General features: G+C 57.1%; 57 protein-coding genes (2 of these 57 cut by a window edge). 23 read left to right on the forward strand and 34 right to left on the reverse strand.

Translation table 11 applies throughout. The annotated features are described in order from the left end of the window. On the forward strand, positions 1–241 hold the 3' portion of the coding sequence (locus ACR0JW_RS03360; protein ID WP_170676689.1) for a helix-turn-helix transcriptional regulator. The gene continues 632 nt to the left of window position 1, outside the view; 241 of the gene's 873 nt are visible here — the last part of the coding sequence; its start codon lies beyond the left edge, outside the window; its stop codon occupies positions 239–241. Between the two features lie 10 nt (positions 242–251). On the opposite strand, the gene ACR0JW_RS03365 is transcribed toward ACR0JW_RS03360, so the two are convergent. From ACR0JW_RS03365 to ACR0JW_RS03415, 11 genes are all read right to left on the reverse strand, one after another. After that, positions 252–1,067, reverse strand: a complete 816-nt coding sequence (locus ACR0JW_RS03365) for a substrate-binding domain-containing protein (RefSeq protein WP_170676687.1) — start codon at positions 1,065–1,067, stop codon at positions 252–254. A gap of 19 nt (positions 1,068–1,086) precedes the next feature. Beyond that, complete coding sequence (locus tag ACR0JW_RS03370) at positions 1,087–1,821, reverse strand: ATP-binding cassette domain-containing protein (protein ID WP_170676685.1); 735 nt, start codon at positions 1,819–1,821, stop codon at positions 1,087–1,089. Beyond that, on the reverse strand, positions 1,814–2,527 hold the full coding sequence (locus ACR0JW_RS03375) for an ABC transporter permease (protein ID WP_170676683.1): 714 nt from the start codon (positions 2,525–2,527) through the stop codon (positions 1,814–1,816). Before ACR0JW_RS03375 ends, ACR0JW_RS03370 begins: the two co-directional genes overlap by 8 nt. Positions 2,528–2,683: 156 nt before the next feature. After that, the gene (locus ACR0JW_RS03380; protein ID WP_170676681.1) at positions 2,684–3,679 is read right to left on the reverse strand and encodes an ABC transporter substrate-binding protein; all 996 of its coding nucleotides are present in this window, start codon (positions 3,677–3,679) and stop codon (positions 2,684–2,686) included. A gap of 62 nt (positions 3,680–3,741) precedes the next feature. Further along, positions 3,742–4,587 carry an ABC transporter permease gene (locus tag ACR0JW_RS03385; protein WP_170616172.1) on the reverse strand — a complete coding sequence of 282 codons (846 nt, stop codon included), beginning with the start codon at positions 4,585–4,587 and terminating at the stop codon, positions 3,742–3,744. After that, positions 4,584–5,501: an ABC transporter permease gene (locus tag ACR0JW_RS03390; RefSeq protein ID WP_170676679.1), complete on the reverse strand. Its 918-nt coding sequence runs from the start codon at positions 5,499–5,501 to the stop codon at positions 4,584–4,586. Before ACR0JW_RS03390 ends, ACR0JW_RS03385 begins: the two co-directional genes overlap by 4 nt. Further along, positions 5,498–5,929 (reverse strand): GNAT family N-acetyltransferase, encoded by a 432-nt coding sequence (locus ACR0JW_RS03395; RefSeq protein WP_170676677.1) that lies wholly within the window; start codon positions 5,927–5,929, stop codon positions 5,498–5,500. The genes ACR0JW_RS03390 and ACR0JW_RS03395 overlap by 4 nt, the downstream gene beginning before the upstream one ends. Beyond that, the gene (locus tag ACR0JW_RS03400) at positions 5,929–6,720 is read right to left on the reverse strand and encodes an ABC transporter ATP-binding protein (protein ID WP_170616166.1); all 792 of its coding nucleotides are present in this window, start codon (positions 6,718–6,720) and stop codon (positions 5,929–5,931) included. The genes ACR0JW_RS03395 and ACR0JW_RS03400 overlap by 1 nt, the downstream gene beginning before the upstream one ends. Before the next feature lie 10 nt (positions 6,721–6,730). Beyond that, on the reverse strand, positions 6,731–7,069 hold the full coding sequence (locus tag ACR0JW_RS03405; RefSeq protein WP_170616164.1) for a hypothetical protein: 339 nt from the start codon (positions 7,067–7,069) through the stop codon (positions 6,731–6,733). A gap of 22 nt (positions 7,070–7,091) precedes the next feature. Further along, positions 7,092–8,546 carry a dihydropyrimidinase gene (gene hydA, locus ACR0JW_RS03410; RefSeq protein WP_170676675.1) on the reverse strand — a complete coding sequence of 485 codons (1,455 nt, stop codon included), beginning with the start codon at positions 8,544–8,546 and terminating at the stop codon, positions 7,092–7,094. Between the two features lie 92 nt (positions 8,547–8,638). After that, the gene (locus ACR0JW_RS03415; RefSeq protein WP_170676673.1) at positions 8,639–9,889 is read right to left on the reverse strand and encodes a Zn-dependent hydrolase; all 1,251 of its coding nucleotides are present in this window, start codon (positions 9,887–9,889) and stop codon (positions 8,639–8,641) included. Between the two features lie 170 nt (positions 9,890–10,059). Between ACR0JW_RS03415 and ACR0JW_RS03420 the strand changes: the two genes are divergently transcribed. Then, positions 10,060–10,668 carry a TetR family transcriptional regulator C-terminal domain-containing protein gene (locus ACR0JW_RS03420; protein WP_170616158.1) on the forward strand — a complete coding sequence of 203 codons (609 nt, stop codon included), beginning with the start codon at positions 10,060–10,062 and terminating at the stop codon, positions 10,666–10,668. Positions 10,669–10,911: 243 nt separating this feature from the next. Here ACR0JW_RS03420 and preA read toward each other — a convergent pair whose 3' ends face one another. The 3 genes from preA to ACR0JW_RS03435 are packed head-to-tail and all read right to left on the reverse strand — an operon-like array spanning position 10,912 to position 14,450. After that, entirely contained in the window at positions 10,912–12,216 is a 1,305-nt protein-coding gene (gene preA / locus ACR0JW_RS03425; RefSeq protein WP_170616156.1) for an NAD-dependent dihydropyrimidine dehydrogenase subunit PreA, read from the reverse strand. A 17-nt stretch (positions 12,217–12,233) separates the two neighbouring features. After that, on the reverse strand, positions 12,234–13,070 hold the full coding sequence (locus ACR0JW_RS03430; protein ID WP_170676671.1) for a methyltransferase domain-containing protein: 837 nt from the start codon (positions 13,068–13,070) through the stop codon (positions 12,234–12,236). Between the two features lie 45 nt (positions 13,071–13,115). Further along, entirely contained in the window at positions 13,116–14,450 is a 1,335-nt protein-coding gene (locus tag ACR0JW_RS03435) for an NAD(P)-dependent oxidoreductase (RefSeq protein WP_170676669.1), read from the reverse strand. Between the two features lie 473 nt (positions 14,451–14,923). On the opposite strand from ACR0JW_RS03435, the gene ACR0JW_RS03440 reads away from it, so the two are divergent. The 3 genes from ACR0JW_RS03440 to ACR0JW_RS03450 all read left to right on the forward strand — a co-directional run bounded on the left by ACR0JW_RS03440 (position 14,924) and on the right by ACR0JW_RS03450 (position 18,001). Next, positions 14,924–15,919, forward strand: coding sequence for a hypothetical protein (locus tag ACR0JW_RS03440; protein ID WP_170677689.1), 996 nt, complete (start codon positions 14,924–14,926; stop codon positions 15,917–15,919). A gap of 72 nt (positions 15,920–15,991) precedes the next feature. Beyond that, positions 15,992–17,284, forward strand: a complete 1,293-nt coding sequence (locus ACR0JW_RS03445) for an O-acetylhomoserine aminocarboxypropyltransferase/cysteine synthase family protein (RefSeq protein ID WP_170676667.1) — start codon at positions 15,992–15,994, stop codon at positions 17,282–17,284. 3 nt (positions 17,285–17,287) lie between these two features. Then, positions 17,288–18,001 (forward strand): GNAT family N-acetyltransferase, encoded by a 714-nt coding sequence (locus ACR0JW_RS03450; protein WP_170824582.1) that lies wholly within the window; start codon positions 17,288–17,290, stop codon positions 17,999–18,001. Positions 18,002–18,003: 2 nt separating this feature from the next. Here ACR0JW_RS03450 and ACR0JW_RS03455 read toward each other — a convergent pair whose 3' ends face one another. After that, positions 18,004–18,699, reverse strand: a complete 696-nt coding sequence (locus ACR0JW_RS03455; protein ID WP_170824583.1) for an SIMPL domain-containing protein — start codon at positions 18,697–18,699, stop codon at positions 18,004–18,006. A gap of 163 nt (positions 18,700–18,862) precedes the next feature. Here ACR0JW_RS03455 and ACR0JW_RS03460 point away from each other — a divergent pair, with 163 nt between their 5' ends. Further along, a complete protein-coding gene (locus ACR0JW_RS03460; protein ID WP_480713581.1) occupies positions 18,863–20,836 on the forward strand; it encodes a hypothetical protein in 1,974 nt (657 codons plus the stop codon). A 66-nt stretch (positions 20,837–20,902) separates the two neighbouring features. Here ACR0JW_RS03460 and hppD read toward each other — a convergent pair whose 3' ends face one another. Further along, entirely contained in the window at positions 20,903–22,000 is a 1,098-nt protein-coding gene (gene hppD, locus ACR0JW_RS03465; protein WP_170824584.1) for a 4-hydroxyphenylpyruvate dioxygenase, read from the reverse strand. A 146-nt stretch (positions 22,001–22,146) separates the two neighbouring features. Here hppD and ACR0JW_RS03470 point away from each other — a divergent pair, with 146 nt between their 5' ends. Beyond that, positions 22,147–22,602 (forward strand): Lrp/AsnC family transcriptional regulator, encoded by a 456-nt coding sequence (locus ACR0JW_RS03470; protein ID WP_170616139.1) that lies wholly within the window; start codon positions 22,147–22,149, stop codon positions 22,600–22,602. A 19-nt stretch (positions 22,603–22,621) separates the two neighbouring features. Next, entirely contained in the window at positions 22,622–24,502 is a 1,881-nt protein-coding gene (locus ACR0JW_RS03475) for a monovalent cation:proton antiporter-2 (CPA2) family protein (RefSeq protein WP_170676656.1), read from the forward strand. Between the two features lie 31 nt (positions 24,503–24,533). On the opposite strand, the gene cobT is transcribed toward ACR0JW_RS03475, so the two are convergent. Further along, a complete protein-coding gene (gene cobT, locus ACR0JW_RS03480) occupies positions 24,534–25,547 on the reverse strand; it encodes a nicotinate-nucleotide--dimethylbenzimidazole phosphoribosyltransferase (protein ID WP_170676654.1) in 1,014 nt (337 codons plus the stop codon). A 79-nt stretch (positions 25,548–25,626) separates the two neighbouring features. On the opposite strand from cobT, the gene cobS reads away from it, so the two are divergent. Beyond that, on the forward strand, positions 25,627–26,391 hold the full coding sequence (gene cobS, locus ACR0JW_RS03485) for an adenosylcobinamide-GDP ribazoletransferase (RefSeq protein WP_170676652.1): 765 nt from the start codon (positions 25,627–25,629) through the stop codon (positions 26,389–26,391). Here the strand turns inward: cobS and ACR0JW_RS03490 are convergent. The 6 genes from ACR0JW_RS03490 to ACR0JW_RS03515 all read right to left on the reverse strand — a co-directional run bounded on the left by ACR0JW_RS03490 (position 26,388) and on the right by ACR0JW_RS03515 (position 32,241). After that, positions 26,388–27,155: a potassium channel family protein gene (locus tag ACR0JW_RS03490; RefSeq protein ID WP_170676650.1), complete on the reverse strand. Its 768-nt coding sequence runs from the start codon at positions 27,153–27,155 to the stop codon at positions 26,388–26,390. The two genes, cobS and ACR0JW_RS03490, sit on opposite strands and share 4 nt — an antisense overlap. Before the next feature lie 118 nt (positions 27,156–27,273). Then, complete coding sequence (locus tag ACR0JW_RS03495; RefSeq protein ID WP_170616131.1) at positions 27,274–27,783, reverse strand: CarD family transcriptional regulator; 510 nt, start codon at positions 27,781–27,783, stop codon at positions 27,274–27,276. Positions 27,784–28,065: 282 nt separating this feature from the next. Further along, positions 28,066–28,404: a ferredoxin FdxA gene (fdxA, locus tag ACR0JW_RS03500; protein WP_170616129.1), complete on the reverse strand. Its 339-nt coding sequence runs from the start codon at positions 28,402–28,404 to the stop codon at positions 28,066–28,068. Between the two features lie 66 nt (positions 28,405–28,470). Next, on the reverse strand, positions 28,471–28,836 hold the full coding sequence (locus tag ACR0JW_RS03505; RefSeq protein ID WP_170676648.1) for an RNA-binding S4 domain-containing protein: 366 nt from the start codon (positions 28,834–28,836) through the stop codon (positions 28,471–28,473). A gap of 6 nt (positions 28,837–28,842) precedes the next feature. Beyond that, positions 28,843–31,650, reverse strand: coding sequence for a DEAD/DEAH box helicase (locus ACR0JW_RS03510; RefSeq protein WP_170676646.1), 2,808 nt, complete (start codon positions 31,648–31,650; stop codon positions 28,843–28,845). A 21-nt stretch (positions 31,651–31,671) separates the two neighbouring features. After that, on the reverse strand, positions 31,672–32,241 hold the full coding sequence (locus ACR0JW_RS03515; RefSeq protein WP_480440189.1) for a tetratricopeptide repeat protein: 570 nt from the start codon (positions 32,239–32,241) through the stop codon (positions 31,672–31,674). A gap of 69 nt (positions 32,242–32,310) precedes the next feature. On the opposite strand from ACR0JW_RS03515, the gene ACR0JW_RS03520 reads away from it, so the two are divergent. From ACR0JW_RS03520 to ACR0JW_RS03535, 4 genes are all read left to right on the forward strand, one after another. After that, on the forward strand, positions 32,311–32,601 hold the full coding sequence (locus ACR0JW_RS03520) for an SCP2 sterol-binding domain-containing protein (RefSeq protein WP_170616121.1): 291 nt from the start codon (positions 32,311–32,313) through the stop codon (positions 32,599–32,601). Beyond that, entirely contained in the window at positions 32,601–33,578 is a 978-nt protein-coding gene (locus ACR0JW_RS03525) for an alpha/beta hydrolase (RefSeq protein ID WP_170676645.1), read from the forward strand. Before ACR0JW_RS03520 ends, ACR0JW_RS03525 begins: the two co-directional genes overlap by 1 nt. Positions 33,579–33,660: 82 nt before the next feature. Beyond that, positions 33,661–35,481 carry a M3 family oligoendopeptidase gene (locus tag ACR0JW_RS03530; RefSeq protein ID WP_170676643.1) on the forward strand — a complete coding sequence of 607 codons (1,821 nt, stop codon included), beginning with the start codon at positions 33,661–33,663 and terminating at the stop codon, positions 35,479–35,481. Next, positions 35,478–35,714, forward strand: a complete 237-nt coding sequence (locus ACR0JW_RS03535; protein ID WP_321253511.1) for a hypothetical protein — start codon at positions 35,478–35,480, stop codon at positions 35,712–35,714. The genes ACR0JW_RS03530 and ACR0JW_RS03535 overlap by 4 nt, the downstream gene beginning before the upstream one ends. Positions 35,715–35,722: 8 nt before the next feature. Here ACR0JW_RS03535 and ACR0JW_RS03540 read toward each other — a convergent pair whose 3' ends face one another. The 5 genes from ACR0JW_RS03540 to ACR0JW_RS03560 form a co-directional block, all read right to left on the reverse strand. Continuing rightward, a complete protein-coding gene (locus tag ACR0JW_RS03540; protein WP_170676641.1) occupies positions 35,723–36,619 on the reverse strand; it encodes a DMT family transporter in 897 nt (298 codons plus the stop codon). A gap of 19 nt (positions 36,620–36,638) precedes the next feature. Next, positions 36,639–36,908, reverse strand: a complete 270-nt coding sequence (locus tag ACR0JW_RS03545; RefSeq protein ID WP_480713582.1) for a DksA/TraR family C4-type zinc finger protein — start codon at positions 36,906–36,908, stop codon at positions 36,639–36,641. A gap of 66 nt (positions 36,909–36,974) precedes the next feature. Further along, positions 36,975–37,949, reverse strand: coding sequence for a Gfo/Idh/MocA family protein (locus ACR0JW_RS03550; protein ID WP_170676637.1), 975 nt, complete (start codon positions 37,947–37,949; stop codon positions 36,975–36,977). Positions 37,950–38,158: 209 nt separating this feature from the next. Then, the gene (rpoH, locus tag ACR0JW_RS03555; RefSeq protein WP_170676635.1) at positions 38,159–39,061 is read right to left on the reverse strand and encodes an RNA polymerase sigma factor RpoH; all 903 of its coding nucleotides are present in this window, start codon (positions 39,059–39,061) and stop codon (positions 38,159–38,161) included. Between the two features lie 142 nt (positions 39,062–39,203). Continuing rightward, the gene (locus ACR0JW_RS03560) at positions 39,204–40,241 is read right to left on the reverse strand and encodes an RluA family pseudouridine synthase (RefSeq protein WP_170676633.1); all 1,038 of its coding nucleotides are present in this window, start codon (positions 40,239–40,241) and stop codon (positions 39,204–39,206) included. On the opposite strand from ACR0JW_RS03560, the gene ACR0JW_RS03565 reads away from it, so the two are divergent. After that, complete coding sequence (locus tag ACR0JW_RS03565; protein WP_170676632.1) at positions 40,240–40,542, forward strand: DUF6476 family protein; 303 nt, start codon at positions 40,240–40,242, stop codon at positions 40,540–40,542. The genes ACR0JW_RS03560 and ACR0JW_RS03565 overlap by 2 nt on opposite strands. A gap of 6 nt (positions 40,543–40,548) precedes the next feature. Here ACR0JW_RS03565 and ACR0JW_RS03570 read toward each other — a convergent pair whose 3' ends face one another. From ACR0JW_RS03570 to ACR0JW_RS03595, 6 genes are all read right to left on the reverse strand, one after another. Next, positions 40,549–41,529 carry a hypothetical protein gene (locus ACR0JW_RS03570; protein ID WP_170676630.1) on the reverse strand — a complete coding sequence of 327 codons (981 nt, stop codon included), beginning with the start codon at positions 41,527–41,529 and terminating at the stop codon, positions 40,549–40,551. A gap of 34 nt (positions 41,530–41,563) precedes the next feature. Beyond that, positions 41,564–42,559: a glycosyltransferase family 2 protein gene (locus ACR0JW_RS03575; RefSeq protein WP_170676628.1), complete on the reverse strand. Its 996-nt coding sequence runs from the start codon at positions 42,557–42,559 to the stop codon at positions 41,564–41,566. 128 nt (positions 42,560–42,687) lie between these two features. After that, positions 42,688–44,658, reverse strand: coding sequence for a hypothetical protein (locus ACR0JW_RS03580; protein WP_480713583.1), 1,971 nt, complete (start codon positions 44,656–44,658; stop codon positions 42,688–42,690). A gap of 41 nt (positions 44,659–44,699) precedes the next feature. Then, positions 44,700–45,641: a hypothetical protein gene (locus tag ACR0JW_RS03585; RefSeq protein WP_170676624.1), complete on the reverse strand. Its 942-nt coding sequence runs from the start codon at positions 45,639–45,641 to the stop codon at positions 44,700–44,702. A 5-nt stretch (positions 45,642–45,646) separates the two neighbouring features. Next, positions 45,647–46,630, reverse strand: coding sequence for a glycosyltransferase family 2 protein (locus tag ACR0JW_RS03590; protein WP_170676622.1), 984 nt, complete (start codon positions 46,628–46,630; stop codon positions 45,647–45,649). 437 nt (positions 46,631–47,067) lie between these two features. Beyond that, entirely contained in the window at positions 47,068–47,898 is an 831-nt protein-coding gene (locus tag ACR0JW_RS03595) for a helix-turn-helix domain-containing protein (protein WP_170676620.1), read from the reverse strand. A gap of 522 nt (positions 47,899–48,420) precedes the next feature. Between ACR0JW_RS03595 and ACR0JW_RS03600 the strand changes: the two genes are divergently transcribed. The 9 genes from ACR0JW_RS03600 to ACR0JW_RS03640 all read left to right on the forward strand — a co-directional run. Further along, positions 48,421–48,597 (forward strand): Flp family type IVb pilin, encoded by a 177-nt coding sequence (locus ACR0JW_RS03600; RefSeq protein WP_170616089.1) that lies wholly within the window; start codon positions 48,421–48,423, stop codon positions 48,595–48,597. Positions 48,598–48,732: 135 nt separating this feature from the next. Next, a complete protein-coding gene (gene cpaB / locus ACR0JW_RS03605) occupies positions 48,733–49,692 on the forward strand; it encodes a Flp pilus assembly protein CpaB (protein WP_170676618.1) in 960 nt (319 codons plus the stop codon). A gap of 8 nt (positions 49,693–49,700) precedes the next feature. Further along, a complete protein-coding gene (locus ACR0JW_RS03610) occupies positions 49,701–51,239 on the forward strand; it encodes a TadE/TadG family type IV pilus assembly protein (protein WP_480713584.1) in 1,539 nt (512 codons plus the stop codon). A 12-nt stretch (positions 51,240–51,251) separates the two neighbouring features. Beyond that, positions 51,252–51,749, forward strand: a complete 498-nt coding sequence (locus tag ACR0JW_RS03615) for a TadE/TadG family type IV pilus assembly protein (RefSeq protein ID WP_170676614.1) — start codon at positions 51,252–51,254, stop codon at positions 51,747–51,749. Then, positions 51,746–52,393: a TadE/TadG family type IV pilus assembly protein gene (locus ACR0JW_RS03620; protein WP_170616080.1), complete on the forward strand. Its 648-nt coding sequence runs from the start codon at positions 51,746–51,748 to the stop codon at positions 52,391–52,393. The genes ACR0JW_RS03615 and ACR0JW_RS03620 overlap by 4 nt, the downstream gene beginning before the upstream one ends. Beyond that, positions 52,393–53,619 (forward strand): AAA family ATPase, encoded by a 1,227-nt coding sequence (locus ACR0JW_RS03625; RefSeq protein WP_170676612.1) that lies wholly within the window; start codon positions 52,393–52,395, stop codon positions 53,617–53,619. The genes ACR0JW_RS03620 and ACR0JW_RS03625 overlap by 1 nt, the downstream gene beginning before the upstream one ends. 12 nt (positions 53,620–53,631) lie before the next feature. Beyond that, positions 53,632–55,020, forward strand: coding sequence for a CpaF family protein (locus tag ACR0JW_RS03630; RefSeq protein ID WP_321253552.1), 1,389 nt, complete (start codon positions 53,632–53,634; stop codon positions 55,018–55,020). Then, on the forward strand, positions 55,017–55,985 hold the full coding sequence (locus tag ACR0JW_RS03635; RefSeq protein WP_170616076.1) for a type II secretion system F family protein: 969 nt from the start codon (positions 55,017–55,019) through the stop codon (positions 55,983–55,985). The genes ACR0JW_RS03630 and ACR0JW_RS03635 overlap by 4 nt, the downstream gene beginning before the upstream one ends. Positions 55,986–56,001: 16 nt before the next feature. Beyond that, positions 56,002–56,373: the start of a type II secretion system F family protein gene (locus tag ACR0JW_RS03640; protein ID WP_170676610.1), read on the forward strand. Its footprint extends 615 nt past the window's final position; only the first 372 of its 987 coding nucleotides appear in the window; it begins with the start codon at positions 56,002–56,004; its stop codon lies beyond the right edge, outside the window.

Here is a 56,373-nt window from a genome sequence, read left to right on the forward strand (position 1 = left end):
TGCCAAAGCCGAGGTCGGATTCGGATTGGGGGCCTTGGCCGGACTGTATAATCTTGGTTTTGTCCCGACGCATACCGAGAGGCTGGACCTTGCAATCTGGCGCCGCGCTTATTTTGACGCTCCCTTGCAAAAGCTGCTGGGATTCCTGCGATCAGAACGATTTGCCACCAGAGCAGCCGAATTCGGCGGATACGATCTGTCCCGCATAGGAACAGTCCATCATAACGGGGCCAGTGGCTGATTGCCTGCTTTCATCTGGCGTTTGGGAAGAACAGCTGTTGTCCGTCCAACTGGTAGGACCCGATGGCGGCCTGTCCGTCAGGCCCTGTCAGCCAATCGATAAAACGTTGTCCGGCAGCGGCCCTGACACCCGGGTACTTTTCCGGGTTAACCAGAATAATGCCGTATTGGTTGAAAAGGCGCGGATCACCTTCGACAAGAATTTCAAGATCGCCCTTGTTTCCGAATGACTGCCAGGTGGCCCGATCCGTCAGCGCATAGGCCTGCAACCCGCTTGCCACATTAAGCGTGGCGCCCATTCCCGATCCCGTTTCACTGTACCACGTTCCCGACGCTTTGGTCGGATCAATTCCTGCACTGGCCCAATGGCGCATTTCGGCCTTGTGGGTTCCGCTGTCATCCCCGCGTGAGGCGAAAGGGGCCTCGGCCTCGGCTACCGCAGACAGGGCGGCCAGAACATCGGAGCCGCCGCGAATATCGGCCGGATCCGACTTGGGCCCTACAAGCACAAAGTCATTGTACATGACGTCAAAGCGTTCGACGCCCCAGCCGTCAGCAACGAATTGCTCTTCGGCGGGCTTTGAGTGCACCAGAAGGACATCACCGTCCCCATTGATCGCATTCCTGATCGCCTGCCCTGTGCCGACCGCGACGACCCGAACATCAATTCCGGTTTCCGCTTCAAAACCCGGCAGGATGTAATCCAACAGGCCCGAGTTCTGCGTCGATGTGGTCGATTGAACGATGATAAACGGCGCTTCCGCCTGCGCGGGGGCAAGCTGCAGGCCAAACGCTACAACCGCTGCCCGAATGAAGTTTCGGATCATTCAGTTCTCCGTCGAGTTTTCAAGTGACCAGTCCGCCATCAAGGTAGCGTCGCGAGGCTTCGCTTGTCGGCGCCTCAAGTACCTGATTGGCGGCGCCATGTTCAACCACATGACCAGCCTGCATCATGACCACATCTGCCGCCAATCGCCGGGCCTGACCGATGTCGTGCGTCACCATCACGATGCGGACGCCCCGCATGGAAGCCCGCAAGATCATCTGTTCGATTTTCTGCGTCGCGCCTGGGTCAAGTGCGCTGGTCGGTTCGTCCAGAAACAATGTATCGGGCAATGTCGCCAGTGCACGAAGGATGGCCAATCGCTGCGCCTCACCTCCGGAAAGGGATCGTGCCGCTTGACGCGCCTTGGCTTCCAGCCCGCCCTCGGTCAGCAGCTCTGCAATTCGGTCCCTGCGCTGAGCGTGGTTCAGCCCCTGTCGTTTCAGCACAAAGCCCAAATTGCCCGCAACTGAGCGGCGCAACAGAACCGGCCGTTGAAAGACCATCGCCTGACGCGCCTTGTGTTCGGCATTCAACGGCACGCTGTCCTGAAACACTCGACCACCGTCCGGCGCGATCAACCCATGCAGGCACCTGAGAAGAAGGCTTTTACCCGCCCCGTTTGGCCCGAGGATCAATGTCGGGCCAGGCCCGTCCAAAGTTAGTTCCCGCACGTTCAGCAGATCTTTGCCATCGCGCGCGATCCTGAGATCCTTCACCTGCAGTTTTCTATACATTTCACCGGCCAGATCACGCATGGCGTAATCCTTCCCGCTCGGCCCTGAGGCTCAGCGCGCTGACCATGGCATTTACCGCTACCGCAATTCCGATCAGGATCGCCCCAAGGGCCAGCGCAAGCGCCAGATTGCCCTTGGATGTCTCAAGCGCGATGGTGGTCGTCATGACCCGCGTCACGTGATTGATATTGCCGCCGACGATGATCACTGCGCCAACCTCGGCAATGGCCCGCCCGAAGCCCGCAAGCAACGCCGTGACAAGTGCCAGCCGGGCATCCCACAACAAGACCGGAACCGAGGCCAGTCGCGACACGCCAAGCGAGCGCAACTGCTCCGAATACTCTTCGGCCAGCATCTCGACCACCTGTCGTGTCAATGCTGCGACGATGGGCGTGACCAGAACCACCTGCGCGATGATCATCGCGGTTGGTGTGTAAAGCAGCTGCAAGACGCCTAATGGCCCCGAGCGTGACAGCATCAGATAGACAAGCAACCCGACCACCACGGGCGGCAAACCCATCAGGGCGTTCATCAGAACAATGAGCACCCGGCGTCCCGGAAACCGAGCCACGGCAAGAGCAGCACCCAAGGGCATGCCGATGGCGGCTGAAATCAACACGGCAAAGATCGAAACGCGCAGGGATAGCAGAACAATCGCCCAAAGCTCTGTATCCCCGTTCAGGATCAGAGCCATCGCCTTGCTGAATTCTGATGCAAAATCCTGCATTTTATTCCGATTGAACGTCAGTTCGTACGAATTGCACCAATTCACAATGGAATACTAATCGGAAATGATTGTAAGTACAGACACATTTGCGGCACCTCAAACCAAAAACGCGGCCCGTTTCCGAGCCGCGTTTCGTTGTTTCAAGTAATCCGGTTGTCAGTTCAATGCTGCATCCGTGATCTTATGAGTCCATGCCCCTTCCGGTTCCTTCGTGATGGCGGGGTTTTCTGCAGACACGGCCGACAGAAGCGTCTTCACGGTCTGATCATAGTCGCTGGGGTCAAGCGCACCATCCGACCCTTCGATCAACTTTGCGATTTCACCCATCATATAGACCTGATGATCCAGTTCCTGAGCGCCGGTTTCGTCAAACTCCAGCACGATCTCGGCTGCTTCTTCCTGGTTCTCGGCAGCGTATTTCCACCCTTTCATCGAAGCCCGAACAAAGCGCTCCATCTTGTCGACAAAGGCCGGGTCTTCCAGGTTTTCTTCCATGACGTACAGACCATCTTCGAGCATACCAAAGCCCATCTGCAGGTAGTTGAAGGTCACCAGTTCTTCCGGGGTGATACCGGCCTGCAGGATCTGGCGGTACTCGTTGTAGGTCATGGTCGAAATGCAATCAGCCTGCCCCTGAATCAGAGGATCTGCCGAAAACGCCTGCTTCAGGACCGTAACGCCGTTTTCATCCGCACCATCCGTCTCGATTCCCAGAGATGCCATCCATGCATAGAACGGGTATTCGTTCCCGAAGAACCAGACACCCATCGTCCGCCCCGGGAAATCTTCCGGAGATTCAACGCCGGTGGACTTCAAACAGTTGACCTGCAATCCGCCGGTCTTGAAGGGCTGAGCGATGTTGACCAAGGGTACACCCCGCTCACGCGCCGCAAGTCCGGCTGCCATCCATGTGGTGATGACGTCAGCCCCGCCCCCTGCGATGACCTGTTCCGGCGCGATATCCGGGCCGCCGGGCTTGATCGTGACATCCAGCCCTTCTTCGTCATAATAGCCTTTTGCTTCGGCCACGAAATAGCCCGCGAACTGCGCCTGACCGACCCATTTCAACTGTAGCGTTACCTCGTCCGCCGCCAGCACCGTAGTGGCTGCCAGGCTGAAGGCTGTAACCGCGCCGCTGAGTAGCTTATTCATCTTCATTTCTCCTAGTTGCGATTGGTGCCCCGTTTTCGGGGTCTGTTGAATTCTTTCCTGCGTTATCCTCGTTGTGACGGATGCCAGAATGTCACCGCCTTTTCGATCATAGCCACCAGCCCATAAAAAGCCGTTCCGGCCAGCGCGGCCACAACAATCTCGGCCCAGACCATATCCAGCGACAACTGTCCGACGCTGGTCGAAATTCGAAAGCCCATCCCGACTATGGGCGAACCAAAGAACTCGGCCACGATAGCGCCGATCAGGGCCAAGGTGGTAGAAATCTTTAGTCCGTTGAAAATGAATGGCATCGCCGCAGGAAGGCGGAGTTTCACAAAGCTCTGCCAATAGGTCGCCGCATAGGTCTCCATCAGGTCGCGCTGCATGGTTGTCGCTTCGCGCAGGCCAGCCACGGTGTTGACCAGCATGGGAAAGAACACCATCACAACAACGACGGCGGCCTTGGAATGCCAGTCGAACCCGTACCACATCACCAGAATGGGTGCGGTGCCCACGATCGGCAGCGCAGCAACGAAGTTACCAACCGGCAGCAGACCCAAGCGCAGGAAATCCCACCGGTCCACGGCAATCGCCATCAGAAACGCCGCGCCGCAACCAATCACGTAGCCGCTAAAGGCGCCTTTGATGATCGTCTGCACGAAATCGGCCCAGAGGATCGGCAAACTGTCCGCAAACCGCAGCGCGATGACCGACGGTGCGGGCAGAATGACCAGAGGAACATCCAGCCCACGCACCAGCATTTCCCAGATGCCAACAACCGTCAGCCCGAAAACCAGAGGGGCCAGAAACCTGACCATGCGCGTGTCGGCCCAGGGACCACTGGCCAGCCGGCTGTTCAGCCACCAGCCGAACACCCACAACAGGACTGCACCAAAAACCAGTATCATTGCGCCATCCCCATGCGTTTCAGTACCGCCCGTTCAATCAGACCCAAGAGACCCACCAGGCAAGCCGCCAGAATGGCTGCCGCGAACAGCGCTGACCAGATCTGAACCGTCTGACCGTAATAGCTGCCCGCCAGCAGCCGCGCGCCCAGACCGGCAACCGCACCTGTCGGCAGTTCTCCGACAATTGCGCCGACCAGCGATGCTGCGATGCCGATTTTTAGCGAAGCGAACAGGTACGGCATCGATGCGGGCAGGCGCAGTTTCCAAAACCCCTGCGACGTGTTGGCATTGTAGGTCCGCAGCAGGTCAAGTTGCATGGCATCCGGGCTGCGCAAGCCTTTGACCATGCCGACAACAACCGGGAAAAAGCTCAGGTAGGCCGAGATGATCGCCTTGGGAATAATGCCCTGAACACCAACCGAATACAGAACGACGATGATCATCGGTGCCAACGCAATGATCGGGATCGTCTGGCTGACAATGGCCCATGGCATCACGGACAGGTCCATGACCCGACTATGGACAATCCCTACGGCCAGCAAAATGCCAAGCCCGGTACCAATGACAAAACCCAGCATCGTGGCGCTCAAGGTTACCCAACCATGATACACCAGCGACCGCTTGGAAGTGATATTCTTGCCTATCGTGGTCTCCCACAGCTCGATCGCGACCTGGTGCGGGGATGGCAGGCGCGGTTTTTTCTGCTCCCACGTGGCGGGGATCGCAAAGCTGTTGCTCAAAACCAGCCTGACCTCTCCCATGTCGCGGCGCGCACTGGCGGTCGGCGGCTGAACCTCGGCCCCGCCGCGCTCAAGCTCGGACAGCACACCCTTGATGTTCATCGGAACACAGGCGGCGTACCAAATGGCAACAATGGCAGCCACGACTGTCAACACGGCAACAATCTGCTTCATGCGCGCCACTCCATCCGGATCACTGGCAGAGTTTCGGGCGGCACGGGCGGCTGCGTTCCAGCCTCGACAAACCCTTCCCGGCGATAGAACCTTTGCGCTGCCTTGTTCGGCTCATGTGTTGTCAGCCACAGGAAATCGCGGTTTTCCTTGGCCTTGTCCAACAACCGCTTACCGATCCCCTTGCCGGTTCGCAGGCAGTATAACGCGCCGACCTTGCGCGCCACGGGATCAACGGACATGTAGCAGTCTACCGGGTCGCCCACGACCCAGATTTCGCGTTGCGGAAAGGCCTCATTGATCAATCCGGCAAGCTTTTCCACGGGCAGTTCTTCGGGCATCCAGCATGTTGCCTTCATCCAAGTCGAGATAACTTGTGCGCAGGCCGGGACATCGTCCCGCTCTGCCCGTCTGATAGATTCACCCGGCATCAGACGTCATCCCCGTGACCGGCACGCAGCCCCTCGCGCACGCGGTGGGCCACCTCAATGAATTCCGGAGAATCCCGGATGTCCAAAGGCCGTTCCTTTGGCAGCGGGCTGTCGATCACATCCGTGATCCGTCCCGGACGCGGGCTCATCACTACGATCTTGGTGCTCAGATACACCGCCTCGGGGATCGAGTGGGTCACAAACCCTATGGTTTTTTCCGTCCGCGCCCACAGCGCAAGAAGCTGTTCATTCAGGTGGTCGCGCACGATTTCGTCCAAAGCGCCGAAAGGTTCGTCCATCAGCAGGATATCGGCATCAAAAGCCAGCGCCCTGGCAATACTGGCACGTTGCTGCATCCCACCGGATAGCTGCCAGGGAAACTTGCCACCAAACCCTTCAAGATCAACAAGTTCCAGAACGTTCTTCACACGCTCATCCTGCTCGGCCGCCGAGTACCCCATGATCTCAAGTGGCAGCTTGATGTTCTTGGCGATGGTCCGCCAGGGATACAGCCCCGCCGCCTGAAACACATAGCCATAGGCCCGGTTCCGCCGCGCTTCATCCGGGGTCATGCCGTTTACCGTCAGGGTTCCCCCGGTCGGGGTTTCCAGTGCCGCGATACAGCGCAGGAAGGTGGTCTTGCCACAGCCCGAGGGGCCGATGAAACTGACAAAATCGCCCTTGTCGATCGACAGGTTTACATCTTTCAAGGCGTGGATCGGCCCGTCATTGGTCTGGAAGGTGAGGTCCAGTTGTTTTGCCTGAATGACGGGCTGTTCATTACTTGTCATTTTTGTCCTTTCACCGACAAACGCTCAATACCGTCGCGTAGGTCTGGTCAGGGTTTGCAAGGACAAACCCCTCGTGTCCATCACTGTAGAAATCCCATGTAAAGTCATAGGTTTCTTCATAGCCGATGCATTTCGCCGTCAGTGTCGATATCTGTCCATCTTGATTTCCAACAACCAAGACATCGCAGGCGGTTTCGTAAAACAGCAACCGCCCTTCTTTCAACAAGGCCATGTCTGTTGCCTCGGCGGTGCTGCGTTCAAAGTGAACGTCGCATCCCGAGTTGTTGCCATATACCGGAAAACCTGACTGCGCATACGCGACAGTTCCGCTACATAGCAACGAAGCCATTGAACAAAGTAGTCCGCGCAAATCACACACCTGTCGCCGGAATACCCGTGCGTTCCACCGGTCGTGGGGCAGTCAGGTCTTTCCAGGTGCTCAGCGCCTTGTTCACATGGGTATTGGCCTCACGCGCAACAAACTGACCGTGCCCCTCCTGAGTCCTGATCTCACCATCATGCACCGCGACATGCCCACGGCTGAGCGTGAAACGTGGCAGACCCTTGACCTCTTTGCCCTCAAAGACATTGTAATCGATCGAGGATTGTTGCGTGCCCGCGCTGATGGTTTTGGTCTTTTGGGGGTCCCAGACGACCAGATCGGCATCCGCCCCCACCAGAACTGCGCCCTTTTTCGGATAGCAATTCAATATCTTGGCGATGTTTGTTGATGTAACCGCCACAAACTCGTTCGGCGTCAGCCGCCCTGTTTCAACACCATGGGTCCACAGCATCGGCATCCGGTCTTCCAACCCGCCGGTCCCATTGGGGATCTTGGTGAAATCGCCGACACCGTACCGCTTCTGCTCGGTCGTAAAGGCGCAATGGTCGGTTGCCACCACGCTTAGCGATCCTGATTGCAGGCCTGCCCATAGACTGTCCTGATGCTGCTTGTTGCGGAATGGCGGGCTCATCACCCTGCGTGCCGCATGATCCCAGTCCTGGTTGAAATACTCGCTTTCATCCAGCGTCAGATGCTGAATCAGCGGCTCGCCCCACACGCGCTTGCCCTGCATTCTGGCGCGGCGGATGGCCTCATGCGCCTCTTCACACGAGGTGTGCACCACATAGAGCGGCACGCCCGCCATGTCGGCGATCATGATGGCGCGGTTGGTCGCCTCGCCTTCGACCTGCGGCGGTCGGGAATAGGCGTGCGCCTCGGGGCCGGTATTTCCTTCGGCCAGCAGTTTGGCGCTGAGTTCCGCGACAACATCACCGTTTTCGGCATGCACCAACGCAGTCCCGCCCAGTTCTGCCAGACGCCTGAAGGACGCAAACAACTCGTCATCATTCACCATCAGCGCGCCCTTGTAGGCCATGAAGTGCTTGAACGTGTTGATACCCCGCGTCTCGATCACGGTCTTGATGTCGTCAAAGACCTGCTCGCCCCACCATGTTACTGCCATGTGGAAGGAATAGTCGCAGTTTGCACGCGTCGATTTATTGTCCCAGCGTTTCAGGGCATCCAGCAGGCTTTCCCCCGGATTCGGCAATGCGAAATCGACGACCATGGTGGTCCCGCCGGCCAGCGCCGCCCGCGTGCCGCTTTCGAAGTCGTCACTGGAATAGGTTCCCATAAACGGCATTTCCAGATGCGTATGCGGGTCAATCCCACCGGGCATGAGATAACACCCGGTTGCATCCAGTTCCTTGTCGCCCTTCAAATCCGGACCAATTTCCGTGATTACGCCGGCCTCGATCTTTACGTCAGCCTTGTACGTCAAATCGGCGGTGACGATTGTTCCGTTCCTGATAACAGTGCTCATGTTAAACTCCCTGTTGCGGTCTGCGCCGCTTGCTTCATCTGGCCAAAAGTATCCCGGGGGAGACGCCCAGCGGGCGAAGGGGGCAGAGCCCCCTACTCCACAATCTCCGCAGTTTCGACGACCGCGTGAAACAGAACATCCGCCCCGGCAGAAGCCCATTCCTTGCTGATCTCTTCGGCCTCGTTGTGGCTCAGGCCATCTACACACGGACACATCACCATCGCCGTCGGGGCAACGCGATTGATCCAGCAAGCGTCGTGCCCGGCGCCGGAAATGATATCAGTATGAGAATACCCCAAACGATCAGCCGCGCTTCGAACCGCTGCAACGCAGGTCTCATCGAACTTCACCGGGTCAAAACCGCCGACTTTCTCAAATTCGATCTGAAGCCCCATTTCATCCACGATATCCTCGGCAGCAACACGCAACCGGTTTTCCATATCGGTGATCACGTCCAGTTCGGGCGAGCGGAAATCGACCGTGAACACCACCTTGCCCGGGATAACATTCCGGGAATTGGGGTAGACGTCGATATGCCCTGCCGCCCCAACCGCGTGGGGCGCGTGGGACCACGCAATTTCGTCCACTTTCTCAAGGATGCGCGCCATGGCCAGACCCGCATTCTTGCGCATCGGCATCGGGGTCGAGCCGGTATGGGCGTCTTTGCCGGTAACCGTGATCTGGGTCCAGCTCAGGCCCTGGCCATGCGTGACAACGCCGATGTCCTTTTCCTCGGCCTCCAGGATGGGGCCCTGTTCGATATGCAGTTCAAAAAAGGCGTGCATTTTTCGCGCACCGACTTCCTCGTCTCCTCGCCAGCCAATGCGATTCAGCTCATCGCCAAACTTCTTGCCTTCCGCGTCTTCCCGGTCATAGGCCCAGTCCTGCGTGTGCATTCCGGCAAACACGCCCGAGGACAACATGGCCGGCGCATATCTGGTGCCTTCCTCGTTGGTCCAGTTGGTCGCTACGATCGGGTGCTTCGTCTTGATCCCCAGGTCATTGAGTGTCCGGATGATCTCCAACCCGCCCAGCACACCCAGCACACCGTCGTATTTCCCGCCGGTCGGCTGCGTATCCAGGTGCGACCCAACATAGACTGGCAGAGCATCAGGATCAGAGCCTTCGCGATGGGCGAACATATTGCCCATCTGATCCAGTCCCATGGTGCAACCGGCTTCCTCACACCATTTCTGGAACAGCGCGCGCCCTTCGGCATCTTCGTCCGTCAATGTCTGGCGGTTATTGCCGCCCGCAACGCCGGGACCGATCTTTGCCATCTCCATCAGACTATCCCACAGCCTGTCTCCATTAATTCTGAGATTCTGCGCCGGAGCTGCCATCTGTTTTCCCCTGTTGCTTGCGATTTGGCTCGCTTTTGGTGTCTTGATTTGACCATCTGGTCAAACTCACGCTATCACGGGTTCGACATCAGTCAAGAAATTGCATCGCGTCGACGGAAATTTAAGCATAATCAGCACCCGTCGGACAAAAATTGGGGTAACTGGGATCAATGCCAAAAGACCGTGCGCCTACCCGAATTCAGAAAAAGAACCGCGCAGCGATTCTCGAGGCGGCGCTGAACGTTTTTTCAGCCCATGGATTCCGCGGTGCGACGGTGGACCAAATCGCAGCCGAAGCCGGATTGAGCAAACCGAACCTTCTGTATTACTTCCCTTCGAAGGAGGCGATTCACACCGCCCTTCTGTCCGGGCTTCTGGACGTGTGGCTGGCCCCGCTTCACGATCTGGACGAAAACGGCGATCCGCTGGAAGAGATCCTGTCTTACATCAACCGCAAGCTCCAGATGAGCCAGGAGTTACCCCGTGAAAGCCGCCTGTTTGCCAATGAACTGGTTCAGGGCGCGCCTCGTATCCGGGATAATCTGTCCAATGACCTGAAGTCTCTGGTCGACCAAAAAACTGCTGTTTTGACTACCTGGATGGATCAGGGCAAAATTGCCCGTCTTCACCCCTATCATCTGATATTTTCCATCTGGTCCCTGACCCAGCACTACGCCGATTTTGAAGTGCAGGTCCGGGCAATTCTTGGTGAGGAGGACCCGTTCGAAGGCGCAGCGCCCTTTATGGAAACCTTGTACCGCAAACTGTTAACCCCTTGAGAAGAAGTTAACCGATTGGATGAATGGTTTTGTTCTTGCAACCAGACCGAAGGCAGATCTCTGAATTGAACGACAAGCTGACCGTGCGTGGTTTGTAGGAGAAATTAGGCGGTGCGGGTATCATCTTATCCGCACCGCCAACCAATGAACCTTTACCTGTCACAATGGGGGCCGACCGATTTTCTGATCCGAAGAAACTCGATGCGTTTTCTCGGATCAGGTTTTCGTCCAAAAGATACTGGATTATTCAGCCGCTTTAGCCATTGGGTTGTTCGGATGCGTGGTCCAGTTCGCATAACCGGGCTCAACGACCTTTTGTGTGCGTGGGTCGATCTCCCCTGCTGCCATCGGCTCCATCGAGATACATCCTTCGACCGGACAGACATCGACGCACAGGTTACAGGCCACACATTCATCATCCATCACTTCAAAAACGCGATCGGCGGACATCGAAATCGCCTGATGGCTGGTGTCCTCGCAGGCGGCATAGCATCTGCCGCACTTGATGCACTGGTCCTGATCGATCTTGGCTTTGGCGACGTAGTTCAGGTTCAGGTATTGCCAGTCCGTGACATTCGGCACCGCCAGACCAACGATTTCGGACACGTCGGAATAGCCCTTTTCATCCATCCATTTGGACAGACCGGCCGTCAGTTCATCGATGATCTTGAACCCATAGGTCATCGCCGCCGTGCAGACCTGAACAGTGCCGCACCCCAGCGCCATGAATTCCGCAGCATCGCGCCAGGTGGTCACGCCACCGATGCCTGAAATCGGCAGCCCATGGGTTGCCTCTGCGCGCGCAATCTCGGACACCATCGACAAGGCAATCGGCTTGACCGCCGGCCCGCAATAACCACCGTGGCTGCCCTTACCGTCAATCGAGGGTTCGGGGCTGAACGTGTCCAGATTGACGCTGGTGATCGAGTTGATCGTGTTGATCAGCGATACGGCATCCGCACCACCGTTCTTTGCCGCAGCAGCGGGTTTGCGGACATCGGTGATATTCGGTGTCAGCTTCACGATGACCGGGCGGTCATAGTATTTTTTGCACCACCGGGTAACCATCTCGATATATTCCGGAACCTGTCCGACGGCCGACCCCATTCCCCGCTCGCTCATCCCGTGTGGACAACCGAAGTTCAGCTCGATCCCGTCCGCTCCGGTTTCTGCGACGCGCGGCAGGATGGCTTTCCATGCCTCTTCCTCGCACGGCACCATGATCGAGGCGATCAGCGCCCGGTCAGGATAGTCTGCTTTGACCCGCGCCATCTCCTCGAGGTTTACTTCAAGCGGGCGGTCGGTGATCAGTTCGATGTTGTTCAGGCCCAGCAGGCGACGATCCGCGCCGTAAATGGCCCCGTAGCGCGGACCATTCACATTCACGACCGGCGGCCCTTCGGCACCAAGCGTTTTCCACACGACACCGCCCCATCCAGCCTCGAATGCGCGTCGTACGTTGTATTCCTTGTCCGTCGGCGGCGCGGATGCCAGCCAGTAAGGGTTGGGGCTGGAAATTCCCAGAAAGTCAGTTGTCAGATTGGCCATGGGTTCTCCTTACCGGGTTAACCGGTTTTCTTGAAAATCATCTCGGTCGGGCGGATGCGCCCGGCGTCAAGGTTTGCGACATAGTTTTTGAACTTCTCAGGGGCAGTATCACCCATCATCAGATGGATCCCCAGCGGTGCGGGGCCGCTTTCGGCCGTGCGGGCAAAGACCTCTTCAAAGAACGCTTTCGCGAATTCCGAGCGATCGTTTTCCGTGATCAGTTCAAATCCAACAGCCGAGGCCGCGTCCCTGTACGCACCAGGCATGTCCACGAACGAGGTGTCGGGCGTCGTCGACCAGGGCAATGGAAAGACCATCGGTTCATCCATCGCACCGCCCATCACGTCAAACAGCGCAAAGGTGCCGCCTTTTGCCAGAACTCTGGCCACTTCGGCGAACAGGCGTTGTTTGTCCTGAATGTTCATACCGACATGCAGCATAACGGCAAGGTCAAAGCTGGCGTTCGGCACCGGCATGTCCAAAGCGCTTCCGGTCAGAAAACGCACCTTGCCTTCAAGACCGACAATTGCACTGAGGGCGGTTGCCGTCTCGACGAACTCAGGAGTCAGATCGATGCCCGTAACGGTCGAGGTGTAGCGGTCCGCAATGTAGCGCGACGTTCCACCGATACCGCAACCGATATCCAGCACCCGAGTTGCGTGGGTCGGCGAAAGCTGCGCGAACAGATGATCCGTCGCAGCAACTCCACCTGTGTGGAATTCGTCGCCCGCTTTCAGGTCGGCAACCGTGGCCGCGTCCGGGTCGATACCGCTCTGCCGTAGCGCATCGCGAACGCGTTCTGTCAGTTCACCTGTCGTATAGTGGCGGGCAACGGCTTCTTCGATCCGGGACATGGCAACACCTCAGCAATGCGATTGAAAGATCAATGCCTCACTATATCACGAAACAAGCGTTGCATGGATGTCCATCGCGGCATCCCTGCCCTCGGCCACCGCAGTCACGGTCAGGTCTTCGCCACCGGTTGCACAGTCGCCCCCGGCCCAGACACCTTCGATGGATGTGCGGCCCGCGCCCGTAACGACGATCTTGTTGCCGTCCAGATCCAAACCTTCAGGTGCCCCTTCCAGTGTCTGACCAATGGCCTTGAGGACTTGATCCGCCGGAACACGAATGGTTTCGCCGGTTCCGCTCAGCTTGCCTTCCCGGGATTCGGTATATTCAAGCTCGATCTCGGCGGTGGAGCCATTTCCATGAATGGCCACAGGCTGAACGTTGCACAGAATTCGAACACCATGAGAGGCCGCCAGATCCTGTTCATACCGGCTGGCTCCCATCGCGTCGCGGCCGCGGCGATATGCGATGGTCACATGTTCGGCACCAAGAAGGCGGGATTTCACTGCCGCATCCACGGCAGTCATGCCGCCACCGATCACCACGACGTTGCGCCCTACCGGCAAATGCGCAAGGTCATCTGCCTGCCGCACGTCCGAGATGAAGTCGACCGCATTGCGCACTCCGTCCAGATCATGCCCTTGTGCGCGAAGTGCGTTCACCCCGGCCAGACCGATAGACAGGAAAACCGCGTCGTAATTTTGGCGCAGCCCGTCCAGCGAGATGGTGTCACCCAGCGCGGAACCGGTCTCGATCACGATACCGCCGATTTTCAGCAGCCAGTCCACCTCGGCCTGAGCAAAGTTGTTGGTCGATTTGTAGGCCGCGATACCATATTCGTTCAGCCCGCCCGGCTTGGGCCTGGCGTCGTGGATCACCACGTCGTGGCCATGCATGGCCAGACGATGGGCACAAGCCAGTCCCGCAGGGCCAGCGCCAACCACGGCGATTGTCTTGCCGGTCGATGGCGCCCTTTCGAATGGATGCACCCCGGTCGCCATGACGCTGTCCGTTGCATAACGCTGCAGTCGACCAATCTCAACCGGCGACCCTTCGGCGGTTTCGCGTACGCAGGCCTCTTCGCACAATGTTTCGGTCGGACAGACCCGGGCGCACATGCCACCCAGAATGTTCTGTTCCAGAATGGTTTGGCCTGCCGCTTCCGGCTGACCGGCCTGAATCTGGCGCATGAACAACGGAATATCGATGTCCGTGGGACAAGCGGTAACGCATGGCGCGTCATAGCAGAAATAGCACCGATCAGCCGCCACAGCCGCCTCATGCGCGGCCAGCGGCGGGTGCAGATCCGTGAAATTCGAGGTCAGCTCATCGCTGGAAAGCCGCCCGGCGACAATACCGGGGACCATCTGGCCCTGTGCCATCACTCTACTCCCTGTAGATATGTTTATTGTGACCTCAGCTTGCCACAAACAAATTTTTTATCAATTGGTAAAATTTATAAAATCACCAAAAAGTCGAAAAAGCTGAGGGAGCGACCTCAACTTCACCGTTTAATTTTCTGTTTTTATTTGCTTTTGGTCAAATTTAACTATTCGAGAAAATCTTCGAGTTAATCTCCATGCACGGTCCAATAATCACCTGCAGCGGTGGGACAGCGGGTATTCGACGGACAGCGCTGCCAGTCCCAGGCGCCAAATGACTCGTCTGCTTCCTACCTGCCGCCATTGATGACAAACATGTCCAGGCCTTTTTGAGTTCCTGCGTCGCGTTCAGAATTGGGCGCGCCGCAACGGTTTTCCAATCTCGCATCTGGTTTTGGCGCCGTCTGCCGCTTACAGTGTGTCACCAGAACCAGAGCAGCGCCGGACAACGGCGAAAATCCGTGAGTTTATCGATGCAGGCCAAGGCCCCCAAGTTCAATATTGTCATCATCGGACAGAACAACCGCCTGCAATACGAGGCTGTGCTGTTTGCCGCCGCGCTTCGACATTGTTCACCGGGATTCACAGGCCGACTGTTTGTTGCGGTTCCCCAACCCGGCCCACGCTGGCAACAAAACCCCAGCATTCAGAACGAGGATGTTCTCAAAGTTCTGCGACAACTGGACGCCGAGATTCTGCCCTTTGACAACCATGCCTTCGGCGAAAGCTATCCTTTTGGCAACAAGATCGAAGCATTGCTGGCCATGCCCGAGGGTGAGCCATTTGTGTTCTTTGACAGCGACACCCTAATCACGGGCGATCTGAACACAGTTCCGTTCGATTTCGACCGCCCCGGCGCATCATTGAAGGTCGAAGGAACATGGCCAAAACCCACGCTGTATGGCCCCGGTTTCGACGGCATCTGGCGCGCGCTCTATCAACGGTTCGGGCTGGACTTCGAAAGCTCGATCGACACAGACCAACCGCTGGATCACTGGCGGCGCTATCTGTACTTCAATGCAGGGTATTTTTTCTATTCCTGCCCACACGCTTTCGGAAAACGGTTTCTGGAATACGCGCTCGCCATCCGCGACGAGGATATCCCAGAGCTTGTTGGCCAGAACCTTGACCCCTGGCTGGATCAGGCCGCGTTGCCGCTGGTGATCCACGCGCTTGGCGGCGGGCGCGACGCCCTGCCGGACGGATTGCTGGATGGCACCGTAAGTTGTCACTACCGGCTGTTCCCGCTGCTTTACGCGCGCGAGCCGGATCATGTCATCGAAGTTCTGGAAACAGTGACCGCGCCGAACCGGATCAAGAAGGTTCTGAAGAACTACGACCCGCTGAAAAAGCTGGTGATCCAACGCAAGGGCGAGAAGATCCGCAATATGTTCGACCGCGAGAACCTGCCCCAGCGCGAGCAGGTCATCCGCAACCAGATCAAGAGCAAAGGACTGTGGATGCGCTGACTGGATCGTTGTGCGCACGCGACCAATGCCCTAGAGATTCTGCAACACAAATACCAACAGGAGATGTTCCAGATGTCTGATGGACCCACTTATGGTTTCGACACGCTGCAAATTCATGCCGGTGCCCGGCCCGACCCGGCGACCGGAGCGCGCCAGACGCCGATCTACCAGACAACCGCTTATGTATTCCGCGACGCGGACCACGCCGCCGCGCTGTTTAATCTGCAAGAGGTCGGCTACATCTATTCCCGGCTGACCAACCCTACCGTGGCTGTTTTGCAAGAGCGTGTCGCGACCCTTGAAGGAGGTGTGGGTGCGGTTTGTTGTTCCTCGGGTCACGCCGCGCAGATCATGGCGCTGTTTCCGCTGATGGGACCGGGTTGCAATGTGGTTGCATCAACCCGCCTTTATGGCGGCACTGTCACGCAGTTCAGCCAGACCATCAAACGCTTCGGTTGGTCCGCCAAGTTCGTCGACACCGACGATCTGGACGCCGTCAAGGATGCCATCGACGAAAACACACGGGCGGTGTTCTGCGAATCCATCGCCAATCCGGGCGGCTACGTTACCGATATCCGCGCGCTTGCGGATGTGGCGGACGCCGCTGGCATCCCGCTGATTGTCGACAACACGTCGGCCACGCCCTATCTTTGCCGCCCGATTGAACATGGTGCCACGCTGGTGGTGCATTCGACCACGAAGTACCTGACCGGCAACGGCACTGTCACCGGCGGTTGCATCGTGGATTCAGGCAAGTTCGACTGGTCCGCAAATGACAAGTTCCCGTCGCTCAGCGAACCGGAATCCGCCTATCACGGGTTGAAATTTCATGAGACCTTTGGCCCGTTGGCCTACACTTTCCACGGAATTGCCATCGGGCTGCGTGATCTGGGCATGACGATGAACCCGCAGGCTGCGCATTACACGCTGATGGGGATCGAAACCCTGAGCCTGAGAATGGAGCGCCACGTAGAGAACGCCCAGAAAATCGCCGCGTGGCTCGAAGCAGATGACCGCGTGGAATATGTCACCTATGCCGGCCTGCCGTCGTCGCCCTATTACGATCGGGTCCAGAAGTGCTATCCACGCGGGGCCGGTGCCCTGTTCACCTTCGCGGTCAAGGGCGGCTATGACGCGTGCATCAAACTGGTCAATGCGCTGGAGATATTCAGCCATGTGGCCAATCTGGGTGACGCACGCTCGCTTATCATTCATTCAGCCTCGACCACACACCGGCAGCTGACGCCCGAACAACAGGAAGCCGCCGGTGCCAGCCCGAACGTGGTACGTCTGTCGATCGGGATCGAGGATGCCGACGACCTGATTGCCGATCTTGACCAGGCGCTCAGCAAGGCAAGCGCCTGATCCATGGCAACCGGTAGCGAAACGAACGACCTTGGCCAGCCAATTGGCTGGCCCGTCTCGAGTGACTTCCCGCGTCCGACACCGCCTTACACACCGATGCAAGGAAGGTTCTGTTCCGTTGTACCGCTAGATATCAACAGGCACGCGCCCGGTTTGTACCGGGCGTTTGCAAACGACGCGGACGGCCACAACTGGACCTACCTGCCCTACGGACCCTTTGAGTCCGAAGCCGCCTTTGTGGAATGGGCCCAGAACAATTGTTCCGATGCCGATCCTATGTTTCACTCGGTTCTGGATGCCAATGACGTCCCGGTCGGCATGGCCTCGTACCTAAGAATCACGCCCGCTGCCGGATCGATTGAGGTCGGGCACATCCACTTCTCGCCCCTTTTGCAGCGCAGGCCGCAATCGACCGAGGTTATGTACCTGATGATGCGCCGCGTTTTCGACGAGCTTGGCTATCGCCGCTACGAATGGAAATGCGATGCGTTGAATGCACCGTCACGACGCGCGGCCGAACGCCTTGGGTTCACTTTTGAAGGCGTGTTCCGGCAAGCGACCCACTATAAGGGGCGCAATCGTGACACGGCATGGTATTCGATAATCGACAGCGAATGGCCACGCATCCGAAAAGCCTTTGAAGCCTGGCTGCTGCCCGAGAATTTCGACGCTGCGGGCAAGCAACGACAACCGCTGCAAGCCCGCGCAGAGGTCTGACTTTATTCGGAAATTTCGAATTCTATCAACACATTGATCGAGATTGAAACCTCGCCGCCGGCAACCGGAACGTTGCCCGCTTCGGCCATGCTCATCTGGCGCATATGTGGCATGGGCTGCACACCACCGCCCTGTTCGTCAATTGACTTAACTGGACCAAGTGTCACGCCCGCGGCCTGCGCCAGTTGCTCGGCCCTGGCGGTTGCCTCGGCGACAGCTTGCGCTCGGGCTTTTGCTTCAAGCGGCTTGGGATCCTGAACATCGAAACTCAGGCCGCCAAAGTCATTGGCACCGTCCTGAATGACCGCATCCATGATCTCACCCAGCTTGGTCAGGTCACGCACCCGAACAAAAACCCGGTTCGACGCAGAAAAACCTGTGATTTCCGGGTTCTGCCCCGGCACGTTGTTTCGGTTGGACCAGACCGGCGAAAGGGACAGATCGCGGGTTTGCACATCGCGTGCCTCGATCCCTTTTTCGTCCAGTCGCGACAGAATTCTGGAAACCGCGTCGGATGTTGCCTGCATCGCCACCGAAGCCTGCGTATCCTGGTTTGTGACACCCAATGTAATGGTCGCCATGTCGGGTGTGGCCTGAACGGTCCCTGCCGCGCTGACGGTGATGCGACGTTCTTCCGCATGGGCCGCGCTTGCCGCCGTCATTGCCAGCATGGCGGCCAGAAAAGCAAATGTCTTCAAGGTGATCCCTCCAATTCTTGCTGTCTTAAGATGGGGTGACCGGGCGCTCTCGTACAAGAGGTGACTTGGCTTTTTCTTTCCCTCGGCGATATCCTGCTTTACTGTCGTGCTGCGAACGCAATGTCGTTTGCATTGACGATGACAATTATGGTTCTTCGGAGTTATGAAACCCGCTTTTGCGTTATCATTTTCTGCCGACGGAATTTCCCTGCATCACCATTCGGATGACGACTGGTTCTGCATTGGCACGGTTCCGCTGGATGCGCCGGATTTCCCGGATCGCATGCAGGCGTTGCGCGACGCGGGTTTTGCGCTGGAAAACGACCTGAGCTGCAAGGTCGTGATTCCGGAAGACCAAATCCGGTTTCTGACAGTCGAAACCGAAGAACCGGACGCGGACGATACTGGGCAGAAAGTACGCGATGCACTGACCGGGGCCACCCCGTATGCACTGGACGAACTGGCATATGATACAGCGACAGACGGACAGCAAACCCACGTCGCGGCAGTGGCAACGCAAACTTTGGACGAGGCCCGGGAGTTCGCAACCCAACACGGGTTCATTCCTATCGTGTTCAGTGCAGAAACTGGCCCAAACCCTTTTCCGACCGAGCCCATATTCTTACCTCGGGACACCACAGAACTGCCCGCTGCACCCGAACCGGCCGATACGGCGCAAGAGCCGGAAGAAGAAGCGGAATCGAACACTTCGGTCCATGCTATAGCGGCGACCGATGCCCCGATTGCATTTCGGGCGCAGACCGCGCCAGGCGCAGAGATTGGCACTGGCGCGGCAGATTTAGGTGAAGCCAAACTCTACAAAGCTCTGGCATTGGTCGCAGGCGTTCTTGCAATCGCCATCGGTCTTTGGTTCCTGACCGGATCCGAAGACGAAATCAGCCCAGAACCCGTTCTGGCGCAGAGTGTTCCGGACGAAACGGCGTCCCCAAGTGTGCCAGAGCAAGTACTGGTTGAAGAAGCCGCGGAACAGGAAAGTGATATTGCCGAAGTCGCTGTCACTCCACCCCCGGTGGAAGAAACGTCAGAACCGGACACAGAGCGCTCTGAATTCCCCATCTCTCCGCCTGTGGTTGAGGAAAAATCCGAGCCGACCGCGACGGATCTTGCTATTCTCGAGGCGTTGGACGTCATCCCAACACCCGTCGAGCAGGTGGCCCGTGATCCTCAGGCGCAACAGGAACTGCAATCCCAGACAGGCGTCGTCCTGACCGCGCCCGAAGCGCTGATCCCACCCCCCGCGGTGCAATCCGACGACCTGTATCTGTCATCGCTTGATCCATCGAACCTTTCGCATGACGCGGTGGCGCTGCCTGCGGCTGAAAAGTTTGACACTGATCAGCCATTCGAACAGCCCGCTGCACCCAGCGGCGCGGGAACACGGTTTGTACTTGATGAGCGGGGTTTGGTTACCCCCACGGCCGACGGTACACTGAATCCGGATGGGGTCATGGTTTTCCTCGGACGACCGTCTTCGGTTCCGCCCGCAGTCCCGGTTCGCTTCGAACAGGAACCCATCGTCGAAGAGGGCAATGACAGGCTGGCTGGGCTGCGTCCGAAAATCAGGCCAGTTGATCTGGTCGAAGGGTTCGAGCGCCAGCAGCTGGGTGGTCGGACTCGGGACGAGTTGTCCGGGCTGCGGCCGAAATTGCGGCCAAAATCCCTGCAGGAGCAACCTCAGATTGATGAAACCCCGACCGCGTTGGCGGTCGTTCGGGTTCCGCGCCCCAAATCCCGCCCGGCAGGTCTGGCTGCGGCTTCCGCGCCGAAGGCAACCACCACGTCAGCCAATCTGGGATCAACGGCCGCCATCGATCAAAGCAGTGACGATGTCGGATCGTTTGCGGCAAAATCCGTTGCGCCCAAAATTCCGAGCCGGGCTTCTGTCGCCCGTCAGGCCACTCTGGACAATGCCATCAACCTGCGAAAGCTCAACCTGATCGGAGTCTACGGTTCGCCAGCGAACCGCCGCGCCCTGATCCGGCTGCCCAGCGGCCGCTACAAAAAGCTTAAGGTCGGCGATCGGCTGGATGGTGGCCGTGTAATCGCGATCGGGGACAGTCAGTTGCAGTACCAAAAGAAGGGACGCAACGTGACTTTGAAAATGCCCCGCAGTTAACAGCCAAAATCGAACGGGAAAAAAACACGCGCGCTGACACGCCAGCGCGCGCTTTATTTAGTCGCGTCAAGCAGCTGAAATCTCGCCACTTTCTATCTGTTCGCGCTCAATGGATTCGAACAGCGCCTGGAAGTTTCCTTCGCCGAATCCGTCGTCACCCTTGCGCTGGATGAACTCGAAAAAGATCGGTCCGATGACAGTCTTCGAGAAGATCTGCAGCAGGATCCGTGTCTCACCTCCGTCGACGACACCTTCGCCATCAATCAAGATGCCGTGCTTCATCATCCGGTCCAGGGGTTCGGAATGCCCCGCGACCCGGTCCGTGGACATGTTGTAGTAGGTCTCGTTCGGACCCGGCATGAACTTCAGCCCCTTTTTCGCAATCGCGTCGGTTGAATCGTAGATGTCCTCACTTCCCACTGCGATGTGTTGAATGCCCTCACCCTTGTATTTCTTCAGGTACGAAACGATCTGGCCGGTCTCGCCTCTGTCCTCGTTGATCGGAATGCGGATGCGGCCACAAGGCGAAGTCAGCGCGCGGCTGTAAAGACCCGTAAACTTGCCCTGGATGTCAAAGAAGCGGATCTCGCGGAAATTGAACAGGCTTTCGTAGAACCGGAACCACTTGTCCATATTCCCCTTGTAGACATTGTGCGTCAGGTGATCGAGGTAATAGAACCCGTCACCGCGGGGTTTGGATTGCTGCGTCCACTCGAACTCCTCGTTGTAGGGCGACGTGTCATAATACTGATCGACGAAGTAAATCAGCGAGCCGCCAATCCCCTTGATGGCCGGCACGTTCAGTGTTTTGTCGTCGGCGTCGTAAGGCTCGGCACCTTTTGCAACGGCGTGCTCATAGGCCTTTTGGGCATCAACCACGCGCCACCCCATTGCTGGCGCGCACGGTCCATGTTCGGCGACAAACTTGGCGGCAAAGCTGTCGGGGTCCGAGTTCAGGATATACGTGACATCGCCCTGCTGCCACAGTTCGACGCCGGGCTTGTTCTTGTGGTGCCCGACCCTTTCAAATCCCATCTTGGAAAACAGGTCGCGCAACTCCTGCGGTTCTGGATGCGCGAATTCGACAAACTCGAAGCCGTCGGTCCCTGCCGGGTTTTCTTTGCTGATTACGGATTTCGGTGCGTTGTGCGGAAAAGGTCCCATGGCGGGTCTCCTAAAAAACAGGAATTTCTTTGCTGATTCTAAAATACGTCTTAATTGACGCTGTTTCTGCGCATAATTTTCGTGTAAACTAGCTGTGTGTGCGCGATTTACGCACCAAAGACAAGAAAAACGGGGCGAATCCGCATATGTTGGATGCCATGGACACACGCCTGCTGTCTGCGCTGCAAAAGAACGCGCACCTGACGGCACATCAGCTGGGTGAAATGCTCAACCTGTCAGCCAGTCAGGCAGGGCGCCGCCGACAAAGGTTGGAGGCGGAAGGATACATCACCGGCTACGCCGCACGTCTGGACCCGTTGAAACTGGGACTGCACGTGCAGGGTTTCGTGCAGGTTCATCTGGGCACGCACGGCCCCGAGCAATCTGCCAGCTTTGCCCGCATGATCGATGCGCGGCCCGAGATTACAAGCGCCTGGACGATGACAGGAGAGGCAGATTATCTGTTGCACATATTCTGTGATGACCTTTCCGCGCTCAACCGCTTGCTTCATCAGGTGATACTGCCGCATCCTGCCGTTGCGAGGGTGCAAAGCCAGATTGTAATGGATCAACTCAAGCGCGACGCACCCCTTCCGACCTGACCGGGACACGAGGACAAACATGGACGATTTCCTTTACCAGGCAACGATCTATCTGGCGGCGGCAGTTATTGCGGTGCCGTTATCAGCGCGTCTGGGGTTGGGTTCTGTACTGGGGTATCTGGCGGCCGGTATCGTGATCGGGCCCATTCTGGGGCTGGTCGGTGCTGAAACCGAAAGCCTGCAGCATGTAGCCGAGTTCGGCGTCGTCATGATGCTGTTTCTGATCGGGCTCGAGCTTGAACCGCGCGCCCTTTGGGATATGCGCGACAAACTACTGGGGCTGGGCGGTCTTCAGGTCGCAATGTCGACGGCGGTGATCGCCAGTGTTTCGATATACGCAAACCACCCGTGGACCGTGGCATTGGCGGTTGGTCTGACCCTTTCGCTGTCGTCGACGGCTATCGTATTGCAGACCTTGTCGGAAAAGGGGCTGATGCAGACCAATGGCGGGCGGGCCACATTCTCGGTTCTGCTGACACAGGATATTGCGGTCATTCCGATCCTTGCGATGCTGCCGTTGCTGGCCCTTCCGCGCGTTCCGCACCTTGAAGGCGACGGCTCTATCGACCGAGGCAATGTCGATGCGCATGGCGCGGCCCATCACAGCCTGTCCCTGGTCGAGGGCTTGCCGGGCTGGGCGGTCACGCTGGTCACGCTCGGCGCCGTTGCTTTCGTCATTCTGGCGGGTGTCTACCTGACCCGTCCCCTGTTCAGATTCATTCACGCCACCCGCCTGCGGGAAATGTACACCGCACTGGCCCTTATGATCGTTGTGGGAATCTCATTCCTGATGACGCTGGTTGGCCTGTCGCCCGCTTTGGGCGCATTTCTGGCCGGCGTGGTTCTGGCCAGTTCGGAATTCAGACACGAGATGGAAAGCGATCTGGAGCCGTTCAAAGGTCTGTTTCTGGGGCTGTTCTTCATCACAGTCGGTGCCGGGATCAACGTGGGCTATTTCTTCAACGATCCATTTGACCTGATCGGGCTGGCGCTGCTGGTGATCCTGGTCAAAGGGATTATCCTGTATATCGTCGGACGTGCCTTCAAGCTTCGCGGGCGCGATCACTGGCTGTTCACTCTGGGTCTGGCCCAGGCTGGTGAATTCGGTTTTGTCCTGCTGGCCTTTTCCACGCAGCAGAATGTCATCCCCACCGATCTTTCCCAGAAACTGCTGATGATCATCGCCCTGACGATGCTGATTACGCCGCTGCTGTTCATCATCTACGATCAACTCTCGCGCCGCATTGGCGATGTGCGCCCGCAGCCGGAACCGGACGAGATTGACGAAAAAGGCCCGGTTATCATCGCAGGCATAGGCCGCTTTGGCCAAATCGTAAACCGGCTGGTTCGGGCAAGTGGTTTCAAGACGGTCGTTCTGGACCACGACATCGACACGGTGCAGTTGATGCGCAGGTTCGGCGTCAAAGGGTTTCTGGGCGACCCGACCCGCCCCGAGCTGCTGCGCGCGGCAGGGATCGAAAAGGCATCCGTTCTTGTCGCGGCCATGGACGATCACAAGCAGGTCACGCGGCTGGTTGGCTACGCAAGGCGACAACGCCCTGACCTGCACATCATCGCCCGTGCCTATGACCGCAACCACGTTTATGAGCTGTATCAGGCCGGTGCGAACGATATCGTCCGTGAAACCTTTGACAGCTCACTTCGTGCTGGCCGCTACGTTCTGGAGAACATCGGCCTCAGCGACTATGAAGCGGCACAGGCGGAACAGACATTCTATCATCATGACCGGATGTCGGTGCGCGAGCTGGCCGAATTGTGGATACCGGGCATGCCGACGGCCGAGAACAAGAAATACATCGAAAGGTCGCGCGAGCTTCAGAAGGAGCTGGAAACTGCGCTTTTGGAGATGGCTGAAGAAAACGCCAAGAAGTCTGCCTGACCCAGGCCCCTACCCGGGTCAGATACAGCGTTTAGCCGTCCGAGACACCGGCCTCGGCAAACGTTGCCATGCCCGAATGACAGGCGACGGCGCTTTTCAGGATGTTGATAGCCAGCGCACCACCCGACCCCTCACCAAGCCGCAGGCCCAGGTTCAACAAGGGTTCTTTGCCAAGCCGCGCCAGGACCGCGCCATGCGCGCCCTCGGCGCTCTGGTGGCCTGCAATTGTATGGTCCAGCGCCCCTTCGGTCACGTCCGCCAGACACGCAGCAGCCGCAGAGCAAATGAAACCGTCCAGAATAACCGGAATCCGCAACACACGTGCCGCCGCGATGGCACCGGCCATGGCGGCAATCTCGCGCCCACCCAGGCAGCGCAGGATATCCAGCCCGTCGCCAGCCTGACCATGCAGGGCGACACCTTCAGCGACCACCCGGGTTTTGTTGGCCAGACCCGCATCATCAACGCCGGTGCCACGCCCGGTCCATTCGGCCGCCTCGCCTCCAAACAGGGCGCAGGCAATTGCGGCCGCCGGAGTTGTGTTGCCAATCCCCATCTCGCCAACCACCAACAGATCCGCCGTTGGATCGACCGCCTGCCAGCCTGTACGCAACGCTGACAGAAGCTCTTGCTCATCCATTGCCGGCGCTTTTGTGAAATCCGCAGTTGGCGTGTCCAGATCCAGCGCGTGTACGTTCATCGTCGCACCAGCCGATTTAGCCAGCTGGTTGATCGCCGCACCGCCATGCTGAAAATTCATCACCATCTGAACGGTCACTTCAGGTGGAAATGCTGATACGCCTTGCGCCGTAACACCGTGGTTTCCGGCAAAAACGATCACTTGAGGCGCGGAAATCTGCGGCCGGGCATCCCCACGCCATCCCGCATACCAGATCGCCAGATCCTCGAGCCGACCCAGCGCGCCCGGAGGCTTGGTCAGTTGGCCGTTGCGCTCGGACGCGCCAGTTGTTGCAGTTTCGTCCGGGCCGGGTGCAGAGCTCAGCGCATTCCGGAAAGTTTTCAGGTCGGTAAGTTCGGGCAGCATCGAAAGCCTCGTTGCATCAGAGTGGTCCTGTGTGTTTAACCGAAGCATCCAGACCAACAAGACCCCGAAAGGCGCGGGAGTGCTCAAAAACGACACCAAACTCATTTCCGGCTGGGATATACCCCTGGCTTTGGTGCTTCTGACCCGCCTGCCCGTTCCCCGGCTGCCGGATCATGTATTCGCGCGTCAGGCTCAGGCTGCGTGGGCTTTCCCGATTGCAGGGCTGGCCGTCGGAATAATTGCCTGTCTGGTGGGATGGATTGCCATCTCCCTGAACGTGCCGGCCCTTGTCTCTGCCGGGTTGCTGGTGGGAGTTCTGATTGCAGCAACCGGCGCAATGCACGAAGACGGGCTGGCAGACACCGCTGACGGGCTTTGGGGTGGGTTCACCCGGGACCGGCGGCTTGAGATCATGAAAGACAGCCATATCGGCACCTATGGTGTTCTGGCACTTTTGTTTTCACAATTGATCCGGGTGTTTGCTGTCGCATCCCTGCTGACGGCCGGAGGGATCAGCGCCATCCTGACCGCATGTGTGATGTCTCGTGCGATGATGCCCGTTTTGATGGCCATCTTACCAAATGCCCGTTCATCCGGACTAAGTCACTCTGTAGGTCGCCCCCGTTTGATGAGTGCAATTGCAGGCCTGATTGTTGCTTGTGCAGTCTCTGTGGCGCTGATCGGTGGCTCTGCCTTTTTCCCGGCACTTTGCGCGGCGCTGATCGTCGGCCTGTTGGCAATCGTCGCAAAAGCAAAAATCGGCGGTCAGACCGGGGATATTCTAGGCGCGGCGCAGCAATTGGCCGAGGTCACGATCCTTGTTGCGTTGATCGCACGGATTTAGGCGACACCGCCGGTTTCAATCCGCAACACCTCACCGCAATGTTTGCAATGCACGGCATCCGGGTCGTGCCGGTAAAGTCCACAGTTTCGGCATTTATGCCTGACTTTCTGGGGCATGAATATCGCCTGCGCCAGCCGCACGAAAAGTGCGACACCGACCACCATGATGAAAACCGAGAACAGCTTGCCCCACGGTGTCGCCAGCGTGATGTCACCAAATCCTGTCGTCGTAAGCGTCGCCATTGTGAAATACAGTGCGTCAATGTATGGCGTCTGGCTGGTTTCCGGGATGAAGTAGACCAGAACTGCCGTCGAGGTCACAAACACAAAAACCAGCAGGTTGATCGCAGCAATCACTGCGTCTTCATGCGTTCGAAAAAAGGGGCTGTCGCGTCGCAGGTCGCGCAACAGATGATAGGAATGGATCAGACGTAGCGCGCGCAATATTCGAAGGAAGGCTAGGCTGCCGGTGAGGAACGGATCCAGGATCAATGACAGGATCACGACGATATCGGCCAGCGTGTAAATCTTGCGCAGCAGTCTTTTGCGATCCTTCGAAATCCAGAGCCGCGCCGAAAAATCCATAAGGATGATCAGGCCCACAATCATACTGACCAGAGTGATGCCGGGCCCATGACCGCCATGTGCGGTGGCAACAAAGAAGATGATCGTAGCAGCATCAAACAGGATCAAGGTATACCTGAACCGCACCGATATCGGGTCTTTTCCGATATAGAGGAACTTTATCGCTTGCTTTACCTTCACTGCCTATCCCCCTTTGTTCAGGGCAAAATTACTCTCAAACCCACCGGGGACCAAGCAGCAGAATAAAAAAAGGCCGCCCCCGATGAGGGACGGCCCGAAACCTGGTAGCCGATTGAGATCAGGCGGCACGCGACATCAGAACCTCGTCGACTTGCTTGGCAGCCGAAATCTCTCCATGCCCGGATACTGCGGCGACTTCGCGGGTCAGACGCTCGAGCGCGGCTTCGTAAAGCTGCCGCTCGGAATAGCTCTGCTCGCGCTGGTCATCGGTACGGTGCAGGTCACGAACCACTTCGGCGATCGAAATCAGATCGCCCGAGTTGATCTTTTGTTCGTATTCCTGCGCCCGGCGTGACCACATGGCGCGTTTGACCTTGGCTTTACCCTTAAGCGTCTTCATCGCCTGACTGATCACGTCCGGCGAACTCAGCGAGCGCAGACCGGATTCGGTGACCTTGTTGGTCGGAACCCGCAGGGTCATCTTATCTTTCTCGAATGAGATCACGAACAGCTCGAGCGAAAACCCCGCAACGTCCTGCTCTTCGATCGAGATGATCTGACCCACGCCGTGCGCAGGGTAGACAACGTAATCGTTAGGGCGGAACTCAAGCTTTTTCGATTTTGACATTCACTTTTTTCCTTCGTTGCGGACCGGGGTACAGACAACAAAAACACCACCACAGGGCACATCTAAGCCCCGTCTGGCGGCGGTTGTGTTGAAAACTCAGAACTCCAAAGCAAGCATACTTACGGAGCGCACCCCAATCCCGATCATCATGTAGGGACGTAGTATACCACAAAAAAGTGGCATCTGAAAGCTTACGCCGGGGAAATTTCGAAAAGCTGCTTGGGAATCAGAAGGATATCCCTCTATCTTTACAGTTTCCCACCAGATTCCAGGACGAATCGTTTAACCGCCCTCACCCGGCGCTTCGGAGAAGTACTTCTCCATCTTGCCTTCTTCCCCATCACGTTCTTCAGCGTCTGGCAGGGGATCTTTCTTGGTCACGATCACCGGCCACTGCTCGGAGTATTTGCGGTTGAACTCGACCCATTCTTCCATACCCGGCTCGGTATCGGGGCGAATGGCGTCGGCGGGGCATTCCGGTTCGCACACGCCGCAGTCGATGCATTCATCTGGGTGGATGACCAGTGTGTTCTCGCCCTCGTAGAAACAGTCCACCGGGCACACTTCGACACAGTCGGTGTATTTGCAGGCGATGCAGTTCTCGGTGACAACATAGGTCATGGCGGCGTTCCCGTTTGCGGTTTGGGCGTCTAGCTAATTCAGTATGGCTTGCTCTTCAAGTGAGGATCAGCATTCCGGAGGTCGAGAAAGATCAAGTGCGCGCCGATCTTTCTTGGTTGGACGACCTTTTCCTTCAAAACCCGGATTACGCGGTGGTGCGTTCTGCTTTTCGGTCAGGTCCGAGTACAGCGTTTGCGCCTCGGGTGCCGGTCCACGCCGTTCGCCCAGTTTTTCGACACGTACGACGCGCACGATACGCCCCTGAGTGAACGTCAGAACGTCGCCGGGGCCGACCGAATGCGCCGGTTTCACCACGCGATTTCCGTTTACCCGCACGTGACCGCCGCTGACCTGTTTGGCGGCCAGGCTGCGGGTCTTGAAGAACCGCGCCTGCCACAGCCATTTGTCAATCCGCAGCCGGGCCTCGGCCATCTCGGGTCAGTTGCCGTCCTTCAAACCCATCAGCGCAGCTGCAAACGGGTTGTCAGGATCGATCGCCTTTTCCTTTTTCGGAGGACGGGAGGAGAAAGTCTTGGAGCCTTGCGGCTTGCCGCCTTTCTTGCCGTGTGGTTTTCCACGGCCTTCCTGCGGTTTGCCACGCGGCTTGCCCTTGCCCTGACCCTGCTCGCGGCGCGGACCACGGTTCGGCTGCCGCTGACGACCCCAGGTAAAGGTGTAGAATACTTCGACCTCCGGCTCATCCGAAGCAGGTGCCTCGACTGCCGCCTCAGTGCTTGTCGCGGCCTCGGCCGGCGCCTCGGCGGGTGCTGCAACTTCTTCGATTGCCTCTTGGGGTGCGGACACTTCTTCGGCGACAGGTTGCTCGGCTGCAACTGTCGAAGGCAGTTCTGTTTCGACAGCCGCCGGTTTGACCTTCTCACGTTCGCCACGCACGGCCTTGTAGCCCAGCCCCTGCATCAGGTCAGCGAACTGTTCAAGCGTCATACCGGTAATCGAGAGCATGTCGGGTTTGGCTTCGAACCCTCCCCGGCTGTCTTCTGCACGCAGCATGTCGGCCAGACGCTCCAGCATGTCGATACGGATCGAACGCTCGCCGGCATCCCTGTATCCGCACATTGTGTCGTACCCCTCGGGCGCGCCCTTGGCGACAGGCACGGTGACCAGACCCGGAGGAGGCGCTTCAGGAAACTCCTGCAATCCGCTGGACAGGGCCCACAACACCAGTCGCAGACGCGTCGGTGCGGGTTTCAGCAGAAGCGGCATGAAGATTGTGAACTGTCCAAACCGAATGCCGTGCTTGCGCAGCGCGCCACGGGCGTCCTGATCCAGATCCTTAACCTCTTGCGCGACGCCGGCACGGGGCAGCACACCCAAGGCTTCGACCATGCGGAAGGCAAACCCCTTGGCCAGACCTGACAGTTCTTCGTCGCGCGACAGGTTAAGCAGCGGTTCAAACAGCGCCGCGACCTTGCGGTCGATGAAGTGCTGCAAACGACGCTGAACCTTCTGCTCCACATCCGGTCCCGCAGCCTCATCCACAAAAACCTCGACGACCGGCTTGAGAGGCTCCGCCCCGGCAACCAGTTTGCCAACGGCGTATTCGCCCCACATCAGGCCGCCCTGATCTGTGTAATCAATTTCAGTATCGGGCGCGTTGTAGAAGCGGTCGGCTCGCAGATGGAATTGCGGCGCGAGAGCTTGCAGGGACGCCGATTTCAGAGCTTTCGCCTCGGTTCCTTGCGCGCTTTTGTCCGGGATAAACCGGAACCCTTCCAGACGACCGACGAATTCGCCTTCGACGGTCACTTCACCCTTGTCATTTACTTCGGCCAAAAGGGCCTCCTTCTGTTTGAGCCGGCGCAACAAAACGGATGTGCGCCGGTCCACAAATCTTTGAGTCAAACGTTCGTGAAGAGCGTCCGACAGCCTGTCTTCTACAGTGCGCGTTTCCTCGCGCCAATGGGATTCGTCACGTACCCAACCGTTTCGTTGCGCAACATATGTCCATGTGCGAATATATGCCAACCTTTTGGACAGCGCATCAATATCTCCGTCGGTTCGGTCGATCCGGCGGATTTGCCGCGCCAGAAAGTCATCCGGGATCGTTCCACGCTCGTGCAGGTGGTTGTAGATCACCTCAAGCAGACTTGCGTGCTCGGCATGACTGATGCCACGAAAGTCTGGAATTCGGCAGACATCCCACAGCAAACGGATCGACGGACCGTCGCTGGCGCGTGCCGAGACCTCCGTCACTTGCGAGAGAGATTTCAGCACGTTCAGGTCGTCGGCGGGCCGCGCCTTAATCAGGTGTTCGTCGTTTGGGCTGACCTCCAGCGAGTCGATCAGCGCCTCGACCGAGCCGAACCGCAAGGCGGCATTCCGCCAGTTCAGCTTTTTCATCGGCGTGAAACGGCTGTCCATGATCGCCTGCGCCACACCATCATCTAAAGGCGGGGCCTCACCCGTTACGCCGAACGTGCCGTCGGACATGCCGCGCCCTGCCCGGCCAGCGATCTGGGCCAGTTCATTGGGCGCCAAGGGTCGCATCCTGCGACCGTCGAATTTGGTCAGGGACGAAAACGCCACATGGTTCACATCCAGGTTCAGACCCATTCCGATGGCATCGGTGGCGACCAGATAGTCAACCTCGCCATTCTGGTATAGCTCGACCTGTGCGTTGCGTGTACGCGGGCTGAGCGCCCCCATAACTACCGCTGCACCACCCTTTTGACGGCGCAGAAGCTCGGCGATCGCATAGACGCTGTCGACCGAAAACCCGACAATGGCACTGCGCGGTGTCATGCGGCTGATCTTTTTCGAGCCGGAGTAGACAAGCTGCGACAGCCGCTCGCGGCGGGTGAACTGTGCTTCGGGCACCAGCGCCGCGATCGGACCGCGCATCGTATCTGACCCTAGAAACAGCGTCTCACTTGTCCCGCGTGCGCGCAGCAGGCGGTCCGTGAAAACATGGCCACGCTCGGGATCGGCGCAGAGCTGGATCTCATCAATGGCCACAAAATCCGCGCCCATGCCTTCTGGAATCGCCTCGACCGTGCAGACCCAATATTGCGCACGCGGTGGCACGATCCGTTCCTCGCCCGTGACAAGGGCCACGACGGAGGGTCCACGGACGGCTACGATCTTGTCATAGACCTCGCGCGCCAGCAGACGCAGCGGAAGACCGATCACACCAGTCCTGTGACCCAGCATCCGCTCGATCGCGTAATGGGTTTTACCTGTGTTTGTCGGGCCAAGAACGGCCACGATTCGGGAAGACCCGCTCACCTTTGCCCCCTGCCCCGGACCTTACAGCGCCTTGCCTTCGATCTGAGGCTTTAGCCGATTCACGGCATTGGTTACTTCTTCGTGATGGGGATGTATAGACAAAGCGCGGGAATAGGCCTCGTACGCTTTTTCCGGCTGATCCAGCATTTCGAAGATCAGACCCAGGCCATAGATGGCTTCGTATTGGTTGGGGTTCAAGGAAAGTGCATGTTCCAGATCAGCCGCCGCCATACCAAAGCGCTCGATACCGAAAAATGCCGATGCTCGGGCGTGCCAGCCTTCGGCGAACTGCGGTGCATGGTCGGTTAAAGCTGTCAGGTGTTCAATCGCCGCCTTGACGTCTCCGTCCTCCAGCGCCTCGCGCCCGCGCTCCAGCAACAGATCCGCCGAGGCCGACCCGGATTGCGACCAGAGCGACTGCAACTGGCGGTCAATGCTGATCGCCTGCCGGGGCGTGGACTGTGCCAGTTGCTCCAACAGCACGGATTCGTCCTTGGAGTCGGCTTGCTGGGCCGCGCCAATGGTAGAAAACACCATCAGTGTTGCAAGTGCCGCGACGATACCTTTGAGATTGTGGTTTGCAATGCTCATAACATTGTTCAGTGTAGCGTTGCGACCGGGGATGTCCATTCTCGGCGCATAAACAATATGAGGAAGATCATGAGCGAGATTCTTGAAAAGGCCGCAGCCGCGCTGAATGAAAAACTGGCGGGCGGGGCTTTTGATGCTTCGGCGAAATTCGCCATCGCAGATCTGGGTTCGATCGTTCTGGATGCAGACGGCGCGCGTGTCAGCGACGAAGACGCCGACGTGACCCTGAGCGCGGATGCTGATACATTCGAGCAGATCCTCAGCGGTGACCTGAACCCGACCGGCGCGTTCATGTCCGGCAAGCTGAGCGTTGACGGAGACATGGGGATTGCCATGAAACTTGCCTCGGTGCTGGCCTGATGGATTTTTCGCCGGCCCCTTTGTTTGAAGCTGTGGCCGGCGCTCCTGCCGGTGGCAAGGCCCATTGGCTGGAAACTTCGGATACCAAACGCATCCGTGTCGCGCATTGGGTGCCTGAAGACAGTGCAAACGGTACTGTGCTGATGTTTCCGGGACGCACGGAATATATCGAAAAATACGGAAACGCGGCCGGAGAGTTCACAAAACGGCACTTTGCCTTCCTGGCGATAGACTGGCGCGGTCAGGGACTGGCGGATCGCCTTCTGGACGACCCCCGGATCGGACATGTCGCGAAATTTCCGGATTACCAGAAGGACGTCCGCGCCGTTCTGGACATGGCAACAGAACTGAACCTGCCAAAGCCCTGGTACGTGATCGGCCATTCAATGGGCGGTGCCATAGCGTTGCGGGCGATTATCGAGCAGAACTGCTTTGCGGCCTGTGCCTTCACCGGCCCAATGTGGGGCATTTACTTTTCCACAATCATGCGGCCGATCAGCTGGATGACGGCCTATTGGGGGCCAAAATTCGGACTGGGCGAGAAAACACCTCCGACCACGACATTGGACAGCTATGTCACCATTCAGCCCTTCGAAGACAATATGCTGACCCGCGATCCGGATATGTACCGGATGATGCAGGATCAACTGGCTGCGCATCCGGAAATGGCGCTTGGGGCGCCGTCGACAATCTGGCTGCGCGAGGCGCTGACGGAATGTGATTGGCTGATGAAACAGCCTGCGCCGGATGTACCATGCCTGACGTATCTGGGCGGAAACGAACGGATCGTGGATCGTGATGCCATCCGGGCCCGAATGGCCAACTGGCCCAAAGGCAAGCTGATTGAAGTTCCCGAGGGCGAACATGAGGTCATGATGGAATCACCCGAAGTTCGGGGACCGGTTTTTGATCAACTTGCCGCGCATTTCAGGGCCAGTCAGCCAAACGCCGCACCTAATGCTGCTTTACAAAGTTAAAAGCCGATCCGTCGCTCTGGCCGCTTGTGATCCCTGCCGCCCGCGCCTAGATGTTTCCGAAAGCAGAACATCGAGGTGATCCATGCGCGACCTTCCCTTTCCCGTCCGTGACGCAAACGCTGTCGGCGGGGCTGACAATCTGGGCAATTTGCCGGAATGGGATCTGAGTGATCTGTACAAGGCGGAAGACGCACCCGAGATTGGCCGTGATCTTGAGTGGCTGGAGAAAGAATGCGCCTCCTTTGCCTCGGACTACGAAGGCAAACTGGCTGATCTGGATGCGGGTGAGCTGCTGCAATGCGTGCATCGTAACGAAAAGATCAATGCAATTGCCGGCCGCATCATGTCCTTTGCCGGTCTGCGCTACTATCAGCTGACCACGGATGCCGAGCGGGCCAAGTTCCTGTCGGACATGCAGGAAAAGATTACAATCTTTACGACACCGCTGGTGTTCTTCACGCTGGAAATCAACCGCATCGACGACACCGTGCTGCGTGCCCATTTTGATGAAAGCCCGGATCTGGCGCGTTACGAGCCGGTTTTCCGCCGTATTCGCGCGATGAAGCCCTATCAGTTGTCCGACGAGCTGGAAAAATTCCTGCACGATCTGGGCGTTGTCGGAGACGCATGGGAGCGCTTGTTTGACGAGACGATTGCCGGCCTCACATTCACCGTGGATGGCGAAGAGCTGAATATCGAAGGCACCCTGAACCTGCTGACCGAACAGGACCGCAACAAACGCGAGGCTGCGGCACGGGAACTGGCTTCGGTGTTTCAGGAGAATGTCAAAACCTTTGCCCGGGTTCACAACACGCAGGCTAAGGAAAAGGAAATCGTCGACCGCTGGCGCAAAATGCCCACCGCGCAAACCGGGCGTCATTTGTCGAACGATGTCGAGCCTGAGGTTGTCGATGCCCTTCGCGAAGCGGTGGTCGCCGCCTATCCCAAGCTAAGCCATCGCTACTACGAACTGAAACGCAAGTGGCTGGGTCTGGACGTGATGCAGGTTTGGGACCGCAACGCACCCCTGCCGATGGAAGACACGCGCACCGTGAACTGGGCCGAAGCCGAAAAAACGGTAATGGACGCTTACAACGCGTTTGACCCGCGCATGGGTGAGATTGCTGCGCCATTCTTTTCGAAAGGCTGGATCGACGCCGCCGTGAAACCGGGCAAAGCCCCCGGCGCCTTTGCCCACCCAACAGTCACCGACGTGCATCCTTACGTGATGCTCAACTATCTGGGCAAACCGCGAGATGTGATGACTCTGGCGCACGAACTGGGCCATGGCGTACATCAGGTGCTGGCCGCAGGTCAGGGCGAAATGCTTTCGTCAACACCTCTGACCCTGGCCGAGACCGCTTCGGTGTTCGGCGAGATGCTGACCTTCCGCAAGATGCTGGATCAGGCCGAAACGCCAGAACAGCGCAAGGTGCTGCTGGCCGGTAAGGTCGAGGACATGATCAACACCGTCGTCCGCCAGATCGCCTTCTACGACTTCGAATGCAAACTGCACGCCGCCCGCCGCGAGGGCGAACTGACACCGGACGACATCAACGCCCTTTGGATGAGCGTTCAGGCCGAAAGCCTTGGGCCTGCGTTCGAATTCATGGATGGGTACGAGACCTTCTGGGCCTATATCCCACACTTCGTCCACTCACCGTTCTACGTCTATGCCTATGCGTTCGGCGATGGCTTGGTGAATGCTCTTTATTCCGTTTACGCCAGCGGCTCGGAAGGGTTCGAGGACAAGTATTTCGAAATGCTGCGTGCCGGCGGATCGAAGCACCACAAGGAACTGCTTGCACCGTTTGGCCTTGATGCCAGCGATCCCAAGTTCTGGGACAAGGGCCTCTCCATGATCTCTGGCTTCATTGACGAACTTGAGGCGATGGAGGGGTGAGCACCCAATCCACAGGGCGTTGGGCCGCATTGAAGGCGCGCCTGCGCCCTGCCATGAACCGAATTCGCCGAACCGTGCCACGTGGCTGGCGGATCATCGTGGGCATCCTGCTGATACTCGGCGGTGTTCTTGGGTTTCTTCCCATTCTGGGCTTCTGGATGATCCCGTTGGGCATCATGGTGGCGGCAATGGACATCAACCTGTATCGGCGATGGCGCCGCAAATCTCGCTAGGTTTTTCCCTAGTCTTTCTCATTTGATTTGGTCGTGAGGAATATGGCCAGGACGATCAGCGCAGCGCCTATTGCAGCCAGCGGTGTGATGGCCGCCCCCAGAAACAGTGCTGAGTTGATGAAGGTGAACACCACAGAAGCGGCGAACATCAAAGTGGCCGTGAGGGTCGAAACCCGCGCTGCCGCTTCGTACCAAAGGTAGTAAGCCAACGCCGTTGGTAACACACCAAGAAGTACCAGAAAAACAACATCGTTTGCTGTCGGCATCTGAATTCCGAACAGGGAAAGCGGCAACAGAATAACGCCTGAACAGATGAATATCCCAAACAGGAAATTCAAACGTTCAGGCGTAGTTTCAGAGGCTCTCATAGCCCGGCTGCTGGAAATCAGGAACACGGCCCAGCTTAGGCCTGCGCCGATTTCCATCACATCGCCAAGCAGAGGCTCTCCGCCACCTTCGAAATCCAGGTAGACCGTCAGAAAAACGCCAAAGATCGCCAATACCGTCGCGAGAACTTCGGTCCGGCCAACTGGTGTGTCCGCGAAAAAGTAGAGAAACACCAGAACGAAGAAGGGCGCTGTGTTTTCCAGCACCATCGCGTTGGCCGCGCCGGTATGCTCCAGTCCGATGTGGAACAGAATGTAGTTCACCACCGTCGACAACACAGCCAGACGGAAATTCCAGTCCCCAAACCGGATCGAAACTGACGCCCCCATCGCACGCAACATGCAGTAGATTGCGAACGCGGCGATGAACAACCGCGTCGTGGCGATCTGCATTCCACCCAGATCACTGGTCAGATAGCGAACGATAACGCTGTGTGTGCCCCACAAGAACGCAGCCAAAAAGCCAAGGACCAGACCGTTTTGCAGGAGGGATACGTGCTTGGCAGAGTTGTCTTGCAAGGGGCCGCTCCGCTGGGGCTTACTTCAGCTGACTGTCTTTTGACCCGCGCCGGTTGATGCCGCTGCGGGCTTTGAACGCCCCGTCACGTTCCTGCTGACAGTCCAGACACAGTTTCACCCCCGGGATCGCATTGCGCCGTTTCTCGGGAATTGGCTCTTCGCATTCAGCACAATGGGTCAGGCTTTCACCCAAAGGGCGTTTTTGCGCCTGCATCCGTGCAAGCTCATCGGATATTGACGCCTCAATCTGTTCACTTACCGCGCCATCGCGCGCCCAACCACCAGCCATAGGGCACCTCCTGAATGGGTACCCGGCAGGCTAACCGAGGCTCGCCATGGTAAGCAAGTGGGTGGATCAGAGCGGTACGGCTTGACTGAAAACCTGATCGATCATCTGTTGCGTTCCCCGCGAGAACTCAAGTGGGCATGGGTAGTCAGCCCCTTCCCGAACAGACCGGCAGAACGCTTCCACCTGGAGTTTGTAGTGATCATCCGCCGGGAAACGCGTAACCTGCACTTCCAGCCCCGGGCGATGCAATTCGACACGGGCCTCGCCAAAGACCCGGGCGTTGAATGGCGCTGTCAGCCGGATCACGCCGCCTTCGCCATGAAATACCATCTCCTGATGCGGGTGCATGCGGATCGAAACATAGCTGGAATAAGTAAAGTCAGGGAATTGCGCCCGGATTTCCGTAAACGTGTCGATACCGTCCTGCCAGCGAATTGCCGATTGTACCGAGACAGGCTCTTGCCCCGTCGCAAAACGTGCGCCGCCGATAACGTAGACGCCAATGTCCCGCAATCCACCACCCCCCGTTTCCGCGCGATTACGGATGTTCGTCGTGTCCGCCCGGTTGTCGAAGCTGAAGGCCCCGGTCACATGTGACAGCTTTCCGATCGCCCCGTCGGCAATCAACCTTTTCGTGAACTGCCACTGAGGGTGGTGCACGATCATATAAGCTTCGGCTGCTAACAAACCGGTCTGATTCCGTTTTCCGATCAGGGCGTCGAATTCTTCGCCCTTCATGGTCATCGGCTTTTCGCACAACACATGTTTTCCGGCATCAAGGGCTTTCAGGCTCCATTCGACATGCAGGTGATTGGGCAGCGGGATGTATACCGCGTCAATCTCAGGATCCGAGAGAAGCGCATCGTAGCTGTCATAGACCGCCAGATCCGGGCAGAACTGCTGAAACGGCTCAGCTTTGGCAGGGTCTGAGGTTGCCAGCCCCGACAGTCTTGCCCCGTCTGCGGCATGAATGGCAGGTGCCATAAACTGCCGTGCGAATTTGGCGGCACCCAGAATGCCCCATTGAACCGGCTTTTGCATCGTGAACTCCGAATACTGTCCTGCTGAAATGTTGCAGCCTCGTCGCAAGGCTGGGTTCAGCCTGTGTCGGTGTACCTTTAGCAGTGAATCACACCCAAGTCAGGCAAATCCAGCCATTTTCTAAGCTGCAGAATTCGAAACCGGGGCCTGCAGCGCGGGCACGAAAAAACCGGCCGGAAAATTCCGGCCGGTCCGCTAAGGCTGTCCGGTCAGCTGTAGCTGTTTCCAAGCATGCCCTTTTCACGGGCCAGCTCGCGCATCTTTTTCTGCAGCTTCTCAAACGCCCGGACTTCGATCTGGCGAATGCGTTCGCGGCTGACATTGTACTGCGTGCTCAACTCTTCCAGAGTCACGGCCTGATCCATCAGGCGCCGCTGGGTCAGGATGTCCTTCTCACGATCATTCAGCACGTCCAGCGCAGCGCCCAGCAACTCGCGGCGCGCTTCCAACTCGTCGCGGGCTTCGTAGTCACCGGCCTGGTCGGCATCTTCATCCTCAAGCCAGTCCTGCCACTGCATGGTACCTTCGCCTTCGGACCCAACGGTCGCATTCAGCGAGGCATCCCCACCGGACATGCGGCGGTTCATGCTAATGACTTCCTCCTCGGTCACGCCCAGATCGTTGGCGATCTGCGCAACATTTTCAGGACGCAGGTCGCCTTCTTCCAGCGCACCAATGCGGGCCTTCGCCTTGCGCAGGTTGAAAAACAGCTTTTTCTGCGCCGAGGTGGTGCCCAGTTTCACCAGCGACCAGGACCGCAGGATATATTCCTGGATCGAGGCGCGGATCCACCACATCGCATAGGTCGCCAGACGGAATCCTTTTTCCGGATCAAAACGTTTCACGGCCTGCATAAGGCCCACATTCGCCTCGGAAATCACCTCGGCCTGCGGTAGGCCATAGCCGCGATAGCCCATGGCGATCTTGGCCGCCAGACGCAGATGCGATGTCACCATCTTATGCGCCGACTCGGTATCCTGTTCTTCCACCCAGCGCTTGGCCAGCATGTATTCTTCTTCCGGCTCAAGCAGGGGAAACTTGCGAATTTCCTGCATATAGCGGTTCAGGCCACCCTCAGGCGTCGGCGCGGGGAGATTTGCGTAATTTGCCATGTTCATGTCCCTCCGACAAATGTTTAAGTATTTAACATAGGATATGGGTAAGGAACCCTGCCCATTCAAGAGGTGCTGCTAACAGTTTGAGATTAAACTTTGATAAAGGAAAGATAAGAAACTCTTACTCACAGGGGTTTGCTTATTGTGTCAGCGGCGCGCGCAGCCGTTCTATCAGGCTTTCCATATCATTCGGCAAGGCCGCTTCGAACCGCAGGTTTTCGCCACTGACCGGGTGTTCAAACCCCAAAACCGCGGCATGCAGTGCCTGACGCGGAAAAGCGCGGACAGCCTCGGCCGTCGCCGGATCAAACGCGCGGGCGGCCAGTTTGCGCTTACCGCCATAGACCGGATCGCCGACCAACCCGTGGCCCGCATGTGCCATATGCACGCGAATCTGATGTGTACGACCGGTTTCCAACCAACACTCGACCAGGGACAGAGACGCGGGCGCGCCAAATGTTTCGACGACCCGGGCGCGCGTGACAGCGTGGCGGCCGCCGTGAAAGTACACGGCCTGCTTTTGCCGGTCCGTCTTGTGCCGGGCCAGTTGCGTGGTCAGGCGCATGACATTGCCCGGTTCGAAACTGACACCTTTGACGCCGCGCAGGCGTGGATCGTTGGCGTCCGGCACTCCGTAACAGATCGCGCGATAATAGCGCTCGACACTGTGCGCTTCGAACTGCGCCGCCAGACCGTGATGCGCCGCATCCGATTTGGCGACGACCAGCAACCCGCTGGTTTCCTTATCGATGCGATGCACAATGCCCGGACGCCTGACACCGCCGACGCCGGACAGATCCGTGCCGCAATGAAACAGAAGCGCGTTCACCAACGTGCCGCTGGGCGAACCCGGTGCCGGGTGAACGACCATGCCCGCAGGTTTGTTGATCACGACCAGATCCGCGTCTTCGTAAATGATGTCCAGCGGGATGTCTTCGGGGCCGATATGACTGTCTTCGGCTTGGGCAACGGTTACAACGATCTGCGCGCCTTCCGTGACTTTTGCCTTGGGATCGGCCACCACGACACCATCGACCTGCACCGCCCCCTCGTCGATCAGACGCCCCAGGCGTGTACGGGACAGGTTTTCTTCCGCTGGCACATCCCGCGCAAGCGCCTTATCAAGACGTGGCGGCGGAGCGGCCGCGATCTGAAACTCAATCTGCCGGGTGCCCATGACTGTCCCTTCCGAACCCCAAGAACCGCAGGAAACGCCCCAGCTTAAGCTGCTGCGGCGCATGGTCATGTTGTTGACCGTGGTGATGATTGGCGGGGTTCTAGTGACATTCGCGCTGATTGTCATCCGGCTATCGGACCGCACCCCCACCCTGCCCGACCAGATCGAACTGCCGGACGGCGCCAAAGCGCAGGCCGTGACCATCGGAAAAAACTGGTACGCGGTTGTAACGGATGACAACCGGATATTGATATTCGACAAGACAACCGGGCGACAGAGGCAGGAAATTTTTGTCGAATAGGCACTATTACTCTTCAAGCGCCATTCGGAAAACAACCTCTGAGGCCAGCCGCAGCGCTTCGTATTCTTCAGGCGAGTCGCGGCGGAACTGCAAATCGGCGTCACTCAGTTGCACGGGCGGGAACAACTGATCGCGGTCCGGGAAAAATTCCTGCTGAAAATCAGTGTCCTGTGCGGCCAGGTATTCGTCCAGCCACAAACGCTCTTTCGGTTCAAGCACGTCATTTCGCCGGATCATTACCGGATCGTCGACAACACGTCGCCGCAATTGTCGGGTTCGCTGGCGCCCGATGGACCGGGCCAGAATCCCGAAAGCCTCGCTTGCCGCGCGGGACTGTGAAGGATTGGACGGCAGATTTGCCGTGCTACCCTTGGGAAGCGTGACACCAATGCGTGACATGAAATCGTCCACGATATTTCCATTGGCCATTACGGACCGATCATACAAGAAAGGCGCGACCGTCACGCCGGGAAACGCGCTTCGGATTCGGGTCAGCATGGCGCTGTAACTCAGCCGCTCGGGGTTTTCGGCGATCTCGTCCAGACGAGCGCGGATGTATTGCGTTCCGCCAGCGGGCAAGCGACCATTCTTTGCCCGCTGCTTATAGTCCGCCTCCCAAAAGTCGGAATATCGCCGACAGTAGAAGGTAATGCGCATCTGCCGGGCCGGAATATCGGAGAAAACCTGCGCCAGCCGGTCCAGATCCACAGAGTACAACATCTCGGACGAGACCAGGCAGGTTTTATCCTTGTGCGCCTCGTATTCCAGAGCCATGGCTTCGCGGAACCCGTCTGTCGGCTGCTGCGTCTGGTTTATGTGGAAGGCGATGATATTGTGGCTGATCGTCAGCCGGCTGTTTTCGTGGCGCCGGCGACCGGTTTCCATGTATCGCAGCCCGGCCTTTTCCAGCATTCCGCCGTTCGTGCGAACAAAACCCTGCAAGGCGGTTGTGCCGGTCTTGGGCATCCCGATATGAAGCCAAAGCATCAGGCGCCTCCGCAAACCTGAAAAAGAACCGTCATCACACCTTCCCGGCTACGGCACCGTCAGTCATCTGCTGCATCAGATCCTGCATCTCGGGGACTTCCCGCAGCTGCGCGATTTGCTGACGGTGAAGATCACAGGTCAGGTGATGCAGTCGGGCGGTTTCAGGGTCAGAAAGCATGTCGTAATAGAATTCGCGTTTGCGGTCAGCGACGACGTCGATCGCGCTGTCCGTCTCGGCATTCTGGTTCATCATGTTCCAGTATTCCATCCCCAGGCTTTCGCCCAGATGATGAGCGCGACCGCGCATCTTCTTGACCAGATAGCTTTCGCAGGACTTCAGCGCGTAATGGTTGACCTGAACGAACTCGTACCCGACGGAATCGCGGGCGGACCGCCAGCTTCTTTCGTAATAACGGTCGGGCATCAACTGACCCGATCCGTTGTACCAGTGGCATTCCGCCATGGTTTCGACCGTCGGGCGCTTGGGCCGGTGAACCCCCAACCCGTCCCAGAGTTCGCGCTGAAACATGGTCTTGAATCCCCACGCCTGAAACGGCCGGATGGTCATTTCACGCGCGGCCTGTCTGAATTGATCCGACAGGAACCGATCCTCGTAGCGCACAACACCCGCATTTCCGAACAACCGCCATGTCATCGAAATCGTGCGAGCGTCCGGAATTGCCTCGGTCAGGGCGCGCAGTGTGTGATCTCCGGTCTTGACCACAATCTGTTCATCCGCGTCGATCACGACAACCCAGTCTTGCGGGCGGGCAACTTCCATTTTCAGAAACGTGTTATATGCCCGTTTCTGCGGGCTGGTCTTCCGGCGTGAATTGTTGTCGACATGGGTCAGAATTCCACGCTCGTCCAACCTTTTCAGCAAAGCGTCCGTCCCGTCGGTACAGTCATTGGTCATAACCACCTGATGATCGACACCAATGGCCCGGTTGTGCGCCACCCATTCCAGAACAAACGGCCCTTCGTTCTTCATCGGGGTCACGCTGACAAAGCGTGGGTCCTGTTCCTTCATGACTGACTGCCCTTTGTTGGTTTTATTGTCCCGGTTTCGGCGGATACATCACCTGTTAGTCCTACACGAGTTTTCACATATTTGAACCTGCCTTCAAGCCGCCCAAACGCTGTTGCCTTCCCTCCCGGTCAGGTTTCTGTTCGTTTCAGTTGATTGGCGAACCGCTTGTATGGCGGGCAGAGGTCCCGTGCCTTGCGCAGATATCCAGCGGCTTTTTTCTTGTCCCCCCGCCTCAGCAACAACTGACCGGCCGCCCCCTGAATCGCTGCTGTATTGTCATCCAGATCTGCCGCCTCGAGGATCTGGTTTTGCCCCTGCTCGGACGCGCCGATCCGTTCCAGCAAGCCGCCCATGGCAAACACCAGAAATGGATTTCCCGGATCATTTCCAACAGCCTCAGCCATCTTGAGCCGCGCCTGAGAATTCTCGCCATCCGCCTCGTACAGCTCGGCCAAACGTTTGAGATACAGCGTGTTTTCAGGGCGAAGGCTTGATACGTTCCGGGAAACATCTATTGCTTTTTCCAACGGCAGATCATCCAGCCGGTACCGAAGGATTGTAGAAAAGCTCTGGTACTCCGGGCTATCCAGCGGCACCTGCATCTTCTCCGACAGGTTTTGCATGTTGCCCAGCCAATCCTGCAACATAACCAACCTGTCCCTGCTCGAATTCAGCCGGCGCGCCTTTTGGTCGAGTGCGAGATCGCTCCAGTCCAGCAAGATCACATCAAAGTTGCAGGGAAGGCGTGATAATACCCGACGCTGAGCGACATGGGCATTGAAGTTGAACCAGGATCTGCGGACCGCTTTTTGAATGGTCCAGTCCACAGGCGGCATCGCCCGATAAGAAACCTGATCCCGAAACACAAGTCGCGATCCAAATATGATGACGTCGGGCCTCAACGGTTTTGCCCAAAAGGCCCGAGTGAAAGCCTGTGCTGCAAGCCACCGCTTTTTCTGACTGCCCAGAATTGCGGCCTGCAATGCGCAGGCAACGGCGTGATCCTCAGGCCAGATATGGGGATTTGCCAAGGCTTGTTCTGTCAGCCTCAGCGCCTCTTTCCAGCGGCGCAGGTAAAAGTAGTTCAGCGCATTCAACAAAGGCAAGAACGCGTTGTCCGCCCCGGCTTCAAGCAAAGACTCCGCATACTGGCGTGACTCTTCTGCCCGTTCTTCAGCCTGTAGAGAGAACAAGTGGAACGTCGCCTTGGCATAGATATGTGCAGCCTCTGACGCGTTGATAAATCCGTCCGCCCCATTGCGCAGCCGATCCACTGTCTTTTCGTTGGCCTCACTTATTTCCTGCTGGGACAAAACATCGCGAAACATCTTGTTCTCCTGCCCGGAAAGCCTGGCCGCCGCCATCGAAAATGCCGATACGGGGGGGGCAACCACCTGATCCGCCCGGGACATTGCATAAAGCTCCAGAAAATCACGCTTGGCCCGGGTCATCTCTGACAGATCTGCAATGTCCGACATCCGCATCAGTTGCGGATAGCGCTTCTGGAACCGGGTGATCAGTTCTGGCTGATCCGAAAACATGATCGCCGGATTGTCGGCGAACTTGTCCAGATGGGCTTCGTACAGCTCTTCGGTCTCAATCTTCGCAGGCCAGGTTGAGTGTTTCCACGGCAACCCGTTCAGAATGTCGCCCCGGCGGATGTGGTAGGCTGACACCCCCTGCCCCGACAACGCCTGGTCCGCACGGTCCATGATGGCGCGGATTTCGTCGGTGAAGCCGATCCGGTTAATGAACTCTCGATAGCGGGGGCGGATCGTTTCAATGTCTTCCCAGGGGAACGTCAGAATTTGGAACCCCTCCTCGACCAGAACCGCACGCCCGGCGTCCAGATGCTTGATCAGCCGGTCCGGTGTCTTGTCGTTCTGAAATTTCCAGATCGGTTGGGCTTTTTGTGACAGCGCCTCGAACGCGTCGGCATCCAGGAAATGGTCCGCCATCCACGCTTGGGAAAACAGTTCTTGTGGATGTTCCAACTCGGGTGCATCCGCGCCTTGCGGGAACCAGTTCACCCGATAATCAGTATCGCAATCCTCGGCCAGGCGGATACATGTCAACAACATCAACAGGCGCGCGCCCATCCTGTCCTTTCGTTGACCTATAAAAACCCCCCTGCCTGGGGTCATGAGGTTGCCTGGGCAGTGTCGGCAGCCGCTTGCCTGCGAAGGGCACGAAATCTCTGACGTGCTGCGTGTGCCAGTTTCGGATGCCGGTCACGGCTCATCTCTTCCAGTCTGTTCATGTAGACCGGCAAACGCTTGCGCGCCCGGATCATCCGAAAAAAATCTGCGGCCTCAAGCGAGCCGTCCATCGCTCCCAGCATAACCGGTTTGAGCAAATCGAGCTTTCGCAGCATCGGGGCCGCGAAATGGTTCGAACACCAGGTCTTCAGCGGGATGACATTTCCCCCCTGCAAGCGCGCCGCCTGCTGCCGGTCAAGATCGAAAAACGGATCAAAAGCCACATAAACCCGTTTGGCGGTTTTGATGGTTTCGGCAGTATCGCTGAGCGGCAGATCCCAGTCCTGAACCCGACCGAACCGGTATCGGGTTTCCCATGGCACCAGCCGTTCGTCTAACGTTGTCTGCGGGTTGAAGGCAATCACCGTTGACCCCGGCACCAAAGCGGAAAACGCCAGCGCGCCGTAGCCCCCCATGGATGCACCGGCAAAAACCACCTGATCGAACTGGGCAAAAAAACCTTCGCGGGCCTTTCCTTCCAGATACGAAATGATTTCCGTGTCGCGATACCAGGCCTTGGTCCGGGCAAACACCCCAAGATGAGACCACCCTTCGTCCCTGAAAAACTTCCAGCCCCATGGTTCGCGCGCAAAAGACAGGTCGTTGGCGTTGGCAATGTTGTCAAAGCTTACAATCAGGCGAGAGGCCGAACGTTGGTGAAACAGAAACGCGTGGCGTTCAAGTTTCTGCAGAAAGCCCCTGCCTTCGCCGCCCGGATAAAGCTCCACAAACCATGGCGGTGCGGGGTCGGTCAGGATGCGTTCGTACCCTGTCTTGCGGTCAGGGTGTTCGGGCTTCAGTTGCTCTTTGGACAGGTCGGTCATGATGCTCAAACAAGATTGTCCGCAAGCCAGGACCGGAAGTCCACCCAGTCCTTGCGCATTTTGATTTCCTGAACTTTCGCCGTGTGCCAGTTGCAAGCCTGTTCGTGCAGGCGGGCCAATTCCTCATCCGCCTTCAACTCGGTCAGCAAGGGCGCGGCGCGGCGGGCCGCCGGCAGGATGGACTGGTCCATCTCTTTGTTGGCATTCATATCCATCCAGTAGGATTGCCCCTGATCCACCTTGATGTGATTGGTTCTTCCCCGATCCCGCTTGATCAAAAAACCGTCCATCGACCGGACCGAGTAGTGGTGAATCCGACCAAAGCTGTGATCGAAGTTTCGCCAGGCTCGCCAGCCGACCTTTGCCGCAGGGAACAGATTGCCGCTGGCATCCGACCAGGCAATGTCGTCCTCTTTTCCTGCTTCGATGCCTTTTGGTCTGTGTGGACCGAACCGGGTGAATTTTCCGTTATTGCGAAACAGCGTCTTCAAGCCGAAAGCTCGGCTGGAGTGATACGGGAATTCCATATCCGCCATCACAAACGCCTCGGTCACGGGCCGGTCTTCAAAGCTGATGTTTCCGGCGCTGCCAAACAGCTTCCACGCGAACGAGATTGCATCCACTGGCTGCCCCGCGCGATGTTCCACCTGGGAAATCAGAGAGCCAAAGCTGTTGTCACCGCAACGGATGTTCCAGAATTCATCGACATCCAGACACAATAACCAGTCAGACTCCTTGACTTTGGGCTGGCGCCGCGCCCGCCGCAACATCTGGTGCTGAGGGTTTCCCCCTTCTTTCACCTCGTTCGACACATGTGTCGCAAGCCCCAGATCCTGCAGCCTGCGGGCCATTTCGTCAGTACCGTCCTCACAATCGTTGGTGAATATCACGAAGTGGTCGATGCCCAGACTCCGATGAAAAGCCACCCATTCAAGCATATAGGGGCCTTCGTTTTTCATCGTCGTAAAGATGGTAATGGTCTGTGACATTCAAGCCGTTCCCAATCTGAATTGCCCACTGTCTTACACAAGCACGCAGAACGGGGCGAGACGGGAATCGAGCAAACCGGCAATCCCGAACAAACTGATGCACCTTCGCACTCGCCTTTTAGAGGGATTGGGTGCCAAAAGAATCCCAAGCAGCCACCTGATTCATAAGATCTGCACTCAGCCAAAAACAACGCAATGCGCTTCATAGAAAAGTTCGTGAACGCCCTCAGGTCGATCAAATACCCTAAGGCATCCATCCTCTTCCCTGCCTAGGCGTACGTTCTGATCCAGTCCCCGTCATTCGAACTATATGTTTCAGAACAGTTTTTTTTCACACAGAAGGGTTAGTATTATCGTATGAAAACCCGAGCAAGTCACATGGTGAACCCTCTCTCCTCAGCCAAGACACTTCGAACACCTGTAGCAAACTTGCCGCGTCAACCTGCAAAACCCTTGAGCTTTCCTCCAGCTTGGGCGTTCCGATTTAGCAGGTGCAATAGTTCGACCTGATTGGACGTTCCGGTTTTGGAGAATATTGAACTGAGGTGTGAACGAACAGTTGCGGGGCCAACCGAAAGAGTTTCCGAGATTAGCTTTACTGTCATTCCTTCCCTCATCATCGCACAAACCCGGAACTCGCATCTGCTGAGCGCCGCCGGGTTCTGAGGATCAAGGATCGGGACATAGTCGCCGCCGCTGTCTTCGGACAGACGATGGCTGCGGGGCTGCTCGGACTTTGCAGAAATCGCACCGGGCAAACGGTTCTTCCATCCAGACGAAAGAGTTGAAGTCAAAACAGCTAACAAATCCAGATCGGGTCCCAGAGGGCTGACACTGTAGTGCAATTCAATGTAGTCGATATGTGACGCGGTTGTCTCAAGCGGAACCACAATGACTTCGACCAACCCTTCAGGTTTATGATATTGATAGCGAGACATTGGTGCCGCACCAGATAGCATCATGTCCGTTAATTTCCAGATAGATCCCGGCTTTGCATTTGAGATGCAATCCCCGAAAACCAATTCCGCTTGGGTTTGAGGTTGCGACGGCCATATCTTCCCTTGTTGGATGCAACACCGTGCAATGTGCTTAACTTTCCAACCGGCTTTCGAAACCCTGACAATTAAAAGCGCATCCGCATTTAGCAGACGCATTAAAAAATTTGCTGCATTTAGAATAGAGCCATTGTTATTTACGGCCCGCGTCCACTCCATCACGAAGTTAAAACTGTCCTTCGCGTGGGTGCTCTTAACAAAACTGACACTCATACCCCACAACCCAACTAGATAAAAAAATCTTCGAACCAAACACGTCCGAACCTGGACGACAAATTTGTTCTACACGTAATCCATGAGCAACCGATTTCACCGCGCAGGGCGCACATCCGCGTTCAAACGGGCCACAAGAAGATTACTATAACTCATTCATATTTATCAATTTTTTTCAAATATCTGCATATTCTCAACTACCAAGCTCCCTCCAGAGAAAAATTTCCACACCCCAAAACTGGCTATCAAATTGATTACAATTGAAGCCTTGGCCGATCCATTGTTGACAGCCGAGATGATTCTTTCGCGCTTTAACATCCTGTTAATGCTGGGTTAATTATTTTAATCCTTTAAGTGATAGCAACATGCAATTTACATCCTTTGCGTGTAATATATTTACCTTTGAGGGAAGGATGCTGCTTCCCTCGCCCCTATTCTGATTCCAAGCTAAAGCATTTTTTGCCTGGCTTGCGCTGCATTACTGTGGAGCGTTGAAACTAACTTTACCTTTTGGGGGAAATAATGATCAAATTTGTGAAGAAGTTTGCTAAGAACGAAAGCGGTGCGGCAATTGTTGAGTACGGACTGGCCCTTTTGGTGGTCGCCTCGATTGCAGTCGGTGCATTTTCGTATCTGGGCACTACCACCAATACAAACGTGACTGGTGCCTGTGCTGCTTTGGGCAGTGCAACCTGCTGACCGAAACCAGGTCAGAACATCAAAGAATTCTGCGCCCTCACTCAAGTTTGGCGGCGCAGAATTTACCGCCAGGAATTTCGCAAAAACAGGAAAACCGAAGTTCCGTATTTGAGTGCGAGACTTTTGGAGAGAGATATGCGTATCAGACCAATCATTTCTACGCTGTTTGGAATTGCGATAGCTTCCGGTTCCGTTTACCTGGCGAAAGACCATATTCAGTTCAAGGCCAACACGGCAAGCGTATCGCCTGATGCAGATTTGGTCGAAATTTATGTGGCCCGATCGGAGATCGCATTTGGCCAAACGATCGAAGCGCACAACGTTACGATCCACCCCTGGCCGCGCGAAGCACTTCCGGCCGGAGTTTTCACGGAAATCGACGTTCTTGTTCCCGACAACCGCCGCCAATTGCGCCGCGCCAAAGGGCGGTTCTACCCCGGCGAAGTGATGCTTCTTTCAAAGGTTTCGAACTTTGGTGAAAAAGTCACGCTGGTTCAGAAACTTGGAGAAAACACGCGCGCCATGGCGATCGAGGTCGATGCCGTGACTGCGGTTGGCGGATTTGTTACGCCGGGCGATCATGTAGACATCGTCCTGACACAAGGTGCGAAGCAGGAACTTCGCGCGGTGACCATCTTGCAGAACATCCGCGTGATTGGCGTGGATCAGCAGTCAGAGGAACTCAGCGATCAACCTGAGATCGCCCGGACGATAACCGTTGAGGTCACCCCACAGCAGGGACAACGTCTGGCGCTGGCTCAAAAGGCCGGAACACTGAGTCTGACGCTCAGAACCCTGGACAATGTTGAAGATGAACCCATGGAGATGGTTCGCCTGCGCGATCTTCTGCAGGAAGAAGGCCCGGTGGAGAAAGTCGAAGCTCAACCAACTGTAACGGTCCGTCGCGGAACCGAGACCGAGGTTGTAACCATCCAAAGGCAGCTCAACGAAGCGGAAGAGAGAACAGAAGCCGAGCCTGTCACCGAACTGGAAACGACCCCCCAGAAAGATGCTCAGCTTGCCCCGGCGGTCGCGACGCCGCAGGTCAAACCTCGCGCTCGAACGATAAAAATCAGTCAGGCACCCAGCCAGTAAGCCCGGCCATGCCAGTAGCTGCTTTCATATCCGATTTCATCAAGGATGACCGTGGTACGGTAGCAATCCTGTGGGGCACCGCCTTGGTCGCTTTCCTCGGCTTCTTTGCGATCACTCTGGATGTTGGCCGGTTGAACTCTACCCATGCCGAGCTTCAGTCGTTTGCGGACAATGTGGCCCTGGCTGCGGCCGCTGAGCTGGACGGACAACCTAATGCGATTTCGCGGGCCACAAATGCGGCGGCAAATCTGATTAGTGACAGTCAGACATTTGCGAATGGCAGCGCCGCGCTTTCAGGTTCATCTGACTATACGCTCTCGTTTCACTCCGCGCTTCCTGCTTCAGATCTTACGCCGCTCGGCGCGGACCTCACGACAGACCCGCGTCAAGCAAAGTTCGCGCACGTCGTCTTAACACCGAAATCGCTGAGCATGAGCCTTGCTTCCGCACTGGACAAAATGCTTGGAGGGAGCGGTTTCTCGGCGGCCAGCGTTTCGGCCGAAGCGGTGGCCGGATACTCGAAAGCCGCGTGCGATATTTCACCTCTGATGTTCTGCCTTCCGCCGAATTGGGAGTCCACTCTGACAGTCGGCGATCAAATCCTGCTTCGCAGTGGCGGCAACGGTACTGCCTGGGGGCCCGGTAATTTTGGCTTCATCGATCTGGCAAACTTCCAGGACACCTCGGGCGTGTGCGCAGACGAAGGTGGCAACAAACTGGCGTGCCTCATCGCGGCGCAAAGCCAGATCACCCAGTGCATTCTCACCAACGGGCTGGACACGGAACCAGGGCAGAAAGTCGGCATCACAAACGCGGCATTCAACGTGCGTTTTGACATCTACCGCTCTGTTCTCAATGGCGAGAAAAACAACATAGATTTCGCGCCGGCGCCGAACGTGATCAAGGGCATTGAAAAGACCGGTGGCGGCGCTTGCATTCAAGGCAACGAACAACCGACACCCGACACAACCGGCCTTGGTCGCGACCTGTGCATGGCGGCGGGTACCTGCGGCGGAAACAACCGTTTCGGCGATGGCACCTGGGATCGGGCCGGCTACCTGAACCGGAACCACGATCTGGCTGATGGGCTGGCAGACGGTGTTGGCAGTGACACTCACCTGCCCCCGTTGTCAGGGTCGAATTCAGTATTCGCGGGCACGCGATACGGGATGTATCTTCGGGAAATTGCCTACGGGAATACAAACCCTTACGCAGCACCAAACGCAAACGCCATCCTTGATCCTTCGCTTGCCGAAACCGGCCGCCCAATGTGTTCAAGCCATATGTCGAATGACCCGGCGCGGCGCGTTGTAACAGCGGCCGGCATTGATTGCGCACAAAACCCTGTTTCCGGTTCGACGACCGGGGTTCCCGTAACAAAATTCGTTGCCGTCTTCCTGACGGAACCGGTGGGCGATGATGGCAGCTCGCCACCCAGTTTTGACATTCACGGCGAGGTCGTCGGCTTCCCGGATGTCACCGGTATTGGGAGCGGCGGTAATGGCTTCGGTGGCATCTTCCGCGACGTCGTACAGTTGTATCGTTAAAGGCGCACGTTCATGAGTATGAGGTACAGATTTCCTTTCAAACGTTTCGCCAGGAACGACGACGGCGCGATCCTTGTCGAGTTCGGCCTTGTTATGCCGGTCATGTTGCTTCTATTGGCCGTAACTCTGGAGTCGGCGCGCCTTATGTGGTCGTACCAGTCGGTTATTGCCGGTGTGCGCGATGCCAGCCGCTACTTGTCGCGAGTTACACCTGCAGATATCTGCACATCCGGTGGCTCTGTTGCGGGGCTGACCACGACTTTGAAAAGCATTGTTGAGCAGGACATCAACGGAAATAACCTGTTTCCGTCCAGCGTGACGGTCAATTCCGTGACGCCAAGCCTGTCTTGCGTGTCCGGCACCTATCGAATGAACCCCGCCCCTGTTGGCCAGGTGAGTGCCAATATCACCATTCAGTTTCCGCTGGGCGGCATCCTGACGCTGTTCGGCAGCGGTGCGACATCGGTGACCACGGACGTCGCTGATACATCGCGGATTTTTGGCCAATGAGACGCCTGCTGGATATCCACGCGCGTTTGCGACAGAGCGGTCGCTCATTCCTGCAAGAGCAGCATGGTGGCGTTCTGGTCGAATTTGCTCTGGTCGTGTCGTTGTTTTCTTTCCTGTTCCTTGCACTGTTGGATTTTGGCAGGCTTTCGTACAGTGGAGTGAACGCACAAAAAGCAGCGCAGTTGGCCGCTCGTATCGCCGTGGTGCGTCCACCTGCGTGTGCTGGCGTTCCGCAAACCCACACGCGAGGAACATCTGCACTCCAACCTCGTTTCGGCACCTCATGCAGTGCCTCGGTCGGCATATGCGCCGATCCCATGACCCCGGCGTGTTCAGGTATCGCCACCAACGCCACTGCGTCGGAAATCTGGGATCGCGTCAGTCCGCTTCTGCCACCGGGCACAACCATCAGCGCACTGCAATTTTCCTATGATTTCAATTCCAATCTGGGTTTCCTGGGCGGCCCTTACACACCCATGGTCACTGTTGAACTGAACCTGAGTGATTTTCAGTTCGTGTCGCCTCTGGCCGCTTTGGCCAACGCCGCGGGTGCGACAAGCAGCACAATCTCTTCGACAGCCGGCTATTCCAATTTCAGCGTCTCGCTGCCTGCTGAAGACCTAGCATTAGGGGAGTCAGGTTAATGAGTAACCACGTTTCAGATCTCAAGTCACAATCGGTCATGCTTCTGTCAGCAGGAGAAACAATCGCGCAGGCGGTCGCAAACGCGTTTCCCGCTGTCAGAGAAAACAAAGTCTCTGAATTGGCTGGCTCGTTCAAAACACTGAACGGAACCGCCCGCGAAATGGCGTTCAAGCATGACGTGGTGATATTTGAAATCGACCCGGATGACTCGGGCGAGGTACAAGCCGTCGAAGAACTGCTGACGCATCGCGATGATGACACCTTGTTCGTGGCGCTGACGCAGAATGATCTTTCGATCACCAAAGCCCGTGAACTGCGGAAAATTGGTATCGACGAAGTGCTTCCCTTGTCGATCGATGGCGAGGGATTGAAAGCTGCGGTCAGTGAAAGAACCATATCGCGCACCGTTCCGCAGCTTCCGACCAGGAACGGTCTGTCTGCTCTGGGTCGGGTTATCCCGGTTGCAAAATCCCGTGGCGGTATCGGCGCGTCTACTGTTGCGGTGAACCTTGCGTGCTCGCTGGTGGGCAGCAAGGGCTCCTTGTTTCGGAAGACTGAGAAAAAACGCGTCGCACTTTTGGACTTCGATCTGCAATTCGGAAACGCAAACGTGTTTCTGGATCTCGAAGACAACGGAGGGTGCCTTCAGTTCATCGAAAACTCGGATGAGCCCGATGACCATTTCCTGTCATCGATCCTTCAGAGCCACAAACTCGGCATCGACGTGCTTTGCGCGCCTGCTCCATTGGTTCCGCTTCAGTCGATACACGCGAATCTTCTCGAAGGTATGCTCGATCTGCTTCAACGTCGTTACGACTATATTGTCATCGACCTGCCCTGTGCCGTTGTCGAATGGGTCGAACCCATTTTCAAGCGTGCGACCCAGCTTGCGCTGGTTACTGACACAACCGTGCCATGCGTGCGCCAAGCGCGACGTTTGATTGATTTCTACCGCGAAGCCAATGTCTCTCTTCCGGTCGAGGTTATTGTGAACCGCGAACCTAAGACTCTGCTCAGGCCGGGGCACGTTCGCGAGGCAGAGAAAGTCCTGAAAACCAAGCTGAAACACTGGCTGCCCGAGAACCACAAGGTCGCCCGCAACTCAGTCGATCTTGGGCGTCCCATCGTGGACATGAAGCCAGGATCCGACCTTGGCAAAGCCCTGACAAAACTTGCTGGCGCGATGTCTGAAGACGTTCGGCCCGTGGCAACAAAAACGACTTAAAAGGAGATCACCGTGTTCAATGAGTATAGATCACGCAAGGCTGCATCCAATTCGAATGTCTTGGTCCTTGAGCAGCCAATCGAAGTACCTAGGCCCAAGGTGACTCCGGAACCCGTGGACGTTGATCTGCAAGCGCATCTGGAGCTCAAAAGCCGTTTGCACGGCGAACTTCTTGACCGGCTAAACTTGTCCGTGATCGACAAGGTTGAGCGGTCGGAGCTGAAACGTCAGATCGCATCGTTGGTGACAGGCCTGATTGAGGCGGAAAACCTTCATTTGCGGTCCGAGGCTTTCACATCACTGGTCGACGAGTTGATTCACGAAGTGATGGGGCTGGGTCCGCTGGAACCACTTCTGGAAGACCCGACGGTCAACGACATTCTGGTCAACTCATATGATCAAGTCTACGTGGAACGCTTTGGTTTGTTAGAAGAATCGACGGCGCGCTTTCGCGATGAACGCCATCTGCTTCGGATAATTGACAAGATCGTCAGCAAAGTCGGTCGTCGCATTGATGAATCCCAGCCATGGGTTGATGCGCGCCTGGAAGACGGCAGCCGTGTCAACGCAATCATTCGCCCGTGTTCCGTGGACGGGCCTGCGCTGTCGATTCGCAAATTCTCGCGCAATCCTTTGACGATCGACAAGCTCGTTCAGCGAGAAAGCATGAACGGCCAAGCTGCCAAGCTTCTGGAGGCGCTGGTCGAAGCAAGGTTGAACATCCTGATTTCCGGTGGCACCGGTTCCGGCAAAACAACAATGCTGAACGCCGTTTCATCCTTTATCGACGGCAACCAGCGTATCGTAACAATCGAGGACGCCGCCGAACTTCAGCTTCAACAAAGCCATGTGGTTCGTCTGGAAACCCGCCCCCCAAACTCGGAGGGCCAGGGCGTGATCACTCAACGCGATCTGGTGCGCAACGCGCTCAGGATGCGGCCGGACCGCATTATTGTCGGGGAAGTTCGTGGCGCTGAATGTTTTGACATGCTTCAGGCCATGAACACCGGCCACGACGGGTCGATGACAACCGTTCACGCAAACTCAGCGCGTGATGCGCTCAGTCGGGTGGAACAGATGGTGACTATGTTGGGGGCAGAATTGCCCATCAAGACCATCCGGTCTCAAATCGCTTCGGCCATCCAAATCGTGTTGCAACTGAGCCGCCTCAGCGATGGCACACGCAGGGTCGTCAGCATTTCGGAAATCACCGGCATGGAGGACGACACGATCACCATGCAGGACATCTTTGTCTTCAAACGTCGCGGCAAGTCTGAAAACGGGGATGTACTGGGAGAGTTCCTGCCGACCGGCATCCGCCCAAAATGCTTCGACCAACTGGTTGCTGCAGGCATTGATGTGGATAGCGACATGTTTATTCGCGGGGCAATGACGTCATGATTGATCTGCAACCAAACACACTGAACATTCTGATCTATATCGCGATTTTTCTGGGCATTCTGCTGGTTTACGAGGGTCTGCACCAGCTTCTGCTTCGCAGGGAAACCCAAAGCGAAGCCAGGAACCGGCGCATGAAGATGATTCAGGACGGAGCCTCAAGTGATCAAGTACTGCAAGTCCTTCGGGATCCCGCGATGCTCGCCGCCGGAGAAAAAGCCGGTCCAATAGTTCGTTTTCGCCGTTTGCTCGTTCAAGCGGGGTTAACGATCAGTCCGATATGGGCTGCCCTCGCAGTCGTGTTCTTGGCCTTGTTGACCTTCGCAGGCGCGTCCCGGTTTCTCGTCCAGGAATTGGCAGCCCTTCTGAGCGCGGTTCTCGGTCTCGTTGGGCCGTTCATCGTGCTGGTCGCCATGAAGAACGCTCGATCGAAGAAGCTGACAAAACAACTGCCGGACGCTCTGGATTTGATGGCCCGGGGATTGAAGGTTGGTCATCCGGTTGCTGTTACGGTTGGAAACGTCGCAACGGACTTGCCGGATCCAATCGGCACGGAATTTGGCATCATCAAAGATCAGATCAATTACGGCGATGATGTCGCGACTGCCTTTCACGACTTTGCGCAACGCGTTGGCACCGAGGACGCAAAGTACCTTGCCGTAAGTATTGGCATTCAGCATGGAACCGGCGGCAACCTTGCGCGGGTTCTGACCATCCTGTCCCAGACCATCAGGGACCGGCACACCATGCAGAAGAAGATCAAGGCGATTTCCGCTGAAGGGCGTCTGAGCAGCCTAATCCTCACGATCTTGCCGATAATTATCTACCTATCGATCGAAATTTCCACGCCTACCTTCTACGGCGACGTTCGCAATGACCCACTGTTTCCCTATTTCGCCTGCGTGATTGTAGGCCTGACAATTGCGCAGGGGCTCATCTTGAACCGCTTGGTTAAGTTCAAGTTCTAAAAAAGGGGCTGATGATATGGATATTATTCAAGAGTTTCTGAGTGAGCAAAGCCTCTCGCCGCAGTTCTTTTTGCTCGTGGGAGTTGCCCTTAGCGTGTTCTTTGTTGTCATGGGCCTGTCCGGGTTAACCGAGGCCGACAACACGGCGGCGCAGCGCATGCGTGGAGGGTCAGTTTCAAGTGGGCACGGTCAGGATTTTGACCTCATTCAAGGCGACAACAGCGATCCGCACGGGCTTCTCAAGGCGTTCGTTCCGTCGTCGAAGAACGAACGTTCTAAGATTGGCAAGCTCCTAAGACAGGCTGGCATTCAACGAAAGCACGCCATTCGCACATACTACAGCTGCCGTGTAATTTTGGGATTTGTATTGCCGGCCACGTTTGTCGCA

This window comes from Ruegeria sp. BG6, assembly GCF_056538465.1.

Excerpts from the sequence above, each read along its gene's own strand:
- ACR0JW_RS03435 (WP_170676669.1), bottom strand. The coding sequence starts at position 14,450 with ATGGCACAGGGCCAGATGGTCCCCGGTATTGTCGCCGGGCGGCTTTCC.
- ACR0JW_RS03590 (WP_170676622.1), bottom strand. The coding sequence starts at position 46,630 with ATGTCACAGACCATTACCATCTTTACGACGATGAAAAACGAAGGCCCC.
- ACR0JW_RS03395 (WP_170676677.1), bottom strand. The coding sequence starts at position 5,929 with ATGCCGGGTGAATCTATCAGACGGGCAGAGCGGGACGATGTCCCGGCC.
- cobT (WP_170676654.1), bottom strand. The coding sequence starts at position 25,547 with ATGCTGCCCGAACTTACCGACCTGAAAACTTTCCGGAATGCGCTGAGC.
- rpoH (WP_170676635.1), bottom strand. The coding sequence starts at position 39,061 with ATGGCAAATTACGCAAATCTCCCCGCGCCGACGCCTGAGGGTGGCCTG.
- ACR0JW_RS03570 (WP_170676630.1), bottom strand. The coding sequence starts at position 41,529 with ATGCTTTGGCTTCATATCGGGATGCCCAAGACCGGCACAACCGCCTTG.
- ACR0JW_RS03450 (WP_170824582.1), top strand. The coding sequence starts at position 17,288 with ATGGCAACCGGTAGCGAAACGAACGACCTTGGCCAGCCAATTGGCTGG.
- ACR0JW_RS03445 (WP_170676667.1), top strand. The coding sequence starts at position 15,992 with ATGTCTGATGGACCCACTTATGGTTTCGACACGCTGCAAATTCATGCC.
- ACR0JW_RS03460 (WP_480713581.1), top strand. The coding sequence starts at position 18,863 with ATGAAACCCGCTTTTGCGTTATCATTTTCTGCCGACGGAATTTCCCTG.
- ACR0JW_RS03415 (WP_170676673.1), bottom strand. The coding sequence starts at position 9,889 with ATGGCAGCTCCGGCGCAGAATCTCAGAATTAATGGAGACAGGCTGTGG.
- ACR0JW_RS03635 (WP_170616076.1), top strand. The coding sequence starts at position 55,017 with ATGATTGATCTGCAACCAAACACACTGAACATTCTGATCTATATCGCG.
- ACR0JW_RS03615 (WP_170676614.1), top strand. The coding sequence starts at position 51,252 with ATGAGTATGAGGTACAGATTTCCTTTCAAACGTTTCGCCAGGAACGAC.
- ACR0JW_RS03375 (WP_170676683.1), bottom strand. The coding sequence starts at position 2,527 with ATGCAGGATTTTGCATCAGAATTCAGCAAGGCGATGGCTCTGATCCTG.
- ACR0JW_RS03385 (WP_170616172.1), bottom strand. The coding sequence starts at position 4,587 with ATGATACTGGTTTTTGGTGCAGTCCTGTTGTGGGTGTTCGGCTGGTGG.
- ACR0JW_RS03475 (WP_170676656.1), top strand. The coding sequence starts at position 22,622 with ATGGACGATTTCCTTTACCAGGCAACGATCTATCTGGCGGCGGCAGTT.
- ACR0JW_RS03620 (WP_170616080.1), top strand. The coding sequence starts at position 51,746 with ATGAGACGCCTGCTGGATATCCACGCGCGTTTGCGACAGAGCGGTCGC.
- ACR0JW_RS03625 (WP_170676612.1), top strand. The coding sequence starts at position 52,393 with ATGAGTAACCACGTTTCAGATCTCAAGTCACAATCGGTCATGCTTCTG.
- hydA (WP_170676675.1), bottom strand. The coding sequence starts at position 8,546 with ATGAGCACTGTTATCAGGAACGGAACAATCGTCACCGCCGATTTGACG.
- ACR0JW_RS03580 (WP_480713583.1), bottom strand. The coding sequence starts at position 44,658 with ATGGGCGCGCGCCTGTTGATGTTGTTGACATGTATCCGCCTGGCCGAG.
- ACR0JW_RS03600 (WP_170616089.1), top strand. The coding sequence starts at position 48,421 with ATGATCAAATTTGTGAAGAAGTTTGCTAAGAACGAAAGCGGTGCGGCA.
- ACR0JW_RS03495 (WP_170616131.1), bottom strand. The coding sequence starts at position 27,783 with ATGTCAAAATCGAAAAAGCTTGAGTTCCGCCCTAACGATTACGTTGTC.
- ACR0JW_RS03575 (WP_170676628.1), bottom strand. The coding sequence starts at position 42,559 with ATGAAGGAACAGGACCCACGCTTTGTCAGCGTGACCCCGATGAAGAAC.
- ACR0JW_RS03365 (WP_170676687.1), bottom strand. The coding sequence starts at position 1,067 with ATGATCCGAAACTTCATTCGGGCAGCGGTTGTAGCGTTTGGCCTGCAG.
- ACR0JW_RS03440 (WP_170677689.1), top strand. The coding sequence starts at position 14,924 with ATGCAGGCCAAGGCCCCCAAGTTCAATATTGTCATCATCGGACAGAAC.
- ACR0JW_RS03525 (WP_170676645.1), top strand. The coding sequence starts at position 32,601 with ATGGATTTTTCGCCGGCCCCTTTGTTTGAAGCTGTGGCCGGCGCTCCT.
- ACR0JW_RS03505 (WP_170676648.1), bottom strand. The coding sequence starts at position 28,836 with ATGGCCGAGGCCCGGCTGCGGATTGACAAATGGCTGTGGCAGGCGCGG.
- ACR0JW_RS03515 (WP_480440189.1), bottom strand. The coding sequence starts at position 32,241 with ATGAGCATTGCAAACCACAATCTCAAAGGTATCGTCGCGGCACTTGCA.
- ACR0JW_RS03430 (WP_170676671.1), bottom strand. The coding sequence starts at position 13,070 with ATGTCCCGGATCGAAGAAGCCGTTGCCCGCCACTATACGACAGGTGAA.
- ACR0JW_RS03420 (WP_170616158.1), top strand. The coding sequence starts at position 10,060 with ATGCCAAAAGACCGTGCGCCTACCCGAATTCAGAAAAAGAACCGCGCA.
- ACR0JW_RS03370 (WP_170676685.1), bottom strand. The coding sequence starts at position 1,821 with ATGCGTGATCTGGCCGGTGAAATGTATAGAAAACTGCAGGTGAAGGAT.
- ACR0JW_RS03545 (WP_480713582.1), bottom strand. The coding sequence starts at position 36,908 with ATGGCTGGTGGTTGGGCGCGCGATGGCGCGGTAAGTGAACAGATTGAG.
- ACR0JW_RS03400 (WP_170616166.1), bottom strand. The coding sequence starts at position 6,720 with ATGACAAGTAATGAACAGCCCGTCATTCAGGCAAAACAACTGGACCTC.
- ACR0JW_RS03530 (WP_170676643.1), top strand. The coding sequence starts at position 33,661 with ATGCGCGACCTTCCCTTTCCCGTCCGTGACGCAAACGCTGTCGGCGGG.
- ACR0JW_RS03470 (WP_170616139.1), top strand. The coding sequence starts at position 22,147 with ATGTTGGATGCCATGGACACACGCCTGCTGTCTGCGCTGCAAAAGAAC.
- ACR0JW_RS03595 (WP_170676620.1), bottom strand. The coding sequence starts at position 47,898 with ATGAGTGTCAGTTTTGTTAAGAGCACCCACGCGAAGGACAGTTTTAAC.
- hppD (WP_170824584.1), bottom strand. The coding sequence starts at position 22,000 with ATGGGACCTTTTCCGCACAACGCACCGAAATCCGTAATCAGCAAAGAA.
- ACR0JW_RS03565 (WP_170676632.1), top strand. The coding sequence starts at position 40,240 with ATGACTGTCCCTTCCGAACCCCAAGAACCGCAGGAAACGCCCCAGCTT.
- fdxA (WP_170616129.1), bottom strand. The coding sequence starts at position 28,404 with ATGACCTATGTTGTCACCGAGAACTGCATCGCCTGCAAATACACCGAC.
- preA (WP_170616156.1), bottom strand. The coding sequence starts at position 12,216 with ATGGCCAATCTGACAACTGACTTTCTGGGAATTTCCAGCCCCAACCCT.
- ACR0JW_RS03585 (WP_170676624.1), bottom strand. The coding sequence starts at position 45,641 with ATGACCGACCTGTCCAAAGAGCAACTGAAGCCCGAACACCCTGACCGC.
- ACR0JW_RS03560 (WP_170676633.1), bottom strand. The coding sequence starts at position 40,241 with ATGGGCACCCGGCAGATTGAGTTTCAGATCGCGGCCGCTCCGCCGCCA.
- ACR0JW_RS03380 (WP_170676681.1), bottom strand. The coding sequence starts at position 3,679 with ATGAATAAGCTACTCAGCGGCGCGGTTACAGCCTTCAGCCTGGCAGCC.
- ACR0JW_RS03520 (WP_170616121.1), top strand. The coding sequence starts at position 32,311 with ATGAGCGAGATTCTTGAAAAGGCCGCAGCCGCGCTGAATGAAAAACTG.
- ACR0JW_RS03390 (WP_170676679.1), bottom strand. The coding sequence starts at position 5,501 with ATGAAGCAGATTGTTGCCGTGTTGACAGTCGTGGCTGCCATTGTTGCC.
- cpaB (WP_170676618.1), top strand. The coding sequence starts at position 48,733 with ATGCGTATCAGACCAATCATTTCTACGCTGTTTGGAATTGCGATAGCT.
- ACR0JW_RS03550 (WP_170676637.1), bottom strand. The coding sequence starts at position 37,949 with ATGCAAAAGCCGGTTCAATGGGGCATTCTGGGTGCCGCCAAATTCGCA.
- ACR0JW_RS03610 (WP_480713584.1), top strand. The coding sequence starts at position 49,701 with ATGCCAGTAGCTGCTTTCATATCCGATTTCATCAAGGATGACCGTGGT.
- ACR0JW_RS03405 (WP_170616164.1), bottom strand. The coding sequence starts at position 7,069 with ATGGCTTCGTTGCTATGTAGCGGAACTGTCGCGTATGCGCAGTCAGGT.